Genomic DNA, 56,567 nt, shown 5'->3' on the forward strand with positions numbered 1-56,567 from the left:
CTTCAGCTAGCTGAATCGTCTCCAGCCAGTCCTCATAAACAAAATCCGCTCCGCCAAAGAAGCCATCCTGTCGGCTACCAGCCGCTTCAAAGTCAGCCAGCATCTCTAAAATCTTTTCCTTGTCTTCTAGTTTCGGTCGTCTAAGCTCCATAGTTCCTCCTGATACGAAGAGAGTGAGACCGCCTTGCGCCCCACTCTGACTTCTATTATTTCTTGTTTTTTTCTAAAAATTGCTGACGCAGTTTGGCCAATCGCTCTTTTTTGCCATTGCCTCCCCGCGAATGTTTTTCATGGAAACGCTGCACCTGAGCCTTTCCTTTGTCGTCCAATTGATACTTTCCCATCTTAATCTCCCTCATACTTAATAGTCGAGCCATTCATGTGCTTGACCCGAGCTGATATTTCCTTGTGGCGACCATTAACCATCGGACGGGCTTGCGGATTTCCTAAGTAACCGCAGGTCCGCTTGACCACGTCGACCGTCTTGGGATCGCTGTTGCCACAGTTTGGACAGGTGAAGCCCCGCTCGGTTGGCGTGAAATCTCCTTCAAAGTCACACTTGTAGCAACGGTCAATCGGCGTATTGGTTCCCAGATAGCCAACCCGATCATAGGCATAGTCCCAGACAGCTTCCAGCGCCTTGGGATTTTGCTGAAGAACAGGGTATTCACAGTAGTGGATAAATCCGCCTGAGGCTCCCACTTCAGGGTAAATCTTCTCAAAGTCCAGCTTTTCAAAGGGCGTTGGATTCTTGCGCACATCGTAGTGGAAGGAGTTCGTATAGTATTCCTTGTCAGTAATATCCGGAACGACCCCAAACTTCTCTGTATCCAAACGGCAGAAGCGGTCGGTCAGGCTTTCAGATGGTGTCGAGTAAACAGAGAAGTGATAGTCGTACTGCTCTGACCATTCTTCCACCCGGCGCTTCATATCTTTGACGATAGCAATCGTAAAGTCCTTGGCTTCTGGATTGGTCTCCCAATTACCGCCATAAAAGACTGCTGCCACTTCATAGAGCCCGATATAACCTAGGGAAACCGTCGCACGACGGTGAGTAAAGAGCTGGTCTACTTGATCATACTTGCCCAGACGTTGGCCAAAAGCCCCATACTGATAAAGAATCGGTGCATTGGCTGGACTGGCTTCCTTGGTCCGCTCCACACGGTAGACCAAAGCATCTTCAGCGATATTCATCCGCTCGTTAAAGATTTCCCAGAATTTATCCAAATCCCCCTCGGATTCAAGCGCAATCCGCGGCAGATTGACAGTAACGACACCTAGATTCATACGGCCAGAGTTGACTTCCTGCCCATTTTCATCCTTCCAGCCTTGTAGGAAAGAACGGCAGCCCATCGGTACCTTGAACGATCCAGTCAAGTCGATAATCTTGTCATAGGAAAGGACATCTGGATACATGCGCTTGGTGGCACACTCCAGAGCCAGTTCTTTGATGTCGTAGTTAGGCGTTCCTGGCTCAAGATTAAGCCCACGCTTAAGGGTGAAAATCAGCTTAGGAAAAATCGCTGTGCGGTGCTCGCTTCCCAGTCCCTTGATACGGATATTGAGAATAGCCTTCTGAATCTCCCGCTCAAAGCGATTGGTCCCCAAACCAAAGCCCAGCGAAGTAAAAGGAGTCTGACCATTAGAGGTAAAGAGGGTATTGATCTCATACTCTAGCGACTGCATGGCATCGTAGATGTCCTTCTTGGTCTTCGCCCAGGCGTACTCTTCCTGCTTATCCGGCAAAACCCATTGCTCTGCATCCTTGAGATGCTTTTGATAATTAAGCTCAGCATAGGGCGCCAAGACTTCATCAATTCGATCGGCCGAACAACCGCCGTACTGGCTGGAAGCTACATTGGCAATGATTTGCGAGATTTGCGCTGTCGCAGTCTGAATAGACTTGGGACTCTCTACTTCTGCATTGCCAATCTTGAAGCCATTTTTCAGCATGCCGTCAAAGTCAATCAAACAGCAGTTCGTCATTGGCGTATAAGGGCTGTAGTCCAAATCATGGTAGTGGATGTCCCCCTTCTGGTGGGCATTGGCCACATGAGGCGGCAGCATCTTAAGCCCAATGGACTTGCCGACAATCCCTGCGGTCAAATCCCGTTGGGTATTGAAAACATCGCTGTCTTTATTAGCATTCTCATTGACCACCGTACGATCCTTGTTGAGAAGCTTGTCAATGGTAAAGTTGATGTCTGTCGCTTTTGAACGCTCAAAATCCCGTTGGGTGCGGTAAGTGATGTAGTTCTCTGCAATGGCATATTCCTTGGCATTCAAAAGCTCATGCTCAACGATGTTCTGAATCTCATAGATTTTGACATACTTAGCGAAGCGACTAGAAATCTCGGCCACAACACGGTCTGTGATGGTTTCGAGCTTAGCTTCCAGCATAGGCGTCATGGGACCAAGGTCCTGAGCCGCTCGTACCATAGCCTTATAGATCTTAGTCACATCAAAAGCTACTCTCCGGCCGTCTCGCTTCTCAACGTAGATGGTAGGCGCTGTATCAAATTTTGCTTCTCTTAAAATCATCACAAACACTTCCTCTTCTCAATTAATCATCTACCAAACATTATATCACTCCAAAATAAAAAATCAATATGTTGTGGTAAAATTGTTATTTTTTTATTTTAAACACAACATATTGATCAATTACTTGATTTGATAAAGCTTGAAGTGATTGAGTTTTAGGTTCACTTCTTCATAATCTTGAGAAATTTTCTTTTTCACATCCGAAAAGAGTTTCACATCTTTATTGACTAAGATAAACTTTGGACTTGCCTCATTTAAAGCATTACGCAAGAAAATGCGATTTTCCTCCGTTCCTGTATAAAGTGACGGACTTAATAGAGAAACAGCGGATAAACGCTGCGCTTTTTTATAGAGGCTAGCTGTACTGTCCCAAGCATAAATGCTATCCTTGCTAGTGCTGTTTTCACGAATATGTTGGGCAACCAGATTTCTCTCTGCTGAAACTCCATTGGATAGAATATACTCATTTACAAACGGATAAGCTACGAGATAAAGCATCGCAAGCAAAGGCAAAAAGAGTTGCTTGCCCAAATAACGATTCCAGCTAGAAGCCTGGGTAGGCTTACGGTGGCGTCTTTCATGTCCATCCCTGTCTCCACCTGTATCCAGCCATAAAGCCAGTAATAGCAAGGCAAAAGGCAGAGTTGTCAACAATTGATAAGCGCCCTTCTCCGGCAGGCCTAGAACAACAACAAAGCTGATAGGGAGCCCTAGTAGCCCAATAAAGCGCATGCCACGTGCAGCAGTTGGTTCTTCTTTGAAAGCAAAAGCCGTCATCAACGCTGTCGCAAAACCTAATCCTAGGAAAAGCAAGCCATAATAGAGCAAATGATCGAATATATAGCTGCCATTAAGACGAAAAGCCTCTAGAACATAAGTAGCTTGGCTAATCGCCACACCAAAGGAACCATTTAAAACTGTATAGTAACCCAGTGGATAAAAGACTAGAGAAAAACCTAATAGACCTGCCAGCAACTGATAAAAACCACGCGCTTTTCGCTTGTCAGCGATATTGTACAAGAGCAAGAACAGCGTCGTCAATGAGTAAAAGAGCAGACTAAAAGCTGGCTCGATTAGAAAAGCCAAGGCTCCAACCATCCCAAAACGAATAAAAGACTCATCGCGGACACGCCCTTGTAAGTACTTCACGAGATGGTACAAACTCCGAAAGATAAATGGGAAAGCAAAAATAATAGAATAGGTTCCGCCAAATCCCAGTGTCAGCACAAACAAATAGAACAGAATTGTAATCTGGCGAGCTAGACCACTTCTAACCGTTATTTGTGAAATTGTCTGGAAGAGATATACTCCTGCCAAGGTCAAAGCCACTACTTGGAAAAGTAAAAACAATAGCTGACCCAAAAATAAATTCCCCAACCAGCTTACCAAGTAGTAGAGAAGACCGCTAGTTCCATAAATATTTGCATAGGCAACTTCTCCCTGAGTCAAGGCCCAGCCAGCATATAGATTTTGTGATTGCAAATTGGTGGCTAAGTTGGTTAGTAGAGGATTGATGACACTGGTCAAACTGACCAAGATACTCCAAAAAAATAGTTTTAAAGAAGGAACTGGCTCGATTATTTTCTCTAACCGCCGTCTCTCACTCGTATTTTGCCAGGTTTCTGCGGACATAGATACTAAAATTTCCACGTTTTCCTGTTGATTTCTATCATTCATAAAAGTTCTCCTTGATTTCCATACTCTATAGTATATCAAAAAGCACTCTTTCTGTCAGCCTTATCTTGGCCCCCTTTCTCCTCCTGTCTCTTCTTTGCCAAGCGCTCCAAATCGCGGAATCTTAGGTAAACTAGCCGCTCTTCTGGACAAGAAAGCTGATAAATTATTTTTGCTATTTCCATCTATAATCCTCCTTTGATTCTCTATCCCCTACTTACTATTCGTAAAATAAAGGCGAGCGTCGCAAGAAAGTGTCATTTATAGCTTCTTAAGCAAATCCTCTCAGCGAAAGACAGAAAAAAAGGGCTGGGACAAAAGTCCTAGCCTCTCAATTGTCTTTGGATTGTCGATCAAGACGCAGTGGTTGAGTGGGCTCTACTACGCTGATTTCATCAGCTTTTACAGCCCTACTCAACTGTGCGGAGGTGGGACGACGAAATCGAATTCTAACGAATTACCGATTTCTGTCCCACTCTCTTTAAAGTAGCGGAGCAAATAATTGCATGATTTCCTTCAGTAAACGCTGGTACCAGCTATTTTGGAGGGTTTCAAGAGAAATTTCTTTGGAAACATCAAACAAGTCTTCAAAATCCTGCTTAATGTCCACAATCGATTCTGTTTGATACATAAGGACGGCATTTTCATAATGGTGCACCAGACTGCGGTAATCAAAATTAATGGTTCCGACCACGGCTAACTCATCATCCGAAATAACGTTCTTACTGTGGATAAAACCAGGAGTGTACTCGTAAATCTTAACACCAGCCTCCAGCAAGTCTGGATAAGCACCACGAGTGACTATCTGAATCAGCTTTTTATCAGGAATAAATGGCGTCACTATGCGAACATCCACCCCTCTCATGGCTGCATTTTTAATATCCTCTGTCAAATCATAGTCAATAATCAAATAAGGAGTCGTAATATAGACATAATCGATGGCTTGATTGATAATATTCTGGTAGACAGCCTTGCCAACCTGTTCCTTATAAATCGGCTTGGGCCCGCTCCCGTAAGGGATATAAAGTCCCTTACCTTCCACTCGCTGGCTATCAAAATGATAACGGTCAAAGTCCGTAATTTCCCCGCGATTGATGTACCAATTCATCAAGAAAAGACGTGTCAAAGCCTTCACTGCTCGACCTTCCAAACGGACACCGCCATCTTTCCAATGCCCGAAGCGCACGATATGGTTGATATACTCGTCTGCCAGATTGATTCCGCCTGTATAGCCGACTTGCCCATCTACCACCAAAATCTTGCGGTGATCACGATTATTATAGGCCACCGTCATCCGCGGAATCACCTTATTAAACTTATGGGCATCAATTCCCATCTTGCGCAGCCTTTTCGTATAATCTCCTGAAAGGGTCGCCATACAACCAATGTCATCGTAGAGCAGCTTGACTTCAACTCCCTGCTGGACCTTATCTACCAAAATCTCAAGGACACGATTCCACATCACACCTGGATCAATGATATAAAATTCAAGAAAAATGAATTTCTTGGCTGAGCGCAAATCATCCAGCATGGCCTCAAACATCTCTTCACCAAGGGGGAAATACTGCGAAGTCGTACCATCATAGACATCCGCATTGTGATCCATACTCAGCAAAGACTTGACAATGCCAAAGGCTGATTTATTCTCCTGCTTGAGTTCGACTCGCAGGTCATAGCTGTTGTCCTCTCGAAACTTCATTGAGTCCATTTTTTCCAGCTGCTGAATTTCTTTTTTGGAAAGGCGCCGCTCACCAATCATCAGATAGAGCAAGAAGCCAAAAACGGGCACAACTGCAAACAAGAGCCAAGTCACCTTGCTTTCGGGAGGCATATTCCGATTGACAATCGCCAAGATAGTCCCAATATATAAAGAAACAATGACAAGGGCTGACAACCAATTAGGCACCAACAGATTAAAATAGAAAAAGGCCGCAAAAACAAGAAGCAATTCCAATAACATGATAATGATGCTGAAACCATACTTGGACATCAGCAAACGAAACTTGCCTAGATCCATCTCAATCCTCCCTCGTCTCATATTTCATCTAGTATAACAATAATTAGCAGCAATTTCAAAACTTTTTAAAAGAAAATAGTCTCTAGTCCAAGGTTAAAGGAAGTTCCTGCACTCCATTATCCAAACACACAAAAAGCTGGAGCATCTGTCCAGCCTTTTGTAGGATACTCCTTCTTTGAAAATTATTGCTTGGTGAAGACGATTGTGTCGTCATCATCGTTTTCCTGCGATAAATCTTCCAGAGTCAGTTGTTTTCCCTCTACGCGATAACGCTTAACGTCATCTCCAACGATCATAGTTTGATTAGTTGGATCAACTTGCACCTGTTCAATTTCCTGCTCACCGTCGCGCTCGACTTTGGTCAGGGTTCCTTTATTTCCAGAAACTTCTAGAGTTAAATCATCACCTTCATGAGTGGCCTTATAAGTCCCATCTAAGTCACTAGCTGCCGTTTGACTGGAAGCAGAAGCCTCTGAACTACTAGTATTTGCGCTACTGTTTGTATTGCTACTTGCCTTGCTACTTGATGACACTGTCTCAGATGACTGAGAAACAGAGGAACTCGCTTGAGATTGAGCTGCCTGATTGGATGGATTTTGACCAGAATTGCCACAAGCTACCAATACAAAAGCGGTCATAGCCGTAAGGGCTGAAAGAACTAATTTTTTTGAAACTTTCATTTTGTTTCTCCTTTCTTTGTTCCACTTCTATTTTACCAAACAGGGCTTTCTATGGTCAACTTATACACTCTGGAGGTAGGCTCGAACCTCTGCAATAAAATAAAGCGAGCCCGTTACAAAAAGAACTTGGTCAGCCGTCTGCTCTTGTTTGAAATTCTCAATAAAAGCTCTATAATCAGCCACATATTCAAAGTCCGCAGCTTCTGCCTGCCCCACAGATTCTCCGTAGTCAAAGCTAGTCACCGTCACCTGAACCTCTGGCAGAGCCTCCTGCAAATAGGCCAGCATACCGCTATAATCCTTGCGTTTCAAAGCTCCAAACAGCAGGCTGCATGTCTTGCCCTTCTGTCCCTTGATAAACTCGACCAGACGCGACAAAGCCGGTAAATTATGAGCACCATCCAAATAGATATTCGGGCTAATTTCCTCTAGTCGCCCCGCCCAATGGGTCTTCTGCAAAGAAGAAGGAAGCAGAGAAAAATCAATTTCCCAGTCCATTTGCTTCACAAAAAGCAGAAAGGCCTGCAAAGCCAGCGCTGCATTTTCTTCTTGGTAAGCACCTTGTAATCCCAATACCAAATGCGATAAAAGCTGGTCTTTATTCTTAAAAGAACGATCAGAAAACCAAAAATCTCGCCCGTATTCATACAAATCCAAATTCAAGCTTGCTGCCCGCTGCTCACAAACCCGACAAGCCTCCTCCGGCAAGGGGCCGATGATTGCAGAACGACCTTTTTTGAAAATACCAGCCTTCTGCTCTGCAATCGCTGTAAGCGTCTGCCCCAAGGTCTCCTGATGATCCAAGCCCACTGAGGTCACCACTGCAACTTGCCCATCCAAGACATTGGTCGTATCCAAAAGTCCACCAATCCCCACCTCGATGAGAGCCAGATCAACCTGCTCCTCTCTAAAATAAAGAAAGGCCAGCAAGGTCAAGATTTCAAAATAGGATAGCTGGTCGTGAGTCTTGACCAATTCACTCTCCATCTCCTGAATCTGCCGCCCTAAGCGAACAAAATCAGTATCCGAAATCGGCAGTCCATTGATACAAATGCGGTCATGAACACTGACCATATGCGGTGATGTAAAGCTAGCTACTTTTTTCCCCTGATCGGCAAATAAATTCCGCATAAAAGCAATTGTGGAGCCCTTGCCATTGGTTCCCGTCACATGAATGACGGGGTAAGCCCCTTCAGGATTCCCCAGCAAATCTACAGCTCTTTGCATCCGCTCCAGGCCTGAACGAAAGTTCAGGCCAATGCGACCGTTCAACCATTTTTCAATCTCATTCATCACTTTTCCTATATAAAAAGAGAAGCGAAGCAGACTTCAAATGTGAATCGCCACTCGCTTCTCTCTTTTCTATTCGTTAGAAAGAAACTATCTGTAGCCAAGCTGAGATAAATTCACAAGCTGGCTGATTTTCTAGTTTCTAAGCTCAGGCTAAAAAGGTCCCCCGGACCTTCCTCGCTTTCTATTTTTCAAGCTCAGGCTGAGGCTGGGACAAAAGTCCTAGCCTCTCAATTGTCTTTGGATTGTCGAGCAAGACGCAGTGGTTGAGTGGGCTCTACTACGCTGATTTCATCAGCTTTTACAGCCCTACTCAACTGTGCGGAGGTGGGACGACGAAATCGAATTCTAACGAATTACCGATTTCGTCGTCCCACTCTCACTCCTCCATAAAGCTGTTGAAGACTTCTTCAATCATATCCCACTCTGCATCAGAGTCTTCTGGGATTGGTTCCAATTCGCCTTCTGTTCCGTCTTCATTTTCTGTAAATGAGTAAGCTTGGATTTCAACTTCGCCGTTTTCATCTTCTTCCGCATTTACTGGAACTAAGAGTACGTAATTTTTTCCAAACTCTTCTTTGCCATCAATGGTCAAAAGAATTTCAAATAAATTCTCGTTTCCTTGCTCATCTACCAAGGTAATCAATTCAGGTTTTTCCTGTTCGTGGTCATGGTTATGATCGTGTGCCATAATAATTTCCTCAATTCTTTCTAAAAATTTCTATCTAGATAATTCTGTAATATCAGCTGAGCCGCCAATTTGTCAATCACTTTTTTGCGCTTGCTGCGGCTGACATCTGCCTGTTCAATCAGCATGCGCTCAGCAGCCACTGTCGTCAGACGCTCATCCTGATACTCGACTGGAATTTGGAAAAGCTGGGCAATTTTCTCGCCATAGGCCTTACTCGCTTCCACCCGTGGTCCGCTGGTATTGTTCATATTTTTAGGGAGGCCAAGCACAAACTTGTCCACCTTATATTGCTCGACAAGCTCTGTCAAACGCTCAAAACCGAACTGCTCTTTTTCCTCATCAATCTGAATGATTTCAAGTCCCTGAGCAGTGAAACCAAGCGGATCGCTAATCGCAACGCCTACCGTTTTCGAGCCGACATCCAGTCCCATAATTCTCATCAGAGGTCAATGCCTTGCCCTTTCAAATAATAACGCACCAGTTCTTCTACGATTTCATCACGTTCGTATTTACGGATCTGGTTCCGAGCATTATTATAACGAGGCACATAAGCAGGATCTCCACTCAGCACGTAACCTACGATTTGATTGATTGGATTGTAGCCCTTGTCATTGAGTGACTTGTAGACATCGGTTAAAGTCTCACTAATTTCTTTTTTATTTGAATCATCAAGATTAAAACGTACCGTTTCATCTGTAAATCCCACAATTACACCCTCTTTCTTTAAGAATATGTCCATTATAGCATAATTACAACATTTTCACAAACTTAATCCATGTAAATTTTCTACTTTTTCGACATTTTTTCAACCATTTACCGCTCCTTCCCATCAAAAAACTAGCCCTTTTTCAAAGACTAGTTTTCATCAGAAATATTAGGACGGATTGCTAATTTCCTTGCCCCCTTCATCTTGGAAGGACTTGATAAATTCTTCTGGAGTCTGAGACTTCATTTGGCTAAAGATTGGCCCATAGGTCGGTACTTTAGAAGCCGCATCATAATCAAGATTTGTCGGATCGATAATAAAATCAATATCAACAGTGCCTTTTTCGGTCACTTTAACATTCACTTGAATACCTTTTACTTGTTCAAGTTTATCCACTCCTGAACTTTGCTTGAAGCTCTTGCTCACCTCTTCTTGCAGAGAGGACAAGTCTTGACCAGCTAAGGCCGACTTAGCTTCTTCTGGCAAATTTTGTGAAATAGCAATATTAACTTTTTCATACTTCTTGCCCGCGTAGGTAACTGTCAAGGTCATCGTTTGATCGAGCCCTTGTACCTTTTGATTTAACTGATAAGACTTGGTAACCGATTTATCTTTTGCCTTGCTTTGAACAGACTGATTGCTACCAGCTTTTCCACTATGTGACTGTTGTCCACAAGCTGTCAACACCGCCAAACTAGCCATTAAAAGTACTACTGATTTTTTCATTTCTTTCTCCTTTTTGGTTTTCTATGATTGACAAGAAGCTTCCTTACTGTTGCTCCTCAGCCCCGTTCATCAATAAATTATTGATATATTCTTCAGGTGGCATCTTTGTCATTTCTTTTAGATTGCTATTTTTAAAATAATTTAAAGTGAGTGCCTTTTCAATATCCAAATTGTCAAAATCATAGGTTGACGTGATTTTCATTTCATTTTCATTAAGAATCTGAACGGTTCCGGTGAAACCAGCAACAGTTTTTGCCTGAGTATAGTCCGTATCCTTTTGCATTGATTCATCCAAGAGCCGCTGAGTCTCCTCCAGGCCCACTTCTTTAATCGCATTTTTGATACTATCATCCGTTGGAGTAATTCTCTCCATAATCACCTTGATAAAACGTTTCCCTTGATAAGTGATAATTTGACTAGATTGAATTCCTTGCTCATCTTTGGGGAAAACTAGTTTCTTGGTGATAACTTCCTGCTTTTCAGCCTGACTGATAATGGGAAGATTAGTTGTAATTTCCTCTTTTTTCCCCTTTGGCTTGTCTGCTTTCTTATGAGCGCAGCCAGTCAATATCACAGCTGCTAAGCCAAAAATTAGTAAAAATTTCTTCACGTTCTGTCCTCCTCAGAGATATTGTATCATAGTTTAACCGCTTGTCAATCATTTTTAGGTAATGAGACAGAAAAAAGGCAGCCTAAAAGGTGCCTTTCTTTATCTAATTATAGAGCTGCTCGTAAGCGAGCCTCTGTATTCTCAACATTGCGCACTGCACGAGGTAAGAAGGCACGGATATCATCTTCCTTGTAACCAACTTGGAGACGCTTGTCATCCACCAAAATCGGACTTTTCAAAATCCGCGGTGTTTCCATGATAATGTCAATAACTTCGTTTACACTCAAATCTTCAATATCAACACCGAGTCCTTTTGCATAACGGTTTTTTGAAGATACAATGCTGGCAATGCCATTTTCAGTTTTTGCTAAAATATCAAGAATTTCTTCTTTGGTAATTCCTTCCTTACCAAGGTTTTGCTCCTTGTAAGTCAATTGATGGGCGTTTAGCCAGGTCTTTGCTTTTTTGCAGCTAGTACAACTTGAAACCGTATAAATTGTGATCATGCAAGTACTCCTTTCGCTACACGATACTACTATCGTAGTATATTATACCACAAAAACCATCGGTCTTGCGACCTATTTTGAAAAATTATTCCTCAATATCAAAGGCATCGTCTAGATCAAGAGTCACTTCTTCTAATTTTTCAAGAGGAGCCTCAGCCTTACCCTTCACTGCTTCTGCTGGCTCATCATCTTCAATCAAGCCGTAACGTACACGGACTTGGCGGTCGATTTCGTCAAAGACTTCTGGATGATCAGCCAAGTATTTCTTCGCATTTTCAGAACCTTGACCGATTTTTTCATCATTGTAGGAGTACCAAGCACCCGCTTTTTTGATGATATCCAAGTCCGTCGCAATCTTAATCAGCTCACCCGTCTTAGAAATACCTTCTCCGTACATGATCTCCACAAAGGCTTCCTTGAATGGTGGAGCCACCTTGTTTTTAACGACTTTGATTTTGGTTTCCTTACCAACATTGGTATCCTTGGCATCACCCGTACCCTTGATTTGGGTATTGCCACGGACATCCAAACGAACAGAAGCGTAGAACTTCAAAGCACGTCCACCTGGTGTTGTTTCAGGATTTCCAAACATAACACCAACTTTTTCACGAAGTTGGTTGATAAAGATGGCAATCGTCTTGGTTTTGTTGATAGAAGCAGACAATTTGCGCATGGCCTGACTCATCATCCGAGCCTGCAAGCCGACGTGGCTGTCACCGATATCCCCATCGATTTCCGCACGAGGTACCAGAGCTGCAACAGAGTCGATAACAACAAGGTCAACCGCTCCAGAGTCAATCAATTTACCAGCAATTTCTAAACCTTGCTCCCCGGAGTCAGGCTGAGACAGCAGCAATTCATCAATGTTTACGCCCAAAGCTGCAGCGTAGGACGGATCCAAAGCGTGCTCAGCATCGATAAAGGCTGCAATGCCCCCTTCTTTTTGGGCTTGAGCCACTGCGTGAAGGGCAACGGTTGTCTTACCAGAAGACTCTGGGCCGTAGATCTCAATAATCCGCCCCTTAGGATAGCCACCCGCACCAAGGGCGATGTCCAAAGCCAGAGAGCCTGAACTCATGACTTGAACTTTTTGCTCAGCTCGCTCGCCCAGACGCATAATCGCTCCCTTACCGAAGTCTTTTTCAATATTTTTTAGGGCGTTATCTAAAGCTTTTTGGCGTTCATCTCCAAATTTCTTTGTAATTTCATCCAAATTTTTCTGTTTTTTTGCCATTTATTTCTCCTGTTTTTTCTAAAATGTCTTTTGGCCATCTGTTTATTATACCAAAAATCAGCGCTTTAATAAAGTCTTTCGTACGAGGTTAAAGGCGTGCATGACGGCGATCTTCCGCACATCCCCTCGGCTGCGGCCAGCAATATTGACCTCAATCATTTCCGTTCCTGATTCACTCGCTAAGCCGATAAAAACGGTCCCTGATGGATGACCTTCCAGTGAATCTGGACCAGCCACACCTGTCAGACTGACAGCTAAGTCACTTTGAGTCAGCTTTCTAGCCTGCTCTGCCATTTTCCCAGCCGTAAAAGCGGAAACGACGCCATACTGCTCCAGATCTCCCAATGGAATATCCAGCATCCTGCTCTTTTCCTCCATACTGTAAGTGACAAAGCCACCTGAAAAAATAGAGGACGCCCCAGCAAAATCTGCCAAGGTTGCTTGAAAAAGACCAGCTGTCAGACTCTCCGCCGCTGAAATTGTCTTCCCTTGACTCTTGAGCAAGTCAAAGGCCACTTTAGCAAGCGAATTGTCGTCCCCGTAACCATAGAAAATCTCAGACAAAGGCTGTCCCTCAAAACTCTGATGCGCCAAAATAGACTTTTCCACAGCCTCAAACTTAGCATTCGCTTCTGCCTGACTCAAAGCCTTGGTGGACAATCGCAAGGTCACTTCGCCCGTCTTTGCATAAGGTGCAATGGTCGGATCGCTTTGTTGATCAATCATCTCGGCCAAAATAGTCACCAGCTGACTCTCGCCAATACCGAAGAAACGGAGCACTCGTGAATACAATTTCTGGCCTGTGGATAAGAGGGGAACCAGCTCGTTATTGACCATAGGCTTAAGCTCGCTAGGAGGACCTGGCAGGACCACATAGGTCGCTCCATCAACTTCTAGTAAGCCGCCAACGGCCAGGCCTGTCGCATTTGGTAGTGGAGTCGAGCCTGTCACCAGCTGGGCCTGACGCTCATTGTTGGGCGTTCGAGCATAATCTGGTCGACTGGCAAAAAAACGATCCAACTTTTCCACAGCCTCGGGGTCAAAGCTCAACTCTCGACCTACAAACTTAGCCAAGGTCTGCTTGGTCAAATCATCCTCTGTTGGCCCCAAGCCCCCTGTCAGGATAACTAAATCGCTACGCTCTTTGGCAATTTCTAGGACAGACAGGAGACGGTTTTCATTGTCCCCCACTGCTGTCTGAAAATAGACATCAATCCCTAGACTCGCTAGCTTTTCAGATAAAAACTGGGCATTGGTATTGACAATCTGACCTGTCAGAATCTCGGTGCCCACAGCAATAATTTCTGCTTTCATAGAACCTCCTACCTTACTATTCGGAATTGGCTTTATTTTATCACAAAAAAGAGTAAAAAAGTTGATTTTCATGTCAGGAAATAAAAAGAGCTGTCAACTTTATTGACAAAGTTGTCAACATCCTGTGGATAACTTTTGAAATTCTGTTTGTTATGGAGAATAACTGCCTTGTTAGGCAGATGCTATTGGCAAAGGAGACTTTTCTTTTTATAATAAAAATGAAAAGGATGGAAAGAAAAATTATTTATGTTATTAGAAAGGGAATCATCATGAAAATCTCTCAAGTTCTCAAAGACATTCGTCAACAACATCAGCTCACTCAGGAGGCTTTGGCAGAAAGACTCAAGGTTTCCCGCTCTGCCATTGCTCGCTGGGAAAGCGGAAAAGGAATCCCTGATATTGGCAATCTCATCGCCATTAGCCGCGAGTTTGACCTCAGTCTGGATCAGCTCATTAAGGAGGATGAACGCTTGGAGAAAAAGATTATCGAAGACAGCAAGGCTAAGAAATGGCACTATTTAATCATTTTCTATCTCTTCTCCGTTTTGGTTGAAATCGCCATCTTTGCTTACTTGCACCATATCTTTATGGCTGGTTTCCTCGTCTCTACTCTCTTCATGCTCTTCTACGAGCTGCGCATCTTTATCAAGGAAAAGATTTGGATGCAGAAAGAGGAGTAAGAATATTCACAGGGTATAGAAAAAGCCTAGACAAGATATTTGTCTAGGTTTCTTTCTCATCATTCTTTAACTTACTTTCGTAGCGGAGACGGATGGTCGGCTCTCCGCGAAGGCTCAATCCCTCTTTTTCCCACATCAGGGTCATCCCAATTTTTTCTAAAACTCCCTGACTAGCAAGATTGGGCTTAGTTGTGTGGGCAAGGAATGTCTTTATCCCCGGCATGTTCTGAGCCAATTCTTTCAAGGCTAAGGCTGCTTCAGTTGCGTAGCCTTTTCTGTGATAGTTAGCATTGACAGTATAACCTATTTCCGCCGTTTCTTGTTCCGTATCTATTCGAAGAGAGATATTGCCAATTAATTTGCCTTCAGATTTCAACTCGATACCGTAGCGACCCAAAGGAGCACTTAAATTATATAAAACAAGACTCTCTCGGCTCTCTTCTATGCTTTGGTGCTCTGGATAATCATATTTTAATAATTCTCCATCTGAAGTATATTCATGATAATCCAACAAATCATCCATGGTCATGGGACGTAGGAGAAGGCGCTCCGTCTCCAAGATACGATTCTCCGCTAAATATACTAAGGCCCTATTATCCATCCTTCATTTCCTTTATTAAAAATCTTCAAAATAGTTAAAAAGTAACCGCTAGACTTTCGCTTTATTTACTTACCATTCTACTGCTACATTAAAAGAATTGTTATCATAAAAGCAATGATATTGTTGCAACAATGAAGGGCAATTGGATACCAGATATTCTTGTCCTTTCTCAGATACAGGAGCGAGAGAAGAAGACCTCCGGCAATATAGGAAATAGCTGTCACCCACTCTGATAAGGCCCAGCTGTGCATATGAAGAGTGGCAAATAGAAAGGTTGTTAAGACAATACCAAACCCGTCAGAGAATTTTGCCAAGAAAGTGCCTAGGAAAACGCGACGGAAGAAAAACTCTTCAACGATTGGCCCGATAAAGCAACCGATAACCAAGATTAAAAATGGATTTTTCAACAAGGCACCTTGAATACTGGCATCATTCTGCCCCTGCAGTGGCAAGCCCAGACTCTGTTTAATCAAAGCTGAAAGCAGGTTGCAGGCAATGGATAGGAGGAAAACAAAGACCATATACAAGGAGATCGTTTTTAGAAATTCCTTCTTCTTGGTCAGAATCAAGGCCAACTGCTCCTTTAATTCTTCACGATAAGCTAAGATTCCTAAGATAAATAAAAGGAAATAAACTGGATAAATCAGCCAATTTATTCCAATCAGCTGCAAGCCTCTACCTAGAAATAAAATAGTATAGAGGGTGATAAAAATAAGGAGAAATTTTCTTGTTTTCATTGTTCTACTTCCAATCACAATCATTTTCATGGTCATTGATAAGACCAGCGGCTTCTAGAAATGAATAGACACAAACTGGACCGACAAATTTGAAACCTTGCTTTTTCAGTGCCTGGGACATGGTTTCTGATAGCTCAGTTTTAGTTGGGGCTTCCTTGTAGTTCGTAATTTGATTGTCAATCGTTTTGAAATCGACAAAGGACCAGATATAGTCGTTAAAAGAGCCAAACTGCTTTTGAACAGCCAGAAAAGCTTGGGCATTATCCCTAGTTGCATAGATCTTCATCTTATTGCGGACGATATCAGGATTATCCAAAAGAGCATCCAAGTCTGCATCCGTCATCTGGGCAATTTTCTGGGCATCATAGAAATGAAAAGCTTCCCGAAAAGCCTGACGTTTATTGAGAATGGTCTCCCAAGAAAGTCCAGCCTGATAAGTCTCCATGCAGAGCAATTCAAATAATTTTTGATCATCATGGAGGGGCTTGCCCCACTCCTCATCATGATAGGCCACATATAAAGGGTTGTTCATCTTTACCCAGCCACAGCGTTTGGTCATATTCTATTCCACTTTCTTATTCTGGATGTTCAGCAGCCCATGCTTGAAGTTCATCGTATGATTTGATTTGTGTCTTCTCGCCTGTGACTGGATCTGTCGCATATACTTCTAAAGCATCTTGACCTTTTGGCGCAAACCAGTACAGTAACTTGTCAAACCACTCTTTACTACTATACTGTTTAGGTCTGAAATAGAGTCGAGAAATGTTTTTCATATCTTTAGCTATTTCAGGATATAGTTCTGAAAAGTTTGTATTGGAAACATCTACTTCTTTATCCATATTTTTTTCTGATAAATCTTTTTCTATATATCCACTTACCAGATATAAGCGATAATTTTCCGCAAGCTTTTGTCTCAGATCCTTATACACTCCACCAAATGCAATATCTCGATTCCCATATGGTGAAGGCACCTGTTTTAAATCGCCAAATTGTTGAATATCCATTAACTGACCAGAAGATAAATCCAGCATCATATCTTTGCCACTTCCGTTATTAGATTGAGCAAGGTTAATTGCCAAATAATCTTTTTCATCAATGTAATAACCCACTACATTATATACACCTCTATAACGATTTTCTTTCCCTAGCAGATGGAAAATGTCAATTTCCTTTGCTTGGTAAGATGGATTATTTAGCTCATAAGCAATAACCTTAAAATATTCTTCTTTCCCAATAACAGGTGCAGGGCCAGTAGCAGGTTTTAAAAGAGTATCTTTGAATTCTATCTGATGTGCATCCATAGTAGCAATGTAATCCTGACCAAAAGCCAATCCCCCTATGCTATCGTTTTGTGCCACAAAAACAAACTTACTATCATCAAAGACATGGATTATCGGGGAATCTTTTTTAGCATCTATATAGGTTCGTTTTGATTCAGTTTTTTTCTCAGGATAACTCCTTGTTTTCTGATTTTGGTGTAGGCGAAAGAAGCATAACCCTACAATAGCCAACGCAACTACAAGAGTTGCCATTGCTCTTTTCCTCTTCACTATACTTTCCCTCCTCTTATTTCTCCTATTTTACCAACATCTTAAGAGCTGACTTGATATAGTTTTCGGCTGTATCCGTCGTTCCTTCAAAGAATTTCTTGATTTTCTTAAGTTCAGCAGCTTTGTAGCCCAATGCCAGCATGGCTTCCATGGCTTCCTCCAGCTCCTGATTATCCGCAGTCTGGACGGGCGCCTTGCTTTCTGCCGGACCATCTGCCGCCACTACCTTGCCTTCTAAGTCCAGCACCATCTGCTGGGCTGTTTTCTTACCAATCTTAGGAAACTTGGTCAGGTAGGTGATGTTTTTTTGCTCAATGGCTTGCACTAAGCCAGCATTATCATCCGCCGCGATAATAGCCAGGGCAGACACTGGGCCGATACCTGAGACTGAAATCAAGCTGAGAAAGAGTTGCTTCTCCTCCTCAGTCGCAAAGCCGTAAAGGAGCTGCGCATCCTCACGGACAACCTGATGCACATAAATTTGCGTTTCTTGATTGACTAGACTTGAGTATGCATAAGGATTGGCCACATGAAGAATATAGCCGATCGAGTTGACTTCCAATACAATGTACTTGGCTGTGATTTTACTGATGATTCCTTTAAAATATTCGTACATAATCTTCCTTCTTTTTGTATCATTTTGCCTATCTAGTATATCATATTTTCTGCCTGGAAACTGCAAACAGAAGTGCAACCAGCGGTTGACAAAATGTACAGGAAGCTGTATTCTCAAGATAACTAAAAGCTGTTAGGATAGAGTTAGCAAAGAAAAGGAGGCTGCGATTATGAAACTCGCTGATAAATTATTTGAACTAAGAAAAGAAAAAAGCTGGTCACAAGAAAAACTGGCTGAACAAATCAATGTCTCTCGCCAGAGCATTTCTAAGTGGGAGTCTGGCCAAGCGTTGCCAGAGCTGGAAAAAATTGTAGAGCTGAGCAAGATTTTCCAGGTGACGACAGATTATCTGCTTTTAGAAGACAGCAACAAGCCGGAAATAAAACCCGTCCTCTCAGAAGACGAAAAAGATCGCTACTATAAGCAAGTAAAATCTTATGGCTTCTGGCATGTTTTGTATATTTTTGTATTAGCCTTGGCTATTTATCTCTTTTCCGCAGGTTCTATCTTTCCAGCAAAATTCACTGGCCTGGTCTGGTTAACTTTTTTCCTCCTAGTCGCATCCGCAATGGCTATTAACAAGGCGCTAAAGATGAAGGAAAAGTATCTGGACAAGGTTATAGGCCTTGATGAGGATTCTAAGAAAGAAGATGCTCAAGATGAAACTAAAAACTGATAATCCCTTACCAGTCAAAACTCGTCTAAAAGAGCTGTTTGGAGACTGGCTTTTCATCTCGGGCTACCTCATTGCTCTTTTTTTACTGGCTATGGGTTTTTACTATCTGGTTTTAGGAGGCATTCCTGCATTCACTGAAGTCCAGAGCCAACTTCTGGCTTTTTCTACCTCAGTCCTGTCTCTAACTATTATCTTTGCTTGGTTAGACTATAGAAAAGGAAGTTTTGGCAAGCGTTGGGCAGGTTTACAGTTGGTTTACAAACATAGGAGCCTTTCCCACAGCCTTTTGCGCTCTGCTATCAAGTTTTTCCCTTGGCAGCTGGGACATATGGGAGCTATCCGTAGTGCTTATCAAGCAGATGCCCTGTCAATTTTCTTGTCAACTTCAGCAGGGATTCTCTTCTTGATCTTTCTGCTGATGGGACTGCTTCGCAAGGACAAACGCCATCCAGCTGATTTACTTGCTGGGACACAAGTTCAGCTCAAAAATTCAAAACAGCTCTAGTTCTATGACTAGGGCTGTTTTATCTTCTATAAAGTTTAGTATTTCCCCAACTCCCGTAGGCTAGTATGATTTTCCTGAATGCGGCGGAACATTTTTTCCATATCCGACTTGGTAAAGTTGACCAAGACCGGCCGGCCGTGTGGGCAGTTATAGGGATTGTCACACTGGGACAGCTGAAAGAGCAAGTCACGCGCAGAATAGTCATCCAGACTGTGATTGGCCTTGATGGAGCGTTTGCAGCTCATCATAATGGCCAGCTCTGCTCGATATTTCTTGATGGAAACTTCCTTGGTCAGGAGAAGCATATCACACATCTCATAGATGCCGGCTTCAATCTCCTCTTCCTTAAACCAAATGGGATGCTCGCGGAGGATAAACTGATTGGCTCCGTACTCTTCTAAAAAGATGCCAGCGTCTTCTAACAGCTCCATCCGCTGCTTGATTCGCAGCATATCGTCTGCTGGAAATTCAAAAATATAGGGTACCAAGAGCTGCTGCTGGCTATTGTCCACATCCCCAATCTTCTCCCGATAATACTCATACTTGACCCGCTCTTGAGCAGCATGCTGGTCAATAATATAAAGACCACCCTTGCCCTGAGCAAAGAGATAAGTGCCATGCATCTGACCGAAATATTCTAACTCTGGGAAGCTTGACTTCTCTTCCTGATCCAACTTATCCACAGCTCGCTCCAGACTGGCCTGGTCTAGCTCTGGATGGTCTAGTTGGTCATAGCTGACTGACCTTCTCTCTGCAAATTTGACTGAAGTCAGTTGCGGTTCTGCTTTTTCATCTGTCGCTTCATGAATAGGCTTTGCTGATTCTTCGAAGGATAACTGCTGCTCTGCCACCTGTGGCTTGAGGAAGAAGTCATTCTGCTCCTTATCGTAGTAGAGGCGATTTTCTTTCAGCGGAAGAGCGGTCTGTTCGGGCTTAGTCGCACGCTTAACAGTTGATTTGGCTAGATTTTCCAAAGCATCTGGGATGAGGTCCTGCTCCTTGAGACTGGTCGCAATGGCTTGAGAAATCAAGGCCATGAGTTCCCGTTCTTTAGAAATGCGCACCTCTTGCTTGGTTGGATGGACATTGACATCGGCTAGATAGGGATCAATCTGAATATTGATGACCGCGAGTGGAAAGCGTCCTACCATCAGCTTGCTGCCGTAGCCGTCCAAAATAGCTCGATTGAGCAGGAAATTCTTGATATAGCGGCCGTTGATAAGGATCGTAATATAATTGCGATTCGCACGAGTCAGCTCAGGCAAGCTGACATAGCCGCTCACCTCAAAGTCCAAATCCGAAGCAGAGATTTCCACCATTTTCTTAGCCGTTGCTAAACCATAGATTCCTGCAATAGCCTGACGCAGATTGCCACTGCCGGCAGTCCTTGTCATTTCCCGACCGTCACTGATAAGGGTGAAAGCTACTTCCGGATGGGCCAGACTGAGGCGATTAATCACATCAACGATATGCGAAAGCTCAGCCTGCTGGCTCTTCATATACTTGAGCCGGGCTGGAGTATTAAAGAAGAGATCTTCTATCTTGATTTTCGTTCCCACCGGGCTGCTAGTAGGCACATGCTCTTCAATCTCACCACCTTGGGCAACCAGCAGAGTCCCGTGCTGACCAGATTCGGTCGCTGTTTCAATGGTAAAACGCGAGACAGAAGCAATGGAAGGAATGGCCTCGCCACGAAAACCCAGCGTCCGAATCCGAAAGAGATCCGCCTGTTTCTTGATTTTACTGGTAGCATGGCGTCGAAGAGCCAGAGGGACATCTTCGTGGTCTATGCCCTCGCCATTATCCGTCACCTGTATGCTCTTGAGTCCGGCCTCCTCGATTTCGATAGTAATCTGGCTGGCACCCGCATCAATTGAGTTCTCCACTAGCTCCTTGACCACGCTGCTAGGCCGCTCAATGACTTCACCGGCCGCAATCTGATTGGCTAGAATTTCTGGAAGTTCGATAATTTTTGACATCTTTTTCTCCGTATTTGTTCTGCTATCTATTATAACACATTGGGCTCTTTCTATCAGAGGGCAGACTTATCTTGCCCGCTCTGCTCACAAGACAAACCATATAGACACAAATAGCTGCCACATGGTCAAAAGGGCTTGTTTTCTCTGCCATGTTGCGGTTTAATAAAGATGAAAGGAGGAAGTTATGAAAGTTAAGCTAAGAATAGATTCTCAAGTCACCGAAGACTTCGTCAGCATTGAGGCTCGACTCATGACCGAAAGCATTCAGGAATTGGTCCACTTTGCTCAACATCTGGGTAAAGAGGATAAGATCCATGTCAAGAAAGGAGACGACATCTATCTGCTGGATGCTAAGGAAATCCACCGAATCTATACAGAAAACCGTCAGGTTCGGGTCCGAACGGCAAAAGACGGCTACCGAGCTCAACAAGCTCTTTATCAGTTGCTGCAGGTCCTTCCGGACTATTTTCTGCAGATTTCTCAATCGGAGATTATCAACAGTCGACAAATCAGCCATCTCAAGCTGACTCCAAATGGCCTGATCCAAATATTTCTGAAAAACGGCGACCAGACATACTCGTCTCGCCGTTATCTCAAATCTATCAAAGAAAGGTTGCAATTATGAAAACTCGTCTTAAAAAACTCTTTTTCGGAGGGATTGGAGGGATTTTCATCGGTCTCTTCTTCTCCATGATTGTTTCTTATTTTTACAATCCAGCTTATCTACCGCTTCATCCTCGCTCTCCTATCGGTCACTTCTTTTTGAGCCAGCATGTCCATGTTTCCCTCATCATGCTCTACTGCATGCTTATCTGGTTTATCATGGGAGCTATTTTCAGATGGAGCGGAAGCTTCTTCCAAAGAGACTGGAGCATCCTACGCTCCATCATCAGCCACTATGGCGTGATGATTCTGACCTTTGCACTTTTAGCTAATCTAGCTGGATTTTTCCCAAGAGAAAAAATACTCAGCCTGACACTGACTGCCGTCGGGGAATTCACCCTCATTTATCTGGTCATTTCAGGCGTTATCTACTACCGCACCTACCGCAACATTCAAAAAATCAATAGCGGTTTGTCTAGCAAATCGTGAGAAATAAAAAGAGAGTGGGACAGAAATCGGTAATTCGTTAGAATTCGATTTCGTCGTCCCACCTCCGCACAGTTGAGTAGGGCTGTAAAAGCTGATGAAATCAGCGTAGTAGAGCCCACTCAACCACTGCGTCTTGCTCGACAATCCAAAGACAATTGAGAGGCTAGGACTTTTGTCCCAGCCTCTTTGTTTTTACAACTTCTTTTTGAGCTCGGCGACCGCCGCCATGACCTCCAGGGGAGTCATATTGTAGATGTCCAAGCCTCGGAGTTCAGTCAGGACTGGATTTTCCGTTCCTTCTGCAAAAAGAGACATCTGCTCCGCCACTTGCGGCCGTGTTTGTCTGGATTCGGTAGGAAGCTCTGTTCCTAGTCCGGTATCCTGACTTTCCAAATGACTCAAAATGCTGTCTGCCCGCTCCAACAATTTCTCAGGAAGTCCGGCAATCTTCGCCACATGGATTCCGTAGGACTTGTCAGCCGGACCCGGCTCAATCTTATGTAGGAAAGTCACCTGCCCGTCCTTCTCCAAGGTTGCCACATGGACATTTTCCAAATGCTCCAAGCTATCCTCCAAGGCTGTCAACTCATGATAGTGAGTGGCAAAGAGGGTCTTGGCTCCAGTATAATGATGAATATGCTCAATAATAGCCTGAGCCAGCGCCATCCCATCGTAAGTCGCCGTTCCACGGCCCAGCTCATCAAAGAGAATGAGCGAACGCTCGCTGGCCTGTCGAATGGCCCGATTGGCCTCCATCATCTCCACCATAAAGGTGGACTGGCCAGATACCAGATCATCCGCTGCGCCGATGCGAGTGAAAATCGCATCGAATAGCGGCAAACTGGCAGACTGGGCGGGCACATAAGAGCCCATCTGTGCCATAATAACGATGATCGCCAGTTGGCGCATATAAGTCGATTTCCCGCTCATATTAGGCCCGGTAATCAGCTGGATATCCGTTTCCTGGTCCAGCAGAATACTATTTGGAATGTAGCTTTGAGCTCCCATGACCTTTTCCACAACAGCATGCCGACCTTTTTCAATCTGCAGACGGCGCTCCGCAGTAAAGACAGGGCGTACTAAATGCTGCTGCTCTGCCACCGCAGCAAAGCTCTGCAGGACATCTACAGCTGCCAGCGTTTGTGCCAAGGCCTGCAAGCGCTGGATGTATTTGCCAGCTTCCTCACGAATCCGCATGAAAATCTCGTATTCCAGATTAGCAGATTTTTCACGCGCCTCCAACATCTCTCCCTCAATCCGGGCCAGCTCCTCCGTTCCGAAACGCTCAGAATTTTTCAGGGTCGCCTTGCGGAAGAAATAACTAGGCACATGAGCCAACTGGGAATTAGTCACATGGAAATAGTAACCATCTTTTTTGTTGTAATCAATCTTCAGATTGCTGATGCCGCTGTTAGCACGTTCTTTGACTTCCAGCTCTGCAATCCATCCAGTCCCTTCCCGTAGCACAAGTCGATACTGATCCAAGGTCTCGTCAAAACCGGTCCGAATGATATTGCCCTCGGTGATGATATGGGGTGCATCCGGCGAAATAGCTGAGCTAATCAAGCCCGCCAACTCTGGAATAGGATCCAAGCCCTCAATCAAACGAGCTAGATGCGGACTGTCGATCCCTTGCAGGATAGCTTTAATCTGAGGCACATTGCCCAATGTAGCCGCCAGTTGCAGCAGATCCTTGGGATTGGTCTTACCAAAAGACACCCGACTAGCAAGGCGCTCGATATCATAGACTCCCTTGAGGCTCTCCGTCAAATCACTCCGCTCAAAGAAATGATCCAGAAAAACCTCGACGACATTCTGCCGCTGGCTAATTCGCGCTTCATCAATCAGCGGACGCTGAATCCAAGAGCGCAGCATGCGACCGCCCATGGCCGTCTTAGTCTCGTCCATCAGCCAATAAAGACTGCCGTGCTTCTTGCCCGAGCGAGCATTTTCTGTCAAATCCAGACTCGCCTTGGTGGCATAATCCATTTGCAGAAAATCCTTGATTTCATAATGCTGGGCCTTCTTCAAATGACTGAGCTCCCTCATCTGGGTCTGGTGCACATACTCCAGCAATTTCCCTGCTGCCTGACGCTCCATAGGAGACAGCTCCTCGCCCAGCAGCTGGACATCGTCCAAGGCCGTCTGTACATAGGATAGTAAGAGGTTCATCTGCCCAGCCAAGACCTGCTCCTCAGCTTCTGGCAAGGCATAGCCCAGCACCACTTCCCTAGCCTTCAAATTGCGGATTTCCCCGCAGACCAGGGCAAAGTCCTCTAAACTAGTCACCTGAAACTCGCCGGTCACCAAGTCCATATAAGCCAGGCCATAGAAGCCGTCTGAGTAATCCAAAGCCACCAGAAAGTTATTCGCAGAGTCGGGCTTAGTAGAGTCCACCACCGTTCCCGGCGTGATAACCTGAACGACCTCTCGCTTAACAACTCCCTTAGCTTCCTTGGGGTCTTCCATCTGCTCCGCAATCGCCACCTTATAGCCTGACTCGACCAAGACATCAATATACTGCTGCGCCGAATGATAGGGAACTCCGGCCATGGGAATGGGATTTTCTGCATTTTTATTGCGGCTGGTGAGAGAAATCTCTAAAATCTGGGCGGCATTGACCGCATCATCATAAAACAACTCATAGAAATCCCCCATCCGAAAGAGCAAGAAAGCATCTGGATAGTCCTTCTTGATATCCAAATACTGCTGCATGCCTGGCGATAACTTTTCTACTGCCATCTCTATCCTTTCTAAAAACAAACGAGGTCAGGACTTCCGTCTCAAACCTCTCCGTCAATTCTAAGCTTTTGGCTAGTCCATGCCTTCTTTGACACTCGTCTCGATTTCTCTAGCGGCATCCTGATCCCGGCAAATCACCAGCAAGGTATTGGCCCCTGCAACGGTTCCTAAAATCCGACTATCCAGCGAACCATCTACCACATTTGCCAAGACCGTCGCTTCGCCCAGTCCTGTACGGAAAACCAGCGTAAACTCCGCTCTAGAAACTGCCTGAACATGACTGGCCAGAAATCCAGCTAGATCCAACTCCTCTGCTTCATGAGCCAGCACATAGTAGACTTGCCCATCTTTCTTCAGCTTGGTCAAGCCAATCTCTCTTAAATCCCGCGAGAGGGTTGTTTGGGTCACAAATATCTCCTCGTCTTCCAGTCTTTTTTGAATATCCTTTTGTGTTCCTAACTTTTCTTCCTTGATCATCCATTTAATAAGCTGATGACGCTCACTCTTTCTCATACTCGACCTCATTGACTGAATATTTATACTCTCAATTATATCAAAAAATCTATCTTATACCAAAAAAATTGAAGATTCCTCATAAAATATGATAGAATAGTAACAAAAGACCCAAAGGAGCAAATATGGATAATAAACAATTAATCGCTAGCGAGTTGGCCAAAGTTATTGACAGCTTGGACCAAAGCGCTATCTCTAACCTACTAGAACAGCCGAAAAGTTCCGATCTTGGAGACATTGCCTTCCCAGCTTTCTCACTTGCTAAAGTAGAACGCAAGGCTCCTCAAGCTATCGCTGCGGATATTGCTGAAAAGATCGATCAAAGTCACTTTGAGAAAGTTGTCGCAACTGGACCTTATGTCAACTTCTTCCTCAACAAAGCTAAAATCTCTGATCAAGTCATCAAAGAAGTTATCAAGGAAGGCGCTGACTATGGTCAACAGAACGAAGGCCAGGGCGAGAATATTACCATCGACCTTTCCAGTCCTAACATTGCAAAACCTTTCTCTGTTGGTCACTTGCGTTCAACCGTTATCGGTGACTCCTTGTCAAATATCTTCCGCAAGATGGGCTACAATACCATCAAGATCAACCACTTAGGTGACTGGGGCAAGCAATTTGGTCTCCTCATGGTTGCCTACAAGAAATGGGGCAACAAGGAAGCTGTTGAAGCCAACCCAATCGATGAACTTTTGAAACTCTATGTCCGCATCAATGCTGAAATCGAAAACGACCCAGCCTTGGATGAAGAAGGTCGCCTTTGGTTCAAGAAACTGGAAGATGGCGATCCAGAAGCAACAGAACTTTGGCAATGGTTCCGTGACGAAAGTCTCGTTGAATTTAACCGCATCTATGAATTGCTCGGCGTTGAATTCGATAGCTTAAACGGAGAAGCCTTCTACAATGACAAAATGGACGAGGCCGTTAAAATTCTGGAAGACAAGGGTCTCCTGAAAGAATCAAAAGGCGCTAGCATTGTGGACTTGGATGATGTCAACCTTCCACCAGCTATGATTAAAAAATCAGACGGTGCTACGCTTTACATCACCCGTGATATTGCCACTGCTATGTACCGTGCACGCACTTACAACTTCGTCAAGAATGTTTATGTCGTTGGTCAAGAACAATCAAACCACTTCCGTCAGCTCAAAGCTGTCCTTAAGAAGATGGGATTTGACTGGAGCGATGATATGATCCACGTGGACTTTGGTCTGGTTACGAAGAATCGCCAAAAACTTTCAACACGTAAAGGAAACATCATCCTTCTGGAACCAACTCTACAAGAAGCGATCAGCCGTGCAAAAGCTCAAATTGAAGAGAAAAATCCAAATCTGGAAAACAAAGAAGCTGTTGCCCATGCAGTTGGTGTTGGTGCCGTTAAATTCTACGACCTTAAGACTGACCGTCGCAATGGTTACGACTTTGATTTGGAGGCAATGGTTTCCTTTGAGGGCGAAACTGGACCGTATGTACAATATGCCTATGCACGTATCCAGTCTATCCTGCGCAAAGCAGACTTCAAGCCAAGTCTTGATGCCAACTACAACCTCAACGATGCTGAAAGCTGGGAAATTATCAAACTGATCCAAGACTTCGCTCGCGTAGTTAAACGTGCATCCGATAACTTTGAGCCTTCTCTGATTGCCAAATACGCGATCAGCCTAGCTCAAGCCTTCAATAAATACTATGCTCACACTCGCATCTTGGATGAAACTCCGGAACGTGACAGCCGTCTAGCTCTCAGCTACACCACTGCTGTTGTACTGAAGGAAGCTCTCCGCATGCTTGGTGTAGAAGCTCCAGAAAAAATGTAACCCTACACAAACCTTCCAGTTTTGGGAGGTTTTCTTAGGAAGAGATATTTTATGAATGAAACTGCTTATATTTTAGTTGTCCTTAGCTTGGTCATTCTCTTTTTGTACAACAAAAGAGAAAAGGTAAAGTTGCAGATTTTGTTGCAGCAGGAACTCCTAAAAAGTGATCATTTTCGACAAGAACTCCAAGGAAAAATGACCACTAGTGAAAATCAAAATGACCTTATTGCTTACGTTAACAAAAACTACCGTTTAGGAATTTTATATTCAAAAGAGCTGGTCGAAACTATCGCCGGCGAGCAAGCAAACCAATAATATAAACAAAAGCCGCTCGATCAACAACTGTTGACTGAACGGCTTTTTACTTATGCTTTTATTCCGTACAATTCTTCAATAATGCCAGCGACCTTTTTGATATCGCCCAGCATGCCACGCATTTCAAAATCGGCTAAAACTGGGAAGCCGAAACGTTGGCTGTACTGCTTAGCGGTCAGACAGTATTGATTGTTAAAATTACGGTTGCCACTTCCAACAACTCCAAAACACTTGCTGGCATTTTGCCCATAGGCAATAAAATCTGCTACATCCGTCGTGAGAATTTCGACATCGCCATTATCCACACCATTACCACCTTCCAGATAGGTCGGTAGAAAAGTGATGAAGGGATTGGCCATTTCAAAGAACGGATGCCCCTCTTTCACTAAGTCTTTGATGTGAATTTTCTCAATCTCTAGACTGGGATGCTGCTCTAGCAAATAGTCACTCAAACGACGGACAAAACTCTCTGTATTGCCACTCAAGCTAATATAAACTAAGGAAACTTTCATGTTTATTTGCTCCATTCCAAAAAAATAACATTTATCCGCTCATCTAGCTTATCAGCAGTAAATGTTATTTGCTAAATCTTAATCTTCTTCAGCTACTTCTACACTCTCAGCTTCCTTTTGCTGCTTGATCAGCTTAAAGATAACAATGGAAAGGAAGATAAGACTAACAACAACAGAGAAGCCAATAGTAAAGTTCAGGCCTAGTATCTGAGATGAGAGTAAGGATGGATCTGAAAAAGAAGACGTTGCAATCCCTTTTGCTACCACATAACCGTACGCTGTTCCAATCAAGCCAATAAGAACGTTCGCGATGTAAATAAGATTTGCTTTGAAAATATCTTTCTTAAAAACAAAGAACCAAGCTGCAATCAAAAGAAGCAAGCCAACATAAAAGAAAATATTATTTATTAGCGAACCTGACAGTTCAGCGCTCTTACTAAAGTAAGTTGCATACTGAGATTTTGCTGGCTCATTGACCCCCTTTAGCAAGGTTTCCACGGCATCATTTGAAGAGGAGAACTTCGAAATAAGCCCCCACAAAGTGCCTACTGTTTCTAACCCCAGTAAGACGTAGAGATAAATCGGTTTCTTTTTCATCATAACCTCCTATATAGAAATACTTTTTCCTATTATACACCCAAAAGAAGAACCTGACAAGAGGGAAGATCTGATACGATCCTAAAGCCAGTATTGGTAGTCTTCCGACACGAGAAAAGCCAAGACAGTCCTGCCTAGGCTTTTTCACTTATTTTAAATAATTAGTTATCCAAATGCCATACTTCGTCATTGTATTGTTGGATTGTACGGTCTGCTGAGAAGAAACCAGCTTTTGCGATATTGACAAGAACTTTTTCCATCCAAGCATCACGATCTTCGTAGTCAGCAAGCATTTGCTCTTTGACTTTGATATAGTCTTCCAAGTCAAGAAGAGTCATGAACCAGTCTTTGTTGATCAATTCATTGTAAAGGCGTTCCAAGCGCTCTTTATTTCCAGCTGCAAGAACAGCGTCGCTGATGATAAAGTCAACCAGTGGCTTGATAGCTGGACGAGCGTAGAATTCGCTTGATTTATATGCAGATTTAGCATAAAGATCGATAACAGTTTCTGAATCTTCACCAAAGATGTAGATGTTGTCTTCGCCAACCAACTCAGCAATTTCCACATTGGCACCGTCCATGGTACCAAGTGTCAAAGCACCGTTAAGCATGAATTTCATGTTACCAGTACCTGAAGCTTCTTTAGAAGCAAGTGAGATTTGCTCAGAAATATCACCAGCTGCAATCAAGAAGCTTGATGCTGTAACGTTGTAGTTTTCAACCATAACCACTTGCAAGTGTGGTGCTACTGCTGGGTCATTTGCGATGACTTCTGACAAGCAAAGGATCAAGTGAATGATGTCTTGAGCAATTGTGTAAGCAGGAGCTGCTTTACCACCAAAGAAGACAGTGATTGGACGAGCAGGAATGTTACCAGCCTTGATGTCCAAGTACTTGTGGATGACATACAAAGCGTTCATTTGTTGACGTTTGTACTCGTGCAGACGCTTGATTTGGATATCAAAGATAGAATCTGAATTGATTTCCACACCTTGAGCTTCCTTCAAGTGACGAGCCAATTTACGCTTGTTATGAGCTTTAATGCCTTCCAGTTTTGCTCTCACTTCTTGCTTACCAGCAAAGTCAAGTAAACCTTCCAACTTAGCAGCATCATAGTGCCAGTCGCGACCAAGAAGTTCATCTAAGTAGCTAGACAAACGTGGGTTAGCGTGCATAAGCCAACGACGGAATGTAATACCGTTTGTCTTGTTGTTGAATTTTTCTGGATAAATATCGTAGAAAGCCTTCAACTCAGAGTTTTTCAAGATTTCAGTGTGGAGTGCTGCAACCCCGTTTACGCTGTATCCATAGTGGATATCCATGTGTGCCATGTGAACACGGCCGCTCTCATCAATGATTTGAACAGCTGGATCTTTGTATTCTGCTTTGACACGACGATCCAATTCTTTGATGATTGGTACCAAGTGAGGAACCACTTCTTGCAAGAATTCAAGAGGCCATTTTTCAAGGGCTTCAGCAAGGATAGTGTGGTTTGTGTAGGCAGTCATGCTACGAACGATTGAGATTGCTTCATCAAGCTCGATACCACGCGCAGTCAAAAGACGGATCAATTCAGGAATAACCAGTGATGGGTGAGTGTCATTGATTTGTACAACTGCGTAGTCTGCAAGATCATGCAAGTTGCTTCCTTTTTCGATCGCTTCGTCGATGATCAATTGTGCACCGTTTGAAACCATGAAGTATTGTTGGAAGATACGGAGCAATTCACCTTGCTTGTCGCTATCATCTGGATAAAGGAAAAGAGTCAAGTTGTGAGCGATATCTGTCTTGTCAAATTCGATTCCCTCTTTGATGATGGAAGAATCAACTGAATCCAAGTCAAACAAGCGCAAACGGTTTTTAGTAGCTGTCTTGTAACCAGGAACATCAATATCGTAAAGAGTTGATGTCAAGGTAAAGTGTGCAAATGGCACTTGGTAGCTACGGCTTGAGCGAACCAACCAGTTTTGCTCAGTCAACCAGAAATTTGGAATAGTTGTTTGTTCATTATTTTTAAGGACTTGTTGGAAAAGACCAAAGTGGTAGTTTAGTCCAACACCGTCACCATTGAGACCCAAGGTTGCAATAGAATCCAAGAAGCAGGCTGCCAAACGGCCCAAACCACCATTACCAAGAGATGGTTCCAATTCTACTTCTTCAACTTCGATCAAGTCTTTACCAGCAGCAGCAAGTTCTTTTTTCACATCGTCGTAAAGACCAAGGTTAATCAAGTTGTTTGACAAGAGTTTACCAATCAGAAACTCAGCAGAGATGTAGTAGAGTTTCTTTTTACCAGTATTAACTGGCTTTTGAGCGCTCGCTAATTTTGTGTAGTTCAAGAGAGCCAAATAAAGCTCTTCATTGCTACAATCAGCAATTTGCTTTTGATAAGTTTTTTGGATATATGTTTGTAAGTTTGACATGATTTCTCCTAGTATTAGAAAGTATTGAAATTTATTGTCTTATGAAAGCAAGTCCGTATTCAGACGACGATAGACCTTAGTCAAATGATAAAGCTGACCTTCTACGATAGGGTTTAGCTCTTCAGCTGTCATCCGCCATGCCCAGTTGCCGCCAATTGTAGAAGGCAGGTTCATGCGGGCAGAGCCATCTAGCTCTAGCAGATCTTGCATCGTTGCGATAGCCATGTAGCTAACGGAAGCAAAGATTGTACGAAGCATTGCATGTGGCACCGTTTCGTATTCTTTGCGGTTGGTGTACTGAGCCATGTATTCACGGGTTGGATCATCGATCTCATCCTTATACCAGCCCAATACAGTATTATTGTCGTGAGTACCAGTGTACATCACAGAGTTATGTGGCGCCAAGTGTGGACTATCGATGCTTTCATCATCTGGATTGAAAGCGAATTGCAGAATCTTCATGCCTGGGAAGCCAGTTCGCTCACGCAATTCAATGACTTCATCCGTCATGAATCCAAGGTCTTCTGCAATGATGTTCAAATCACCTAAAGCTTCTTTCACTGCGGCAAACAGCTTATAACCTGGACCTTTGACCCAGTGACCAGTAGCCGCTGTGTCAGACTCAGCTGGCACTTCCCAATAAGACTCAAAGCCACGGAAGTGGTCAATCCGAACAATGTCGTAAATCTTAAAGCTTTCGCGAAGACGCTCAATCCACCAAGCATAACCATCTTGATCCATGGCATCCCAATTATAAATTGGGTTACCCCACAATTGGCCAGTCTCTGAAAATTCATCTGGTGGGCAGCCAGCAACCTTAACTGGGCGACCTTGCTTATCTGTCTTGAAGAAGTGAGGCTGAGCCCAGACATCTGCGCTGTCAGCAGCTACATAGATTGGCATGTCACCAACGATTTCGATGTGATGGTCATTGGCATATTTCTTGAGTTCCAACCATTGTTTAAAGAAGAGATATTGAGTTACACGGTGGTATTCCAGCTTGTCTGCCAATTTCTCACGATAGCTAGCCAAGCTTTCTGGTTGGCGACGACGAATCGCTTCATCTGGCCATTCTGTCCAAGCTTTCAGATCAAAATGCTCTTTAACAGCCATGTATTCCGCAAAAAGCTCCAACCAAGCTGCATTTTCTGCAACAAAGTGACGGAATTTGTCAAGATCTCCAACTTTAAGGAAACGAGCAACCGCTTTTTCCAAAAGAGGACGACGTGCTTCAAATACTTTTGCATAATCTACAGCTTTTGGATCATCACCAAAATCAACGCCTTTTAGATCTTCTTCTGCCAACAGGCCCTCGTCAATCAAGAAATCCAAATCAATAAAGTGAGTATTCCCTGCAAAGGCTGAGAAAGACTGGTAAGGAGAATCCCCGTAACTAGTCGTTCCCAAAGGCAAGATTTGCCAATAACGTTGCTTCGTTCTAACTAAGAAATCCACAAAATCATAAGCAGACTGACCAAAAGAACCAATCCCGTACTTGCCTGGCAAAGAGGAAATGTGCATCAATACACCACTTTGTCTCGCTTTCATATGTAACACCTCAAAAATTTTTTCATGCTTGTTTCCTACTTTATTTAGCGAAAACGTTTGCGTTGCTTGAATTATAACCTATTTTTTTTTCAAGTGCAAGCTTTTTAAAAAACTTTTTTATTTATTATACCATAGATTTCAATTTTCTTTCCTTATATATCGTTTAAATTAACACTCTTTCCTTAAAAATTTTTTAAAATTTTCTTAAAAACGCTTGCAAGCGTTTACCTTTTGTGCTAAAATTATTTTAAGTTCAAGAAAACGTTTGCGCTATGCAAGCGTGTTCTTAGATGGTATTATACTTTTATTCTTTAGGAGGAATAATCATGAAAAACAAAATGTTGAAGAGCGTTGCTGTTCTCGGTACTGTTGCTTTAGCAGGTTTTATTTTGACAGCCTGCGGTAGCAAATCTTCTAAAAAAGAAGCTGCTGCAAGCAATGAGCTCACTGCATATGTAGACGAAGGCTACAAGAGCTACATGGAAGAAGCTGCAAAGGCTTATGAAAAAGAAACCGGAACAAAGGTCACTATCAAAACTGGTGATGCTCTTACAGGTCTTGATAACCTTTCGCTTGACAACCAATCTGGTAAATCTCCAGATGTCATGATGGCACCATACGACCGCGTGGGAAGCCTAGGTGCTGACGGACAACTTTCAGAAGTTGAGTTGGGCAAAGATGCAAAAGCTGACGATACTACTAAATCTCTGGTAACAATCGACGGAACTACTTACGGTGCTCCTGCTGTTATCGAGACTTTGGTAATGTACTATAACAAAGACCTGATCCAAAAAGCTCCTACAACATTTGCTGAACTTGAAGAATTGGCTAAAGATAGCAAGTACGCTTTCGAAGGTGAAGATGGCAAAACTTCTGCTTTCCTTGCTGACTGGACAAACTTCTACTATGCTTACGGTCTCCTTGCTGGAAATGGTGCTTATGTCTTCGGTAAAGACGGTACAGATCCTAAAGATATCGGTTTGGCTAACGAAGGTTCTATCAAAGGAATTGAATACGCTAAAACTTGGTATGAAAAATGGCCTAAAGGTATGCAAGATACAGAAGGCGCTTCTAACTTGATCCAAACTCAATTCCAAGGTGGAAAAACTGCTGCAATCATCGACGGACCTTGGAAAGCTGCATCTCTTAAAGAAGCTAAAGTAAACTACGGCGTAGCAACTATCCCAACACTTCCAAACGGAAAAGAATACAAAGCCTTTGGTGGTGGTAAAGCTTGGGTCATCCCTGCTGGTTCTAAGAACGTTGACGGTGCACAAAAATTCGTTAACTTCCTTGCATCAACTGCACAACAAAAAGCTCTTTACGATGCAACAAACGAAGTTCCTGCGAACACAGAAGCACGTGAATACGCTGTAAGTAAGAAAGATGAATTGACAGATGCAGTTGTTAAACAGTTCAAATCTGCAGAACCAATGCCAAATATCTCTGAAATGAGTACTGTTTGGGATCCAGCTAAGAACATGCTCTTCGATGCTGTAAGCGGCAAGAAAGATGCTAAAACTTCAGCTGAAGATGCTGTTAAATTGATCAAAGAAACTATCGATCAAAAATTCGGCAACAAATAAGCAAGTTTAAATAAAGGGGTGGGAATTTTCCCTACCCCTTGTTTGATAGAATGAGGATTTATTCTATCTTCTAATTAAGAAAAACTCGGATTAGGACTTGTACTTACTGCAATTCCTCAATCTTTCTCGTATCTAAGGAGACTACAATGACAAAAAAAGATCCCAAACAAGCCATGTTGCGCTCCCTCATTCCAGGGTTGGGGCAAATCTATAATGATCAAAAAGCCAAAGGATACATCTTTCTTGGGGTTACGGTTGCATTCTTAGCTTATTTCGTAGCTATTGCCCTACCAGAAATTGAAAATCTCATCACTCTTGGTGAAGTCCGTGGTGACAACTCACTCTTCATGCTGATCCGCGGTGCCTTCCACCTCATCCTCGTGGTATTTTTCCTGATTTTCTATGGATTTAACTTGAAGGATGCTCAGACGGTTGCTAAACAATGGAACAATGATTATCCTGTCCATACTACCTTGAAGGAAATGTTTGATGGAATCTATGAAAATGGCTTCCCTTACTTACTCATCATCCCTTCTTATCTGGCAATGACCTTTGCCATCATTTTCCCTGTATTGGTAACACTCTTGATCGCCTTTACAAACTATGATTTCAAACACTTGCCACCAAATAAACTCTTGGATTGGGTTGCCTTTACCAACTTTGCCAATATTTGGCAATTGAGTACCTTCCGTGCGGCCTTTGGTTCTGTCTTGACTTGGACTATCATCTGGGCACTGGCAGCCTCTACTTTGCAAATCGTAATTGGTATTTTCACTGCTATTATTGCCAACCAACCATTCATCAAAGGAAAACGCATCTTCGGTGTTATCTTCCTGCTTCCTTGGGCAGTTCCAGCCTTTATCACTATCCTGACTTTCTCAAATATGTTCAACGATAGTATCGGGGCTATCAATACTCAAGTCATCCCGCTTCTCAGCAAGGTTCTTCCCTTCCTAGATGGACAGCTGATTCCATGGAAGACTGATCCGACTTGGACTAAGATTGCTCTAATTATGATGCAAGGTTGGCTTGGATTCCCTTATATCTATGTCCTGACCTTAGGTATCTTGCAGTCTATTCCAAATGACCTTTACGAGGCAGCCTACATCGACGGAGCCAATGCTTGGCAGAAATTCCGCAACATCACTTTCCCAATGATCTTGGCAGTTGCGGCACCAACTTTGATCAGTCAATACACCTTTAACTTTAATAACTTCTCAATCATCTACCTCTTCAATGCAGGTGGTCCTGGTAGTGTCGGTGGAGGAGCCGGCTCAACTGATATCTTGATTTCTTGGATTTATCGTTTGACCACAGGTACAGCACCGCAATATTCAATGGCGGCGGCCGTTACCCTCATCATCTCCATCATCGTCATCTCTATCTCTATGATTGCCTTCAAGAAACTACACGCATTTGATATGGAGGATGTATAAGATGAATAGTTCTGTTAAATTTAAACGTTTTATCAACCATAGTTTGACCTATCTCTACCTTGTAGTGCTTTCCATTATCATTCTCTACCCGCTCTTGATCACGATCATGTCTGCTTTCAAGACGGGGAATGTCGTGGCCTTCAAGCTAGACACAGACATCAACTTCAGTCTGGAAAACTTCTCTCGTCTCTTCTCAGAGACTCTATATGGCACTTGGTACTTTAACACCATTATCATTGCCGTCTTGACAATGATTGTCCAAACCAGTATAGTGGTACTTGCAGGTTATGCATATAGCCGTTACAATTTCATCGCAAGAAAGCAAAGTTTGGTTTTCTTCTTGATTATCCAAATGGTGCCAACCATTGCAGCTCTGACCGCCTTCTTCGTTATGGCGCTGATGCTCAATGCCCTTAACCAAAGCTGGTTCCTTATCTTCCTTTATGTGGGTGGTGGTATTCCAATGAATGCTTGGTTGATGAAAGGATACTTCGATACCGTTCCTATGTCTCTGGATGAGTCAGCTAAATTAGATGGTGCTGGTCATTTCAGACGTTTCTGGCAGATTGTCCTGCCTCTCGTTCGTCCAATGATTGCTGTGCAAGCTCTATGGGCCTTCATGGGACCTTTCGGAGACTATATCCTCTCTAGCTTCCTTCTTCGTGAAAAAGAATTTTATACGGTTGCAGTTGGTCTTCGTACCTTCGTCAGCGATGTCAAGAATCAAAAAATTGCCTTCTTTGCTGCCGGTGCGATTCTCACTGCCCTTCCAATCTGTATTCTCTTCTTCTTCCTGCAAAAGAATTTTGTATCTGGTTTAACAAGTGGTGGAGACAAGGGATAATCTTGTCCCACCCTGTTTTTGATTTAAAGACAATTATAGTTATATGGCAGCCAATAAGTTCTTTATTGGCCACCACCTGATTATAATTTTAGAAAGAGGCAGCTATGTTACCTTATCCTTTTAATTATTTTTCGAGCTTGATTGGTTTTAGAAAAACTTTCGCCAATCGTCGGATGCTTAGCTGGTTCCAGCTCATCTTTACCAGTATCTTTTTGATTTCTCTGTCTTTGATTCCCGTGGCCATTCAGACAGCGTCTTTGACGAGCTATGCTCTGGATACCTTTGTTGATAAGGCATTTGACACTCTGGATGAAGACGTGATGATTGACTTTGACCATCATGCCCAGATAAAAGACCATATGCTGACCACTGAAAATCCTGAAGGCATTCATCACAATGCCGCTGGGACTGTCATTATCGGCCATCATGAGGAGCTAAAATTAGGCAAGGAGTTGACGCTTTACTTCGACAAAGAAAATCTTAAAATCACTAAAGAAGGAAAAGAGCTGGCCAATATCCGCTACCAAGCCATTGACCAGAAAGCTCTGAAAAGCAAAGAGGCCCTGACCAAAGCCATTTCTAATGACTGGTTCCAACAAAACCGCTTGGTAATCAGCCTCTTTCTAGTCCTCTCCGCAGGCTTCCTCTTTAGCATCAACTTTACCTTTCTAGCACTCGGTGCTTCCTTCTTGCTCTATCTGACCAAGAAATCACGGCTATTTTCTTTTAAAACCTTTAAAGAATGCTATCACTTTATCCTCAACTGCCTAGGATTGCCAACGATTATCGGTCTTATCTGTGGCTTATTTGGGCAAAGCCTGCCTACGATTATCACCGTCCAAAATATCTTGTTTGTTCTTTATTTGGTGATTATTTTCTACAAAACACATTTTCGTGATGAGGATTTCAGAAATTAGGAGGTTATTATGCGCGTTACGATTAAAGAAGTAGCGAAACTAGCGGGTGTGTCTCCCTCAACTGTGACACGCGTCGTACAAAACAAGTCAACCATCAGCGATGAAACTAAAAAACGGGTTCGTGCTGCCATGAAAGAGCTGGACTATCATCCAAATCTCAACGCTAGAAGTCTGGTCAGCCAATCAACCCAAGTCATCGGTCTGGTGCTGCCCGATGATTCGGATCTTTTTTACCAAAACCCATTCTTCCCAACTGTCTTGCGGGGGATTTCGCGCATCGCGTCTGAACATGACTATGCCATTCAGATTAGCACCGGACAGGACGAAGAGCGTCGTTTAGAAAATATCAAACAAATGATTTTCGGAAAACGCGTCGATGGTTTGATTTTTCTCTATTCTAAGCCAAACGATCCGCTGGTTGACTTTGCGATTAAAAACCAATTTCCTTTCTTGATTTTAGGGAAAGCAGTGTCACCATTTGTTTCTTTGGTTGATAATGATAATATCAAGGCTGGCTACGATGCAACCAAATATTTCCTAGATCAAGGTTATAAAAAAATTGCCTTTCTAGCTGGGAATAAAGAGCTTGTCGTATCCCAAGACCGGTTTGCCGGCTACAAACAAGCCTTGGAAGAAGCAGGCATCCCTCTCGATGAAAACATCGTCAAATTTTCTTTCGGTTTCCTCTTGGAAGATAGCAGTTATAAGATTATGGAAAAGATGCCTATTCAGGAAATTGAGGCCTTTGTGACATCGGATAGTATGGTTGCCGAAGGGGCTCTCCACTATCTCAAAGACATTGACTACCGCTTCCCGATTATCACTTTTGACTCTATCAAGCCACGCATCGACGTAGATGCCTATATTAATATCAACACCATCGAGTTGGGGAGGGAATCTTTCCGTACCTTGCTCCAAATCATTAAAGATAATAAGGATGACAAGCATACTTGCTATCGCCAAGTCATCCCACACAGTATTCTTACTCGTTAGTTAAGGAGAAATTTCATGGTTTATCGTATTTTCCAAGCCTACTTAGATGATGAAAATAGCATCACTATCGAATTGGAAAAATCCTTTGACGCTTATTCAATCCACTTTACTCTAGAGGACAAGCATAGCTCTAGTCCTTTGACTATCAAAAAAATTGAGAATCAAGAACATCAGATTGTCTACACCCTTTCAGTCAATGACCCGATTGATTTGACTGAATCCTACACAGTCTATGATCAGGATCGCAATCACAGCATCCTCCAGTATCGTCACATTGTCCAAAAGCCAATTTTTGATGAATTATTTAGCTACCAAGAAAGAGATTTGGGAGCTAGCTATAGCCCTCAGGCAACAGATTTCAAACTGTGGGCGCCTATTTCGGAAAAAGTTTTGCTTCATCTGGAAGATCAGATTATTCCTCTCCAAAGGCAAGATAGGGGCGTCTGGTATACGCAGGTCCTTGGAGACTTAGAAGGCAAGGCCTACTACTATATCCATAAGGTGAACGGAAAATGGGTAGAAGTACATGACCCCTACGCTCTCTCTTCAGATGCCAACTCTGGTCATAGTTATGTCATTGACCGCAAAAAGATTAGCAGACCTATTCGTCGGGCTGCCAGCCAAGTAAAACCAACAGAAGCCGTTATCTATGAAATGAGCGTGCGTGATTTCTCCATGCAAAAGGAAGCTGGTTTTTCACAACCTGGTAAATTTGCTTCTCTGTCCGAATCTCCAACCGTACACGGCCAGACCTTTGGTCTCAAATACTTGCAAGATTTAGGCATTACACACGTTCAGCTTATGCCAGTCTATGACTTTGGCAGTGTTGACGAAAAACACCCCGAACTCGTTTACAATTGGGGCTATGATCCCGTCCAGTATAATGTTCCTGAAGGCAGCTTCTCAAGCGACCCACACAATCCCTATAGCCGTATCTTTGAACTACAAGACGCGATTGCAGCTTATCACCAGGCTGATATGAGCGTGATCATGGATGTCGTCTACAATCACGTCTATGAGGCAGATGCCTATGCTTTTGAGAAGATTGTGCCAGGCTACTTCTATCGTCTCGATGAACAGGGCCTACGGACAAATGGTACCTTCTGCGGAAATGATGTAGCCAGCGAAAAAGCTATGGTGCGCCATTATATCCAACAATCCGTCCAGCAATGGGTTAGCCTCTACGGCTTTGATGGTTTTCGCTTTGACCTGATGGGCATTCTCGATATAACCACCATGAAGCAAATCGCTCAGGAACTAAAAGCCATTCATCCCAACATCTACCTTTACGGAGAAGGTTGGCAGATGCCTACTGGTCTTGATAGTGACCTTCTAGCTCATCAGTTCAACGCTGAACAACTACCTGAATATGGATTCTTCAGCGATCATTTCCGTGATACGATCAAGCAAACCATCGTCCAAGGTAGCAGACTGGACAAAGAGCATGCGACCAGCTGGCTAGAAAATGTCCTGACAGCCAATGTCGGCTTGACAGGAGAGCAACATTTCCTAGCGCCTCATCAGGCGATCAACTATGTAGAATGCCATGACAACGCAACGGTGTTTGATTATTTTGATATTCAAAATCCAAATATCAGCCTCCGTCAACGCCTAGCTAACTCTCGTCTAGCACTGCATATCGTTCTCTTAGCGCAAGGAGTTCCTTTCCTCCACAGCGGGCAGGAATTTTATCGGACCAAGAATCTGATTGACAACACCTATAACCTGCCTGATGATGTCAACAAGCTAGACTGGCTGCGCTCACTTCACTACACTGAAGACATTGAATTTTTAAAGCAACTCATTGCCTTTAGAAAGGCTCACCCGCTTTTGACTCTGACAACTAGCTCTGCTATTCAAAAAGCTTGTCAGGTCAAATGGCTCAGCCCTAGCCTCCTTGAATATAAGATTCAAAAAGACAAACAAGCGCTGACCATTTTGATTAACTTTGGTACTGAAGCAGTAACTTATGAAAATAAAATGAAGCAAAGTATTCACCTTCAGTATCCGCACATTAACGCTAAAAAACCAATCGCCCCGCTAGCAGACTCTTATACGGTTCCTGCTAAGCAAGTCTTGGTTTTGAAATAAAGCAATAACTAAAAAAAAGAACAGGTTCATTTTGGATGGGAAAACATCCAGCTGAACTTGTTCTTTTTTTTATGTATAAATGTATGCACTGAGTTTGAGTAAGATTCACTAGCAATGTCGATAATCGAGACTACTCTTCTACAAATCTTCCTAAAATATGTACATTGTCAGATACGGAGACAAAGGCTGTCGGATCTGTCTGCTTCATGATGTACTTAAATTCACCAAATTCAGCACGCGTAATGACTGTAATCAGCACCGCCTTTTGCTCGTGATTGTAAGTTCCCTCCGCTCCATTGATAATGGTTGCACCGCGGTGGAGTTTGTGGTGAATCTTGTTAATCACCTCTTCAGGATGACTGGTGATAATCATGGCCTGCATCCGCTTTTGCTTGGTAAAGACAGCGTCCGTTACACGGCTCGATACAAAGATGGTAATCATCGAGTAGAGAGCGTATTCCCAACCGAAGGTCAGACCAGCAATCAGCATAATAATACCATTTACAATCAGGGAGATACTGCCTACATTACGGCCTGTTTTCTTGCGAATGGTCAAGCTAACAATATCTGTCCCTCCACTTGAAATGCTTGACTTGAGGGCAAAGCCGATCCCTGTCCCCATGACAACTCCCCCAAACAAGGCATTGATAATAGGATTGGTCGTCAATGTCACTTCTGGCACAAAATGGATAAAAAGCGAGCTCATCGAAACAGTGATAAAAGTAAAAACAGTAAACTTATGCCCAATTTGATACCAAGCCAAAATCATCAGTGGAATATTGATCGCATAAAAAGTAATGGAAACTGGAATGGTAAAGCCGATAAAGCGACCACTCAAAGCCGAGACAATCTGCGCCAGGCCCGTTGCACCACTTGAGTAGACATGGCCTGGCTGAAAGAAGAAATTGACCGCTACTGCTGAGAGAAAGCCATATACCAGAGAGGCTGAAAATTTCTCATCATATTTTTCACGCGAAATACTTTTCAGAACTTCTAGCAACTTGACATGATAGGCAAAGCGATGAAGATAATAGCGAAAAAGTTTCCGCAAACTAGTCTTTTTCATGTGATTCTACTTGTAAACTTAATTCCTCTAATTGTGCTGGAGCAACCAAGCTTGGTGCTTGCGTCATTGGGTCAGAAGCCTTATTATTCTTAGGAAAAGCAATGACTTCACGGATATTTTCTTCACCGGCCAAGAGCATGACGAAGCGATCCAGACCCAAAGCCAGACCTCCATGTGGTGGGAAACCATAATCCATGGCTTCTAGAAGGAAACCGAACTGGTCTTGCGCTTCTTCAGCTGAAAAGCCTAAAGCCTTAAACATCCGTTCCTGCAGATCTTTTTGGTTGATCCGTAGGCTACCACCACCTAGTTCATAGCCATTGAGTACGATATCATAGGCAACCGCACGAACCTTGCTTAGATCTCCTTCCAGCTCCTGCTCAGAATCTTTTTGAGGCAGGGTGAACGGATGGTGAGCACTCATATAGCGGCCTTCTTCTTCAGACCACTCAAACATTGGCCAATCTACCACCCACAAGTAGTTAAACTTAGCAGGGTCAATCAAACCTAATTCCTTGCCTAAACGGACACGAAGAGCCCCCAGAGCTGCGTTGGCAACATCCAAGGTATCTGCCACAAAGAGCACCAAGTCGTTTTCTTCTAATTGTAAAGCAGTTGTCAACTCACTTGACAGGTCTGTCAAGAACTTAGCAATAGGACCAGTCAGCTCTCCATCGGCTACTTTCACCCAAGCTAGTCCCTTGGCTCCATACTGCTTAGCTTGCTCTGTCAGCTTATCAATGTCTTTGCGTGAGTATTTGTCAGCAGCATTTTTCACTACAATAGCCTTGACAGCCGGTGCCTCAGAAAAGACCTTGAAGTCAACACCCTTTACAAGCTCTGTCAAGTCCTGCAATAACATGTCAAAGCGAGTATCTGGCTTGTCGCTACCATAGAGAGCCATAGCATCGTCATATTTCATACGTGGGAAAGGCAAGGTCACTTCAATACCCTTGGTTTCTTTCATGACACGGGCAATCAAACCTTCTGTAATGTCTTGGATTTCTTGCTCAGATAGGAAAGAAGTTTCCAAGTCCACCTGTGTAAACTCTGGTTGACGGTCTCCACGCAAGTCCTCGTCTCGGAAACATTTGACAATCTGGTAATAACGGTCAAAACCAGCATTCATCAAAAGCTGCTTGGTAATCTGTGGGCTTTGAGGCAGGGCATAGAAATGACCTTGGTTGACCCGGCTCGGCACTAAATAGTCACGCGCCCCTTCAGGCGTTGACTTGGTCAAAAACGGTGTCTCTACATCGATAAACTCCAGCTCATCCAAATAATTGCGGATAGAATGAGTCACTTTGGCACGCAACTTAAGATTTTCCAGCATTTCTGGACGACGCAGATCCAAATAACGGTAGCGCAAGCGCGTATCATCATTAGCTTCAATCCCGTCCTTAATCTCAAAAGGAGTCGTTTTAGCAGTATTCAGTACCTTCAGACTGTCTACGTGAAGCTCTACACTTCCTGTGGCCAGCTTATCATTGGCCTGCTCACGCGCAGCTACTTTACCAGTCACCTCAATGACAAACTCGCTGCGCAGACTCTCAGCTGTCTTCATGACCTCATCTGAAACACTCTCAGGATTAATAACTAGCTGCATAATCCCTTCACGGTCACGCAGATCAATAAAAATCAAGCCTCCCAAATCGCGACGGCGGGCAACCCAACCTTTCAAAGTAATTTCCTGACCGACATGCTCACTACGAACACGTCCCGCATACATTGAACGTTTCATCTTTACTCTCCAAAATTTTAATTCTGTTACTATTTTACCACAAAGAGCCTAGGAAAGCCTCCCTACCTGTCCTTTTTCTGAAAAAAATTAAAAGTCTTTATTTAAAGTACCCACTTTTATAAAAAGGTCTGGAATCAATATTCCCAGACCTGCTAATGCTATATAGATTATTCCTTTTTCTTCCCATCCTCATAAAGACTGGGAGCCAGCGTTTTTGTCACCATGGCTGTCAAGAAGCGAAAGGCTCCTGCTGCCAGACCAAAAATCGGCGCCAAAGCACGGAAGAAAAAATCCCCTCGCATAAAATAACAGAGCAGACCCGTTATCACAAACAAGGCCACTCCCTGCACCAGCGCTACAAACCATACTTTTTTCATCATTTCCTCAACTTTCCATAGACTATTATAGCATAAGCAGGGAAGGTTAGGGCAAAAACTATAACCCTTTGGAGAATAACAGGTCAGAATTGCTGATGAAAACTAGAGAAGTATCACTCGCTCTAAAAGAAATAACCACATTGTTATATCATCACATTAAATATAAAAATAGAGATTATTTACTTTTTTTCAATTCATTATAATAATCATTCGAGCGAATTTTTTCCTTTTCTGCAGCTTTTTTATTTTCCATTGGGATAGATTCCAAGCCATTATTTGCAGATATTAATTTTGCCATTTTTGAATCAGCTTTCTCAAATTCTGCTGCTACAGAATTTAAGTAGTTATTAAGATTCTCTACCGTAGTATGAATATCTGCTGAAGCCTCATCCAATAAGGTATTGCAATCTGCAAATAATTCTGTAGACACATCATCAACCCACTCTGAAGCATCATTTGTACCTCCCGACATTACTGCCGCATCTAACCGAACAGATGTTTCGTAAATTTGTGTCGTATTAATTTGTCTCTTTTTTCCCATTTGCTTTTATCCTTTCCTGTGCTTTTTGAGCTTCCGCTTTGGACCAATCAATGAATTCTTGGTAATTATTTAAAGGAGTTTCTTCTTTCGTTTCATAATCCTTTGCGATTATATCTAGCTTATCCTGACCAACTGGCGCAAACCAATGGCGAAGATCTTCATAGTAATCCGCAGGAGAAACCAAGCCTCTACGATACAGAATTTCTGTAATTCTATTTTTCTTTAGACGTTTTACTAAGTCAGGAAACTCATGGCTAAAGTTAATATCCTGCCCAATCTTGTTCTTCTTCTTATCATTAATATAACCTAAATTGTTTGAATCTGAAAATCCATTAAAATATAGAATATCATCGAGATTAGTTCTAGATAGGGAGGGGAAACTATTTTGTGCGAGAATCACCTCTTCCATCGCTTCACTAAGCTCTGTCAATTTCCCATTTTCCAGATTTAGCACTAGTCTTTTTTTTTCTTCCAAATTTTTTCTTTTTGAAACGGAAATCCGTACATAATCTTTACCCTCAAAATAGAAGCTAGAACCAACTTCTTGGATGGCCCCATCATCTCTCAAGCTGTAATCTGAATCATATTCTTCTACGGCTTTTTTGAGGTCTATGCGCTTTTCAACGAAATTTTTTTTACGTAAATCATATGTGATAATATCAAATTTTTTGAGTTTACCGGATGGTAAGGTATTCTTTTTTGCATAAAAGTGCTCATAAGTTATAAATGTTGAGACTACGTAGTTACGACTCATCCTTAAATCGTTGGATTGCCAATTTACATCTTTTGGACTAACTAAGACATAGCGCCCATCTTTTGTTAGAGTAATATCTTTCAGCGAAGAATCATATACAATCGTTTCCTTTCTAGACTCCTCCTTTGGCTTGGAAGAAGAAAAGAATTGTTTTTTTAGATAAACAAAGCTACAGAAAGCTACTAGTAAGACAGCAATCACTAAAATAATTTGTTTTCTCTTATTCATTTATTGTCCTCCTGAACCGACTAAACGATCAAACAGCTGATTATGTTGAATTCGGATATCCTCTCCTCTACGATAAGGTATATCAGCATCCCTTCCTTTTTTTAAGATCGATTCCTGATACTCTTGCCAATGTTCCCCCTTATCTGGATAATTTTGTTCTAGGATAGGAAAATCATCTCGCACTTCATTCCAGGCGGATTTTGCTTTGAATCGCGCCGCATAGGAAACAAGGAAACGCCTGCCAGTTATGCGCCCTGGAGATCCAAATTTAGGTTTTTTATCAAGAACACTTACTTGTTGATTGACTTCCTTTTTACTGTGCCAATCAACTGTGATCATTCTCCCATTTTCAATAAATTCATAATCCGTAATTTCTGTATCTACAATCCAATATTCATATTTAGATAAGTCTTGTTTTTCAAACTCTCGAACACCAAATACAAAAAGGCTACATACACCAATTAAAATTAGAAAGATAACACCAATTTTTTTAGCTTTCAATTGCCCATTCTCCTATCATCAGACTAGCCGTCTATCTACCTTGTCCCATTATACCATATTGAATATTGAGCGCCGATGGGAGGATAAGGTCTATCGCGGACAAAAAAGAGAAGATGGTCGTCTCCTCTAAATTCCCTCTCTTTATCACTCTGGCAATTCGATCTTCAAAGTCATATCTGTAGGTTGCAAGACTTTCTGAGCAGCTGCTAGGAAGGCTAGGCCATTGTCAGATGGAGAATGCTGGAATGTGATATGGATGACTTTTTTATCAAAGTTATCACCGTATCGTTCCACATACTGTTTGCTTTCGAGGAAGTAGATATAGTTGTTAATTTTTTTCTGCAGAATTTCCAGATGGACTGCTTCAATTTCTTCCTGCCACTCGAGAGAGTCTACTAGAAGAAGTTCCAAATGATTATCAACTGTACCAATTGCATCAAGTTCAGTTGGCTTGAGTTCTGAAGAGATGGCTTTTTGTAAGAGTTCTTCAAATTCTTGATTGGAAAACAACCGTTTAATAGACGACGGATTTACTAAAATACGAATAGGTGAATCCCTAAAATAATTTTGCCTAGCTGCTTCGTTGCTTTCCTTAGTCACCCATTCTCCGGTTTCTAAGAACAGTTCAACTTCATAAGCATCCTGTTCAGACTTTAAAGCTTTGTCTACTAATTCCTTGCTTACTGGATAACTTACTTCTTTATCTTGAAAACCTCCTGACATCCAGGACATAGTATAATTTCCGTCTTCTTCAGTTATGATAAATCCATTTGCTTTTATTTGATTCATTTGGTAATACACCTTTTCCCCTTCATATAAGTATGCCCAATGAAAAATATATCCCTGTTTCTAATCAATCGATTTCTGAATCATCAAACAGAATTGGAGTTTCTTTTATCCAAAATGTTGTTTTTATCAAACGAAAAAGTAGCTCTATTGCTTCATTTTCATTTTTAAATTCATCTCTAATCCAGACACGTTGACGTTCATTAACTTCATAAACTTTATGCTTCCTAGACTTATCATCATAATAGTATCCCAAGGTAAATTGTCCTTCAAATCGTTCATCAAGCGCAATATGAAATGCCCCTATTTTATCTCTATGTTTATTAATAAAAATTATTAGTTCTTGTTTAGTCATTTAAAATTCTCTACAACTCTCACATCCACCATGACGCTTGCTATTGTTCTACTACTTTAGGTGGATTGTAGTATTTTTCCTTGAATTCCTTAAGGCTCTTCTCTACCTTTTTCATATCATAAGACTTAAAAGAAGGAATTGATTTAATATTTCCAATTAATCGACTATAATATCCACTAGTTTTTAACTCGTTAGGAAGTTTTTCTATTGTATCGAATATAAGAGGAACTAATTTTCTTGTATCAATTTCAAAAGGAAGGGGTTTATATTCCGCCAGAATGAAATCTTGAAGCAATAAATATTCTGTAACTTGCCATATTTTCTTTTCATCAATACTTAAAGAAAGCTCTTTTAATATCTCAAAGGTCCTTCTCTCGATATCCTTATCACCTCCTACATATAGAGGGAATAAACAATATTCCAGCAACACCTGAATATCAGTGTATTCTGTTATCATTGAGTTTCGTTGTTGAAAACGATACCTAATATCCTTTCCAAGAAAAGCTTCGGCTTCTTTTCCTTCCCTCATCACTTCTAGATAATGTTTGACAAAGTGTTTATAATTTTCTTTATTTTTCAATTTATAAATCTGCATTTATTTACTCCATTGATTTATTCTAAAAATCTCCTCAGGCAGTTCGATACTTACATCTAAAACACAAAAGTTATTGTTCCTTATCCTATTATAACATAGAAAAAAGAGCGTCTTTGTACTGACCCCAAAAAGTTAGGGGTTTTTCTGTCTAACTTTTGGGGTGCAGTTCACTTTCGCTCTCCTATTCACTCTGGCAATTCTACCTTTAAGCTCATATCCGTTGGTTGCAATACCTTCTGAACAGCTGCGAGAAAGGCCAATCCATTATCAGATGGAGAATATTGGAAAGTAATATAGATGACTTTTTTGTCAAACTTATCACCATATCGCTCCACATACTGCTTGCTTTCGAGGAAGTAGATATAGTTATTGAGTTTTTCTTGAAGTTTCAACAAATGCTCCCCCTCCAAAGCTTCTATCCATTTGTTTTCATCAATCAACAACAACTCTAGATGGTCATCTGAAACACCCATCGCATCTATACTTGTAACATCTAGTACAATTGGCCATACTTCTGCAACTGATTTAATTTTTCTTCTATTCTTATTTTCCTCTTTCTTTTGCTCATTAACAATATATTCTACTTTGTCTTTATCACAGTTTTTGAAAAGCTCTATAGAATCAATTAAATTACAAATATTACGGTAATAATCAACCTTTTTCTCATTTGGAAGATTATAAATACTTTCAAGAACTATAGGTACTATGTTCTCCACATCAACGATAAAAGGTAAAGTACCATATTCTTCTAGTAAATCTTCTTGTTTTTTTAAAAATGATACAACTTGATATAAATGTATAATATCCTGACTAGAAGCTAATTCCTTTAAAATATTAAAAGTTCGATCTGGAATATCAAAATCTCCCTCTACATAAATTGGATAAAGGCTGTATTCTATCAAAATATGGGTATCCGTAATATCTTGATAATATGAATCGCGGTGACCAATTCTATACTCGGGATCAATACCTAAGAAAGCATCTACTTCTCTGTGATTTTCAATGGCTTTTTTATACCTCGTAATATCCCACTCAGTATCTGTTTTTAGTCTATATGTCTTCATTTATTTACTCCTTTGATTTATTCTGAAAATTCCCAAACTTGACTGATTTTTCAGCCTGATAGAACATATTTTTCGGAATGTAAAATCATATCAAAGAAGACTTCTCAAAAGATATTTTTCCGACTTTTTAAATTCTGGCTAGTATATGTTGTAAAGTCTCAGGAGAAATTGGGTCCACCAGAACATACTTGGCATCCAGCATATAGATGCCCTCGGTCAATGACTCTAAGTACTGACGATAAGGAACTTCGGCTAGTTTTTCCCCATCGGCTGTCATGATAAATAGTCGTGCAACTGCAACCTTACTTCCTCGATACTCTTGCAAATATTGAGGTTCTAACTCTGGTTGAGCCGGTAAGATTGTTCGTCCTTCACTATTTAGATAATTGATAGGGATAATGATATCCTCACCATCCTGCTCTACTTTAAAAACTTGCTGCTCAGAGTAATAAGCATTCAGCTGTTGGGTAAAGCGCAAACGCTGGTCATAGCTATTCAAAAGTTGCTCGTCCGGAACATGGATAATCTGCCCTAGGTAGAGTTCATTGATGTAAATGGGACGTTTCACTCCCATAATTTCCACGATGGGATGAACTTTTACTTCCTTAGTCAATTCTGAAAGAGCTGATAAGAAAATATCTGTGAAATGAAATTCTAGAATAGAATCTTTATCATACGCCACACCATCATGTTCACATACAGTTACGTCTAAGAGAATGAGCAAGGTTTTCAAGAACATCAAGGCCCCAGTCCAGTCAGAAGCTGTCGCCAAATCTGGAACAGATACCTGATAAGCTTGACCATCAAAAGATAGACGGAACCCTAAACTAGACTTCTCTTTGACCCCAAACTGAACAGAATGGAAATCCGAAATAAGAGAGTCTGCAGATGGCTTTAATCCTGCATCCTTAGCGGAAACGCTGTAACATTCAAAGAGTTCTGCTTGAAGCACCTCACCAATTCTTAGTGATTGGTTGCTTTTTATTGTAAAATTAACTGATTTCATATTTTTCTCCTTCGGTCTACTGGCAAATCCTTTCTACGACGTAGAATCGTTACTTCGCTGACAGGGATTTTTCCTGATGCATACATTGTCTGGCCATATTTCTCATCCAATAATTCCGCATCATCAGCTAAATTGTTTTCAATTAGAAATTCTTTATCAAAAACCAGGAGTCGCACATAAGAATCGGGTGCTGTAAAATCATCATCCCCATGCTTGTGACCAGCCATTGCAAATTCCTGACCTTTATATAGGACACGATCATAAACCGAATACCTCTGACTAACCTCACTATAAGGCACAAGCTTCCCGTATAGACCTTCTTCTTCACCATCTACATAGGAACTATAGGGGAAATAGCCTTCTTTCAACATTGCCGGATCTTCTGAAAGAAGGATATAGTCATTTATATAATTCACAAAATTAGAGTATACTTTATTTTGGTAAACTAAAAATTCTTTACGCATACTAACCCTCCACATATTCCATTATACCATCTTTATTGACTCTACCAACCAATACTTCCTCTCCTCCGACGTTCAGGTACATTTTTGACCCGTCAGTTAGGTTGGCTGAAGGAAATTTGGTATCTGGATCAACTATTTTATACTACGGAATCAAATATTCATCTATCGCCAAAATAATTATTGTTATTCTCAATTGGAATAATCTTCTACATATCTGTTTGTTCCGTAGACTTTGCTATTGCTTTACGGATAACAACCATTTTCTACTCCCCACTTTCATTTTGTCCGACCGACGAAGCATCTGATTGGTTGTCTTCTTGACTGTCGCTTGTGCTTGCTGAACTATCTGATTTTGGGAAATCCAAACTATACTCAGTTTCTGTACTAATCGCTGGGAGATCAACATCTATTATTTCCTGATCTTGAACAGGATGATAATAAGCAAAAAAGGCCCAAACCATATAAACAAGAATGGCTGGATATATAATCAAATGCCTTCCCCAAAAATCCCCAGAAGCTTCAGCTCCTCTTGTAGACATTCCTTTCAATTCTGGATATTGAGCCTCGTATTGTTTCTTTTTTGTCCAATACAGCCTTGATATAACAATACCTGCAAATACAACTAAGCCAATTGAAACATTTTCAAAGATTAGATTCCTAGATCCTGAATGAATCAAAACAAAGGACAGAATAGCTCCTGTAACGGCCGTTAGCAAGAATATAATGCGGCTATAAATAGCTTCTTTTTTTACTCTAAGATATTCTTTGATAAGTAAGTCTTTTTCTTTCATGATAATCCTTTCGTTTACCGTGTAATTTTAAGCTGTATCTGGGAACCTTGATATTGCAGATAGACTTGGTCAACTGGTAGATTTCCTTCTCTCCTATTTCCAAAAACAACTCCATCTCTTCCACCATCTTAGAAATCAGTTCATCCTAATTTCAAGGATTGCTCAAATATGCAACAACTACAGAAAATCAACGTTCTAGCCATTCTAGCATTTGTCGACATTTTTCGTCAATCAATTCTCTATTAGCCAGCTGTTGAATCCATTTTTCTGGGATGCCTTCCAGTTGATAGTGGGCTCCAGCCAAGGTACCTGTAATGGCACCGATGGTATCGGTATCCCCTCCAAGATTAACGGCTTTTAGAACAGCTTCTTCAAAACTCTCTGTTGTCCCCAAACACCAGAGACAAGCCTTTAAGGTATCAACAACATAGCCTGTAGAAGCAATATCTTCCCTAGCTTTTTGATAAAATTCTTTGTCAAATATTTCTCTAAAATGTTCTTGATACTCTTCCCAGTATTCTGGTTTTTTCTTGAAATAATCTTCAAGATAAGGTTTTGATTGACAAAGTAATTTTTCTAAACGAATGTTAAGAAGAAAACCAATTAAAAGCTGGACATAAAGAATAGATGCCACGATAGACCTTGGATGAGCATGGGTCAGCTTAGTATATTGCTCAATTATTTTTGATCTATAACTGAAATCAACATTTTCATATAAGAGCAAAGCTAAGGGAGATATCCTCATCAGAGCTCCATTGCCATTATCTCTCTCACTAGTTCCTCCACATTTCTCTGGAGAGACTCCTGCCAGATACCGTTCAATCGCCTGATTAGTCGCAACACCAATATCAAAACAATATCCAAAAGGGGTGAGGTAGCCCTGACGATAAGCTACAAATTTATCCATCAACCCATTCAAATCAGAATCCTCACAGAGGTGTTCAATAAGTGCTAAGGATAAAGAAGTATCATCTGACCAGGTTCCAGCTGGTTGATTATAGGTTCCATAACCCACCATATCTGAAATATGATAGGTATCTCTAGCTCTGAACTCCACAGGAACTCCCAGTGCATCACCTATAGCTAGACCAAAGATAAGCGAATTTATCTTTTGTTTAAGATTATACCTTCTATACTGATTTGAATCATCTTCCCATTTATCTCTTAATCTCACAGCCTTTTCCTATTCTATTATATCCATTTTTAGAATAATATTATCAGCAACCTCTTCCACACCCTTTATCAGGAATGTTGAATCCCTTATCAACCAACATACTAAAAGAATTGACCCTGACAGCTTCAGAAGCACTGATTTTCCAAGTTATAAATTCGTTAAAATATAGAAATTTAGCAATCAATCCTCTTCATCAAATATAAGGGCATCTAGCTCTTCTATATCAGCCATAATCCCTTCATAACTAGAGATAATATTATGCAATACTCCCAAGGTGATGATGCCTGTTGAGTCCTTTATCGTAACCTCAGTGCCTATGCCGCTTAACTCATAAATTAACTCTCTAACCCTTCGAAGCTCGTCCAGCTTTAAGTCATCTACTACCATCACTGGATCATGATTTTCTATTCTTAGCTTTAGTTGTGAAAAAGGTAAAGCAGAATATTTTCTTAATATCTTGTATGTCATAGACTTAGTATCAATGGTCTCAATACGAATATCTAACACAAGCTCTACCCCTTTCTTTGATAATAACAGTCCAAGTGTTGTCCAATTCAATTATACCATACTGTAAGAGACCAAAAAGAGAGCGAAAATTCGCTCTCTTCATATCACTCCAGCAATTCTATCTTCAAAGTCATATCCGTATTCTGCAATACTTTCTGAACAGCAGCGAGAAAGGCTAGAGCATTGTCAGATGGAGAATACTGGAAAGTGATATAGATGACTTTTTTATCAAACTTATCGCCGTATCGCTCCACATACTGTTTGCTTTCAAGGAAATAAATATAGTTGTTGAGTTTTTCCTGCAGCATTTCCAGATGGACTGCTTCTATCTCTTCCTCCCAACCAACTGGATCAACAAGGAGTAACTCTAAATGATTATCAACTGTACCAATAGCGTCAAGTTCAGTTGGCTTGAGCTCTGAGGAAATTGCTTTTTGTATCAGTTCTTCAAATTCTTGAATAGAAAACAACTGTTTAATAGATGATGGATTTACCAAAATACGAACTGGTGAGGATCTAAAGTAATTTTGTCTAGCTACTTCTTTACTTTCTTTAGTCACCCATTCTCCAGTTTGTAAGAATAACTCAACCTCATAAGCATCCTGTTCTGACCTTAAAGCCTTATCCACTAATTCTTTACTAACTGGATAAGTAACTTCTCTATCTTGAACACCCCCTGTCATCCAAGACATTGTATAATTGCCATTTTCTTCAGTTATAATAAACCCATTTCCTTTTATTATTGTCATTTTCATCCTTTTCTGCTTATTTCAATGGCGATACATAATCGTCTGGAAGTTTGCCTCTCCAGTCAATCCATTTTTATTTTTTTATAGGATTGAAATTACAGCATCAAAACATTACTGTTCGATAGAATTTAAAAAGTTATCAATATCTTGGCCTTCTAAACTTTTGACCTTAACTCCCTGATCTTTAAAGTTTCCTAAAGGTGTTTCGATTATTTTTAAGACTTCGATATCTTTTCGACCAATCTCTTTTGCCCACTCTAATTTGTTTATCTGCTTGAATCCCAACTCATCCTTTATTTGATTTTGGCTGGCATCTGGTTTTATTTCAAACCAATCCTTCTCAAATCACCATCAGTTTCCTAGACTTTTAATAAGTTGTCAATTCTTTTTATCCATAAAGAAAGATGATCATTTCTTCTTTTCATATATGCAGCATCTGAATCTAAGACATAAAAATCCGATAAACCATCTCTTGGGAAAAACATACTTTTGTAGATTTTTCGAAGTTGCTCTATGCATTCATTTGGGAGTTCAGGATTTTCTATATTTTCTATGATTGCTATCATATTTTTCAGCGTCTCTATAAAATACTTTACATTATGCTGTTCCTTGTACTCTGATAAAAACTCTATTGATTCAGCTAAAGAATCCGTTAATTCTTTTTTAAAATTGGTCATTAGGCCATTCTCCAAAATATTCTTTACTCATTAATAGAAACCTAGTTTATATTCGGCATCTATATTTGACTATATCATAAACTTCCTCGATAGCCTCTTCTTCGTTTTTAAAGAACGCAATTTCTATCAAACTCTGGCGTTCTGTCACTTCATACACCAGAAATTTATTTGATTTCGAATCCAGAAAATACCCTATTGCAAACTGCTCTAATGCTTTTTGGTTTAGATAGACTGTATAGTATTTAAGTTTACTTCGATTAGACTCTAAAAAAGCAAGTAACTCTTCTTTTGTCATTGTAGTTTCTCCGTTAGTTTTATGGCTTTTTAAGTAAAGTTGATTTTGAGGTTGCTTCCTTCCTTCTTCTCTCTCCATACTTAGGATCAATTATACTAAATAAGCGAATTTGTTCTTCTTGAAGAAGGCTATTATAACATTCAAAATCTCCATTAGCATTAGTCCATGCATTCTTTGATACTATTCTAGTAACATATGATTGCAAAAGATAATAAAGAATATCTTCCTTATTATCATATTTTTTCTCAGAATTTATTTTGCCACGTTCAACACCAACAATGTAGTAATGATCGCCTTCTAAATAGTACGTCCTTCTGGTAAGAATAGAGATTGTTTTTCTTCTGTAAATAAATCCGACGGATTCAGATTTGTCTCTCCTATTTTTAATAATAACTCCGTTAATTCATCTGTTAACAACATTATTTTTACCTCGTTCTATTGTACGTTAATAATCACTATTAGCTAAACAAGAATAGAATACTGGTCTCACCTGATTTTGTATCAATATATGATATTATTTCCGCAAAAGAGGTGTTAAATTTAGTAGAGTATATAGTCTTTTCGGAAAATCTACCATATTGTTTTTCTAACCACTTATCCTGTATCTCTTTTATATCTTTTAGTTTATATTCAAACATATTCGAATAACTTATTGGTCCATTTGATTGGTATATACTTAACTTTAGAGATTCCAGAATGTTATTTTGAAAATTAAAATCTGCCCAAAATTCTAATCCTTCAATCATGATGGGAGATTTTAACATAAATAAATTGGAACTTTCATCTTGTTGAAGATAACCATTAAAATTTTTATAAAATAGTGCTTTTGTTAAGTGTTTGTTGATAACTGTATTATTTATAATCATTAGAATTCCTAACTATCTTCTATTTTTACCTGTTTAACAAAAGTTTTGATAATCTAGTCCCATTATACCACAAAAAAAGAAAGCCTCTTTCGCTCTCTTTATCACTCTGGTAATTCTACCTTCAAGCTCATATCTGTATTTTGCAATGTCTTCTGAACAGCTGCGAGAAAGGCTAGTCCATTATCAGATGGAGAATACTGGAATGTGATATGGATGATTTTTTTGTCAAAGCTATCGCCATATCTCTCCACATATTGCTTGCTTTCGAGGAAGTGAATATAATTGTTAATTTTTTCTTGCAGAATTTCAAGATGGACTGCCTCTATCTCTTCCCGCCAGCCGACTGAATCCACCAGAAGAAGCTCTAAATGATTATCAACTATACCAATAGCATCAAGTTCGCTAGATTTCAATTTTGAAACAATGGCTTTATATAACAATTCTTCAAATTCTTTTTCGGAGAAATAGTGTCTCTTTCTATCTGTATCCATAAGAAGAAATTCTGGATTATCTCTTAAAAATTGTATGTTAGCATCTTCTTGACTAATTTTTGATTTCCAAAATCCGAAATTAGCATAATTAATTAATTCTTCACCATTATGTTCTCCTGCTAAATAGCTATCCACTGCTTCTTTAGGGATTTCTTTAACAACCTCTGGCATGGTGATATTGAAAGTTGGATAACGCAAGAAATACTTATCACCATCTTGACAAATTTCCAACATATCTTTTTGACTTACATAAATTGATTCCATTCTTATCTCCTTTGTCTTTTACTAAATGTCTACTGATTATTTCTTCCCTAAAACACATTTATCTTCTCTTTTGTACTAACCAAACTTTAGCTAGTTCTCAATGACCTAGAAAGCTAAACACATCTTTTACAAGGTTCGTATATCCTGTCTCAAATTAAATCATTTTCCTTCCTCGTCCCATAATGGCGAAGGATAGGGGTGTGAAAAGCCAAGTTCATTTGCCAACTGTTCCGCATGAACTGTCTGACTAAGAATCTTAAAGAATTCATCCTTTGCTTCCTTCATCGTATCAAACTCCCATGTTTTCCCCACTATATATGAGCGTTCATCCCTACTGTTAATTTGAAACTTGTTATCTTTAAAAAACAAATGTGTTGCCCATGGTTGCCTGCAATCTTCATCAAATAAGACATAAGATAGGCTTTCAAGACCTCTTTCTTTAATCTCCTTTTCCACTATATTTTTCAAAGACTCGATATCGATTTCTGGTTTATCCCAAAGTGGGGAAGGATATTGTGG

At 41.5% G+C, this 56,567-nt stretch carries 63 protein-coding genes and 1 pseudogene (2 of these 64 cut by a window edge); 13 read left to right on the forward strand and 51 right to left on the reverse strand.

Features of this window, described 5'->3' with window-relative positions:
* The 16 genes from D8793_RS01510 to D8793_RS01580 form a co-directional block, all read right to left on the reverse strand.
* On the reverse strand, positions 1-151 hold the 5' end (the start) of the coding sequence (locus D8793_RS01510; RefSeq protein ID WP_048766240.1) for a GNAT family N-acetyltransferase. 347 nt of this gene lie to the left of the window's left edge; 151 of the gene's 498 nt are visible here — the first part of the coding sequence; the start codon lies at positions 149-151; the stop codon falls past the left edge of the window.
* A gap of 55 nt (positions 152-206) precedes the next feature.
* Positions 207-344, reverse strand: a complete 138-nt coding sequence (locus tag D8793_RS01515) for a hypothetical protein (RefSeq protein ID WP_005592063.1) — start codon at positions 342-344, stop codon at positions 207-209.
* Position 345: 1 nt separating this feature from the next.
* Complete coding sequence (gene nrdD / locus D8793_RS01520) at positions 346-2,541, reverse strand: anaerobic ribonucleoside-triphosphate reductase (protein WP_125370831.1); 2,196 nt, start codon at positions 2,539-2,541, stop codon at positions 346-348.
* 120 nt (positions 2,542-2,661) lie between these two features.
* Positions 2,662-4,218 carry a heme transporter CcmD gene (locus D8793_RS01525; protein WP_125370830.1) on the reverse strand — a complete coding sequence of 519 codons (1,557 nt, stop codon included), beginning with the start codon at positions 4,216-4,218 and terminating at the stop codon, positions 2,662-2,664.
* Between the two features lie 35 nt (positions 4,219-4,253).
* Positions 4,254-4,400 (reverse strand): hypothetical protein, encoded by a 147-nt coding sequence (locus D8793_RS11840; RefSeq protein WP_185761008.1) that lies wholly within the window; start codon positions 4,398-4,400, stop codon positions 4,254-4,256.
* Positions 4,401-4,696: 296 nt separating this feature from the next.
* Positions 4,697-6,232, reverse strand: coding sequence for a cardiolipin synthase (gene cls / locus D8793_RS01530; protein WP_125370829.1), 1,536 nt, complete (start codon positions 6,230-6,232; stop codon positions 4,697-4,699).
* Between the two features lie 182 nt (positions 6,233-6,414).
* Positions 6,415-6,912 carry an SP_0198 family lipoprotein gene (locus tag D8793_RS01535; RefSeq protein ID WP_125370828.1) on the reverse strand — a complete coding sequence of 166 codons (498 nt, stop codon included), beginning with the start codon at positions 6,910-6,912 and terminating at the stop codon, positions 6,415-6,417.
* 60 nt (positions 6,913-6,972) lie between these two features.
* Positions 6,973-8,205: a bifunctional folylpolyglutamate synthase/dihydrofolate synthase gene (locus D8793_RS01540; protein WP_125370827.1), complete on the reverse strand. Its 1,233-nt coding sequence runs from the start codon at positions 8,203-8,205 to the stop codon at positions 6,973-6,975.
* Positions 8,206-8,581: 376 nt separating this feature from the next.
* Positions 8,582-8,893: a DUF1292 domain-containing protein gene (locus D8793_RS01545; protein ID WP_048763552.1), complete on the reverse strand. Its 312-nt coding sequence runs from the start codon at positions 8,891-8,893 to the stop codon at positions 8,582-8,584.
* A 20-nt stretch (positions 8,894-8,913) separates the two neighbouring features.
* A complete protein-coding gene (gene ruvX / locus D8793_RS01550; protein ID WP_005591497.1) occupies positions 8,914-9,333 on the reverse strand; it encodes a Holliday junction resolvase RuvX in 420 nt (139 codons plus the stop codon).
* Positions 9,333-9,599, reverse strand: coding sequence for an IreB family regulatory phosphoprotein (locus D8793_RS01555; protein ID WP_005592119.1), 267 nt, complete (start codon positions 9,597-9,599; stop codon positions 9,333-9,335). Before D8793_RS01555 ends, ruvX begins: the two co-directional genes overlap by 1 nt.
* A gap of 168 nt (positions 9,600-9,767) precedes the next feature.
* Positions 9,768-10,325 (reverse strand): SP0191 family lipoprotein, encoded by a 558-nt coding sequence (locus D8793_RS01560; RefSeq protein ID WP_045500214.1) that lies wholly within the window; start codon positions 10,323-10,325, stop codon positions 9,768-9,770.
* 43 nt (positions 10,326-10,368) lie between these two features.
* Positions 10,369-10,935, reverse strand: coding sequence for an SP0191 family lipoprotein (locus D8793_RS01565; protein WP_005591494.1), 567 nt, complete (start codon positions 10,933-10,935; stop codon positions 10,369-10,371).
* 107 nt (positions 10,936-11,042) lie between these two features.
* The gene (gene spx / locus D8793_RS01570) at positions 11,043-11,441 is read right to left on the reverse strand and encodes a transcriptional regulator Spx (RefSeq protein ID WP_005591493.1); all 399 of its coding nucleotides are present in this window, start codon (positions 11,439-11,441) and stop codon (positions 11,043-11,045) included.
* Positions 11,442-11,526: 85 nt separating this feature from the next.
* Positions 11,527-12,675, reverse strand: coding sequence for a recombinase RecA (recA, locus tag D8793_RS01575; protein WP_048763545.1), 1,149 nt, complete (start codon positions 12,673-12,675; stop codon positions 11,527-11,529).
* 57 nt (positions 12,676-12,732) lie between these two features.
* Entirely contained in the window at positions 12,733-13,989 is a 1,257-nt protein-coding gene (locus D8793_RS01580; protein ID WP_185761007.1) for a competence/damage-inducible protein A, read from the reverse strand.
* A 269-nt stretch (positions 13,990-14,258) separates the two neighbouring features.
* On the opposite strand from D8793_RS01580, the gene relB reads away from it, so the two are divergent.
* The gene (relB, locus tag D8793_RS01590; RefSeq protein WP_125370929.1) at positions 14,259-14,669 is read left to right on the forward strand and encodes a type II toxin-antitoxin system RelB family anti-toxin; all 411 of its coding nucleotides are present in this window, start codon (positions 14,259-14,261) and stop codon (positions 14,667-14,669) included.
* A 43-nt stretch (positions 14,670-14,712) separates the two neighbouring features.
* Here the strand turns inward: relB and D8793_RS01595 are convergent, their stop codons facing one another.
* The 5 genes from D8793_RS01595 to ruvA all read right to left on the reverse strand — a co-directional run bounded on the left by D8793_RS01595 (position 14,713) and on the right by ruvA (position 18,173).
* A complete protein-coding gene (locus tag D8793_RS01595) occupies positions 14,713-15,270 on the reverse strand; it encodes a GNAT family N-acetyltransferase (RefSeq protein ID WP_125370824.1) in 558 nt (185 codons plus the stop codon).
* 83 nt (positions 15,271-15,353) lie between these two features.
* The gene (locus D8793_RS01600) at positions 15,354-16,007 is read right to left on the reverse strand and encodes a CPBP family intramembrane glutamic endopeptidase (RefSeq protein WP_125370823.1); all 654 of its coding nucleotides are present in this window, start codon (positions 16,005-16,007) and stop codon (positions 15,354-15,356) included.
* 4 nt (positions 16,008-16,011) lie between these two features.
* Positions 16,012-16,566: a DNA-3-methyladenine glycosylase I gene (locus D8793_RS01605; protein ID WP_125370822.1), complete on the reverse strand. Its 555-nt coding sequence runs from the start codon at positions 16,564-16,566 to the stop codon at positions 16,012-16,014.
* A 16-nt stretch (positions 16,567-16,582) separates the two neighbouring features.
* Complete coding sequence (locus D8793_RS01610; protein WP_125370821.1) at positions 16,583-17,539, reverse strand: hypothetical protein; 957 nt, start codon at positions 17,537-17,539, stop codon at positions 16,583-16,585.
* A gap of 43 nt (positions 17,540-17,582) precedes the next feature.
* A complete protein-coding gene (ruvA, locus tag D8793_RS01615) occupies positions 17,583-18,173 on the reverse strand; it encodes a Holliday junction branch migration protein RuvA (protein WP_125370820.1) in 591 nt (196 codons plus the stop codon).
* A 169-nt stretch (positions 18,174-18,342) separates the two neighbouring features.
* On the opposite strand from ruvA, the gene D8793_RS01620 reads away from it, so the two are divergent.
* Together D8793_RS01620 and D8793_RS01625 are read left to right on the forward strand one after the other, a co-directional pair.
* Positions 18,343-18,849, forward strand: coding sequence for a helix-turn-helix domain-containing protein (locus tag D8793_RS01620; protein WP_125370819.1), 507 nt, complete (start codon positions 18,343-18,345; stop codon positions 18,847-18,849).
* Entirely contained in the window at positions 18,833-19,354 is a 522-nt protein-coding gene (locus D8793_RS01625) for an RDD family protein (protein WP_045500186.1), read from the forward strand. The genes D8793_RS01620 and D8793_RS01625 overlap by 17 nt, the downstream gene beginning before the upstream one ends.
* Positions 19,355-19,389: 35 nt before the next feature.
* Here the strand turns inward: D8793_RS01625 and mutL are convergent, their stop codons facing one another.
* Positions 19,390-21,333, reverse strand: a complete 1,944-nt coding sequence (gene mutL, locus D8793_RS01630) for a DNA mismatch repair endonuclease MutL (protein WP_125370817.1) — start codon at positions 21,331-21,333, stop codon at positions 19,390-19,392.
* A 184-nt stretch (positions 21,334-21,517) separates the two neighbouring features.
* On the opposite strand from mutL, the gene D8793_RS01635 reads away from it, so the two are divergent.
* The gene (locus D8793_RS01635) at positions 21,518-21,958 is read left to right on the forward strand and encodes a LytTR family DNA-binding domain-containing protein (RefSeq protein ID WP_125370816.1); all 441 of its coding nucleotides are present in this window, start codon (positions 21,518-21,520) and stop codon (positions 21,956-21,958) included.
* The gene (locus D8793_RS01640; RefSeq protein WP_125370815.1) at positions 21,955-22,425 is read left to right on the forward strand and encodes a DUF3021 family protein; all 471 of its coding nucleotides are present in this window, start codon (positions 21,955-21,957) and stop codon (positions 22,423-22,425) included. Before D8793_RS01635 ends, D8793_RS01640 begins: the two co-directional genes overlap by 4 nt.
* Before the next feature lie 192 nt (positions 22,426-22,617).
* Here D8793_RS01640 and mutS read toward each other — a convergent pair whose 3' ends face one another.
* Positions 22,618-25,167, reverse strand: coding sequence for a DNA mismatch repair protein MutS (gene mutS / locus D8793_RS01650; protein WP_125370814.1), 2,550 nt, complete (start codon positions 25,165-25,167; stop codon positions 22,618-22,620).
* 72 nt (positions 25,168-25,239) lie between these two features.
* Positions 25,240-25,680: an arginine repressor gene (argR, locus tag D8793_RS01655; protein ID WP_125370813.1), complete on the reverse strand. Its 441-nt coding sequence runs from the start codon at positions 25,678-25,680 to the stop codon at positions 25,240-25,242.
* Between the two features lie 125 nt (positions 25,681-25,805).
* Between argR and argS the strand changes: the two genes are divergently transcribed.
* Both argS and D8793_RS01665 read left to right on the forward strand, forming a co-directional pair.
* On the forward strand, positions 25,806-27,494 hold the full coding sequence (gene argS / locus D8793_RS01660; protein ID WP_125370812.1) for an arginine--tRNA ligase: 1,689 nt from the start codon (positions 25,806-25,808) through the stop codon (positions 27,492-27,494).
* A 51-nt stretch (positions 27,495-27,545) separates the two neighbouring features.
* Positions 27,546-27,809, forward strand: coding sequence for a MarR family transcriptional regulator (locus D8793_RS01665; RefSeq protein ID WP_125370811.1), 264 nt, complete (start codon positions 27,546-27,548; stop codon positions 27,807-27,809).
* A gap of 50 nt (positions 27,810-27,859) precedes the next feature.
* On the opposite strand, the gene nrdI is transcribed toward D8793_RS01665, so the two are convergent.
* The 4 genes from nrdI to malQ form a co-directional block, all read right to left on the reverse strand.
* Positions 27,860-28,336: a class Ib ribonucleoside-diphosphate reductase assembly flavoprotein NrdI gene (gene nrdI, locus D8793_RS01670; RefSeq protein ID WP_376739341.1), complete on the reverse strand. Its 477-nt coding sequence runs from the start codon at positions 28,334-28,336 to the stop codon at positions 27,860-27,862.
* Between the two features lie 63 nt (positions 28,337-28,399).
* A complete protein-coding gene (locus D8793_RS01675; RefSeq protein ID WP_125370809.1) occupies positions 28,400-28,918 on the reverse strand; it encodes an ABC transporter permease in 519 nt (172 codons plus the stop codon).
* Positions 28,919-29,079: 161 nt separating this feature from the next.
* Entirely contained in the window at positions 29,080-31,341 is a 2,262-nt protein-coding gene (gene glgP / locus D8793_RS01680; RefSeq protein ID WP_125370808.1) for a glycogen/starch/alpha-glucan family phosphorylase, read from the reverse strand.
* Positions 31,342-31,380: 39 nt separating this feature from the next.
* Positions 31,381-32,898 carry a 4-alpha-glucanotransferase gene (malQ, locus tag D8793_RS01685; protein WP_260470224.1) on the reverse strand — a complete coding sequence of 506 codons (1,518 nt, stop codon included), beginning with the start codon at positions 32,896-32,898 and terminating at the stop codon, positions 31,381-31,383.
* Positions 32,899-33,215: 317 nt separating this feature from the next.
* Here malQ and D8793_RS01690 point away from each other — a divergent pair, with 317 nt between their 5' ends.
* From D8793_RS01690 to pulA, 6 genes are all read left to right on the forward strand, one after another.
* Complete coding sequence (locus tag D8793_RS01690; RefSeq protein WP_062122814.1) at positions 33,216-34,475, forward strand: extracellular solute-binding protein; 1,260 nt, start codon at positions 33,216-33,218, stop codon at positions 34,473-34,475.
* 146 nt (positions 34,476-34,621) lie between these two features.
* Positions 34,622-35,911: a carbohydrate ABC transporter permease gene (locus D8793_RS01695; RefSeq protein ID WP_125370807.1), complete on the forward strand. Its 1,290-nt coding sequence runs from the start codon at positions 34,622-34,624 to the stop codon at positions 35,909-35,911.
* A 1-nt stretch (position 35,912) separates the two neighbouring features.
* A complete protein-coding gene (locus D8793_RS01700) occupies positions 35,913-36,755 on the forward strand; it encodes a sugar ABC transporter permease (protein WP_005592080.1) in 843 nt (280 codons plus the stop codon).
* Between the two features lie 104 nt (positions 36,756-36,859).
* Positions 36,860-37,672, forward strand: a complete 813-nt coding sequence (locus D8793_RS01705; protein ID WP_125370806.1) for a DUF1189 family protein — start codon at positions 36,860-36,862, stop codon at positions 37,670-37,672.
* A 9-nt stretch (positions 37,673-37,681) separates the two neighbouring features.
* A complete protein-coding gene (locus D8793_RS01710; RefSeq protein ID WP_125370805.1) occupies positions 37,682-38,665 on the forward strand; it encodes a LacI family DNA-binding transcriptional regulator in 984 nt (327 codons plus the stop codon).
* 15 nt (positions 38,666-38,680) lie between these two features.
* Positions 38,681-40,756, forward strand: coding sequence for a type I pullulanase (pulA, locus tag D8793_RS01715; protein WP_125370804.1), 2,076 nt, complete (start codon positions 38,681-38,683; stop codon positions 40,754-40,756).
* Positions 40,757-40,886: 130 nt separating this feature from the next.
* Here pulA and D8793_RS01720 read toward each other — a convergent pair whose 3' ends face one another.
* The 23 genes and pseudogenes from D8793_RS01720 to D8793_RS01830 form a co-directional block, all read right to left on the reverse strand.
* The gene (locus tag D8793_RS01720; RefSeq protein WP_125370803.1) at positions 40,887-41,822 is read right to left on the reverse strand and encodes a YitT family protein; all 936 of its coding nucleotides are present in this window, start codon (positions 41,820-41,822) and stop codon (positions 40,887-40,889) included.
* Positions 41,809-43,563: an aspartate--tRNA ligase gene (aspS, locus tag D8793_RS01725; RefSeq protein ID WP_125370802.1), complete on the reverse strand. Its 1,755-nt coding sequence runs from the start codon at positions 43,561-43,563 to the stop codon at positions 41,809-41,811. The genes D8793_RS01720 and aspS overlap by 14 nt, the downstream gene beginning before the upstream one ends.
* Before the next feature lie 167 nt (positions 43,564-43,730).
* Positions 43,731-43,943, reverse strand: a complete 213-nt coding sequence (locus tag D8793_RS01730; RefSeq protein WP_125370801.1) for a hypothetical protein — start codon at positions 43,941-43,943, stop codon at positions 43,731-43,733.
* A gap of 172 nt (positions 43,944-44,115) precedes the next feature.
* Entirely contained in the window at positions 44,116-44,481 is a 366-nt protein-coding gene (locus D8793_RS01735; RefSeq protein WP_125370800.1) for a hypothetical protein, read from the reverse strand.
* Positions 44,459-45,463, reverse strand: coding sequence for a hypothetical protein (locus tag D8793_RS01740; protein ID WP_125370799.1), 1,005 nt, complete (start codon positions 45,461-45,463; stop codon positions 44,459-44,461). The genes D8793_RS01735 and D8793_RS01740 overlap by 23 nt, the downstream gene beginning before the upstream one ends.
* Positions 45,464-45,964, reverse strand: coding sequence for a hypothetical protein (locus tag D8793_RS01745; RefSeq protein WP_260471070.1), 501 nt, complete (start codon positions 45,962-45,964; stop codon positions 45,464-45,466).
* A 144-nt stretch (positions 45,965-46,108) separates the two neighbouring features.
* On the reverse strand, positions 46,109-46,753 hold the full coding sequence (locus D8793_RS01750) for a DUF6572 domain-containing protein (protein ID WP_125370798.1): 645 nt from the start codon (positions 46,751-46,753) through the stop codon (positions 46,109-46,111).
* Between the two features lie 64 nt (positions 46,754-46,817).
* Positions 46,818-47,105 carry a hypothetical protein gene (locus D8793_RS01755; RefSeq protein ID WP_125370797.1) on the reverse strand — a complete coding sequence of 96 codons (288 nt, stop codon included), beginning with the start codon at positions 47,103-47,105 and terminating at the stop codon, positions 46,818-46,820.
* 40 nt (positions 47,106-47,145) lie between these two features.
* Positions 47,146-47,700, reverse strand: a complete 555-nt coding sequence (locus D8793_RS01760; protein ID WP_125370796.1) for an NAD glycohydrolase inhibitor — start codon at positions 47,698-47,700, stop codon at positions 47,146-47,148.
* A gap of 185 nt (positions 47,701-47,885) precedes the next feature.
* On the reverse strand, positions 47,886-48,764 hold the full coding sequence (gene ifs / locus D8793_RS01765; RefSeq protein ID WP_125370795.1) for an NAD glycohydrolase toxin immunity factor: 879 nt from the start codon (positions 48,762-48,764) through the stop codon (positions 47,886-47,888).
* A 127-nt stretch (positions 48,765-48,891) separates the two neighbouring features.
* Entirely contained in the window at positions 48,892-49,770 is an 879-nt protein-coding gene (locus tag D8793_RS01770; protein WP_125370794.1) for a DUF4299 family protein, read from the reverse strand.
* Entirely contained in the window at positions 49,767-50,234 is a 468-nt protein-coding gene (locus tag D8793_RS01775; RefSeq protein WP_125370793.1) for a UCP033725 family protein, read from the reverse strand. The genes D8793_RS01770 and D8793_RS01775 overlap by 4 nt, the downstream gene beginning before the upstream one ends.
* Positions 50,235-50,497: 263 nt before the next feature.
* Positions 50,498-51,025: a hypothetical protein gene (locus D8793_RS01780; RefSeq protein ID WP_125370792.1), complete on the reverse strand. Its 528-nt coding sequence runs from the start codon at positions 51,023-51,025 to the stop codon at positions 50,498-50,500.
* Between the two features lie 187 nt (positions 51,026-51,212).
* Positions 51,213-52,199: an ADP-ribosylglycohydrolase family protein gene (locus D8793_RS01785; protein WP_125370791.1), complete on the reverse strand. Its 987-nt coding sequence runs from the start codon at positions 52,197-52,199 to the stop codon at positions 51,213-51,215.
* 180 nt (positions 52,200-52,379) lie between these two features.
* The gene (locus D8793_RS01790; protein WP_125370928.1) at positions 52,380-52,706 is read right to left on the reverse strand and encodes a hypothetical protein; all 327 of its coding nucleotides are present in this window, start codon (positions 52,704-52,706) and stop codon (positions 52,380-52,382) included.
* A 104-nt stretch (positions 52,707-52,810) separates the two neighbouring features.
* Positions 52,811-53,455 carry a DUF6572 domain-containing protein gene (locus tag D8793_RS01795; protein ID WP_125370790.1) on the reverse strand — a complete coding sequence of 215 codons (645 nt, stop codon included), beginning with the start codon at positions 53,453-53,455 and terminating at the stop codon, positions 52,811-52,813.
* A gap of 111 nt (positions 53,456-53,566) precedes the next feature.
* A pseudogene (locus D8793_RS01800) lies at positions 53,567-53,797 on the reverse strand (hypothetical protein); the annotation flags it as partial.
* A gap of 17 nt (positions 53,798-53,814) precedes the next feature.
* Positions 53,815-54,132 (reverse strand): hypothetical protein, encoded by a 318-nt coding sequence (locus D8793_RS01805; RefSeq protein WP_125370789.1) that lies wholly within the window; start codon positions 54,130-54,132, stop codon positions 53,815-53,817.
* Positions 54,133-54,178: 46 nt separating this feature from the next.
* A complete protein-coding gene (locus D8793_RS01810; RefSeq protein WP_185761006.1) occupies positions 54,179-54,505 on the reverse strand; it encodes a hypothetical protein in 327 nt (108 codons plus the stop codon).
* Positions 54,447-54,830 (reverse strand): Imm63 family immunity protein, encoded by a 384-nt coding sequence (locus tag D8793_RS12460; RefSeq protein WP_514132992.1) that lies wholly within the window; start codon positions 54,828-54,830, stop codon positions 54,447-54,449. The genes D8793_RS01810 and D8793_RS12460 overlap by 59 nt, the downstream gene beginning before the upstream one ends.
* Before the next feature lie 55 nt (positions 54,831-54,885).
* Entirely contained in the window at positions 54,886-55,293 is a 408-nt protein-coding gene (locus D8793_RS01820; RefSeq protein ID WP_125370787.1) for a hypothetical protein, read from the reverse strand.
* A gap of 101 nt (positions 55,294-55,394) precedes the next feature.
* Entirely contained in the window at positions 55,395-56,048 is a 654-nt protein-coding gene (locus D8793_RS01825; protein WP_125370786.1) for a DUF6572 domain-containing protein, read from the reverse strand.
* A 159-nt stretch (positions 56,049-56,207) separates the two neighbouring features.
* Positions 56,208-56,567: the 3' portion of an Imm59 family immunity protein gene (locus tag D8793_RS01830; protein WP_125370785.1), read on the reverse strand. It continues 288 nt past the right edge of the window; only the last 360 of its 648 coding nucleotides appear in the window; its start codon lies beyond the right edge, outside the window; it ends in the stop codon at positions 56,208-56,210.

Origin of the sequence: Streptococcus cristatus (assembly GCF_003943465.1) — a bacterium.
GTDB lineage: Bacteria > Bacillota > Bacilli > Lactobacillales > Streptococcaceae > Streptococcus > Streptococcus cristatus_C.

Excerpts from the sequence above, each read along its gene's own strand:
- argR (WP_125370813.1), bottom strand. The coding sequence starts at position 25,680 with ATGAGAAAGAGTGAGCGTCATCAGCTTATTAAATGGATGATCAAGGAA.
- D8793_RS01690 (WP_062122814.1), top strand. The coding sequence starts at position 33,216 with ATGAAAAACAAAATGTTGAAGAGCGTTGCTGTTCTCGGTACTGTTGCT.
- D8793_RS01640 (WP_125370815.1), top strand. The coding sequence starts at position 21,955 with ATGAAAACTCGTCTTAAAAAACTCTTTTTCGGAGGGATTGGAGGGATT.
- D8793_RS01820 (WP_125370787.1), bottom strand. The coding sequence starts at position 55,293 with ATGATTATAAATAATACAGTTATCAACAAACACTTAACAAAAGCACTA.
- D8793_RS01675 (WP_125370809.1), bottom strand. The coding sequence starts at position 28,918 with ATGAAAAAGAAACCGATTTATCTCTACGTCTTACTGGGGTTAGAAACA.
- nrdI (WP_376739341.1), bottom strand. The coding sequence starts at position 28,336 with ATGGAGCAAATAAACATGAAAGTTTCCTTAGTTTATATTAGCTTGAGT.
- D8793_RS01750 (WP_125370798.1), bottom strand. The coding sequence starts at position 46,753 with ATGAATCAAATAAAAGCAAATGGATTTATCATAACTGAAGAAGACGGA.
- D8793_RS01760 (WP_125370796.1), bottom strand. The coding sequence starts at position 47,700 with ATGCAGATTTATAAATTGAAAAATAAAGAAAATTATAAACACTTTGTC.
- ruvX (WP_005591497.1), bottom strand. The coding sequence starts at position 9,333 with ATGAGAATTATGGGACTGGATGTCGGCTCGAAAACGGTAGGCGTTGCG.
- D8793_RS01545 (WP_048763552.1), bottom strand. The coding sequence starts at position 8,893 with ATGGCACACGATCATAACCATGACCACGAACAGGAAAAACCTGAATTG.
- D8793_RS01795 (WP_125370790.1), bottom strand. The coding sequence starts at position 53,455 with ATGACAATAATAAAAGGAAATGGGTTTATTATAACTGAAGAAAATGGC.
- D8793_RS01740 (WP_125370799.1), bottom strand. The coding sequence starts at position 45,463 with ATGAATAAGAGAAAACAAATTATTTTAGTGATTGCTGTCTTACTAGTA.
- D8793_RS01600 (WP_125370823.1), bottom strand. The coding sequence starts at position 16,007 with ATGAAAACAAGAAAATTTCTCCTTATTTTTATCACCCTCTATACTATT.
- D8793_RS01560 (WP_045500214.1), bottom strand. The coding sequence starts at position 10,325 with ATGAAAAAATCAGTAGTACTTTTAATGGCTAGTTTGGCGGTGTTGACA.
- D8793_RS01515 (WP_005592063.1), bottom strand. The coding sequence starts at position 344 with ATGGGAAAGTATCAATTGGACGACAAAGGAAAGGCTCAGGTGCAGCGT.
- D8793_RS11840 (WP_185761008.1), bottom strand. The coding sequence starts at position 4,400 with ATGGAAATAGCAAAAATAATTTATCAGCTTTCTTGTCCAGAAGAGCGG.
- D8793_RS01780 (WP_125370792.1), bottom strand. The coding sequence starts at position 51,025 with ATGAAAGAAAAAGACTTACTTATCAAAGAATATCTTAGAGTAAAAAAA.
- glgP (WP_125370808.1), bottom strand. The coding sequence starts at position 31,341 with ATGTCAAACTTACAAACATATATCCAAAAAACTTATCAAAAGCAAATT.
- D8793_RS01770 (WP_125370794.1), bottom strand. The coding sequence starts at position 49,770 with ATGAAATCAGTTAATTTTACAATAAAAAGCAACCAATCACTAAGAATT.
- D8793_RS01730 (WP_125370801.1), bottom strand. The coding sequence starts at position 43,943 with ATGATGAAAAAAGTATGGTTTGTAGCGCTGGTGCAGGGAGTGGCCTTG.
- argS (WP_125370812.1), top strand. The coding sequence starts at position 25,806 with ATGGATAATAAACAATTAATCGCTAGCGAGTTGGCCAAAGTTATTGAC.
- D8793_RS01810 (WP_185761006.1), bottom strand. The coding sequence starts at position 54,505 with ATGGAGAGAGAAGAAGGAAGGAAGCAACCTCAAAATCAACTTTACTTA.
- D8793_RS01605 (WP_125370822.1), bottom strand. The coding sequence starts at position 16,566 with ATGACCAAACGCTGTGGCTGGGTAAAGATGAACAACCCTTTATATGTG.
- mutL (WP_125370817.1), bottom strand. The coding sequence starts at position 21,333 with ATGTCAAAAATTATCGAACTTCCAGAAATTCTAGCCAATCAGATTGCG.
- D8793_RS01720 (WP_125370803.1), bottom strand. The coding sequence starts at position 41,822 with ATGAAAAAGACTAGTTTGCGGAAACTTTTTCGCTATTATCTTCATCGC.
- D8793_RS01610 (WP_125370821.1), bottom strand. The coding sequence starts at position 17,539 with ATGGCAACTCTTGTAGTTGCGTTGGCTATTGTAGGGTTATGCTTCTTT.
- D8793_RS01620 (WP_125370819.1), top strand. The coding sequence starts at position 18,343 with ATGAAACTCGCTGATAAATTATTTGAACTAAGAAAAGAAAAAAGCTGG.
- D8793_RS01625 (WP_045500186.1), top strand. The coding sequence starts at position 18,833 with ATGAAACTAAAAACTGATAATCCCTTACCAGTCAAAACTCGTCTAAAA.
- mutS (WP_125370814.1), bottom strand. The coding sequence starts at position 25,167 with ATGGCAGTAGAAAAGTTATCGCCAGGCATGCAGCAGTATTTGGATATC.
- D8793_RS01535 (WP_125370828.1), bottom strand. The coding sequence starts at position 6,912 with ATGAAAGTTTCAAAAAAATTAGTTCTTTCAGCCCTTACGGCTATGACC.
- D8793_RS01695 (WP_125370807.1), top strand. The coding sequence starts at position 34,622 with ATGACAAAAAAAGATCCCAAACAAGCCATGTTGCGCTCCCTCATTCCA.
- D8793_RS01595 (WP_125370824.1), bottom strand. The coding sequence starts at position 15,270 with ATGGATAATAGGGCCTTAGTATATTTAGCGGAGAATCGTATCTTGGAG.
- D8793_RS01580 (WP_185761007.1), bottom strand. The coding sequence starts at position 13,989 with ATGAAAGCAGAAATTATTGCTGTGGGCACCGAGATTCTGACAGGTCAG.
- spx (WP_005591493.1), bottom strand. The coding sequence starts at position 11,441 with ATGATCACAATTTATACGGTTTCAAGTTGTACTAGCTGCAAAAAAGCA.
- D8793_RS01635 (WP_125370816.1), top strand. The coding sequence starts at position 21,518 with ATGAAAGTTAAGCTAAGAATAGATTCTCAAGTCACCGAAGACTTCGTC.
- D8793_RS01540 (WP_125370827.1), bottom strand. The coding sequence starts at position 8,205 with ATGAATGAGATTGAAAAATGGTTGAACGGTCGCATTGGCCTGAACTTT.
- ifs (WP_125370795.1), bottom strand. The coding sequence starts at position 48,764 with ATGAAGACATATAGACTAAAAACAGATACTGAGTGGGATATTACGAGG.
- D8793_RS01825 (WP_125370786.1), bottom strand. The coding sequence starts at position 56,048 with ATGGAATCAATTTATGTAAGTCAAAAAGATATGTTGGAAATTTGTCAA.
- cls (WP_125370829.1), bottom strand. The coding sequence starts at position 6,232 with ATGGATCTAGGCAAGTTTCGTTTGCTGATGTCCAAGTATGGTTTCAGC.
- D8793_RS01665 (WP_125370811.1), top strand. The coding sequence starts at position 27,546 with ATGAATGAAACTGCTTATATTTTAGTTGTCCTTAGCTTGGTCATTCTC.
- recA (WP_048763545.1), bottom strand. The coding sequence starts at position 12,675 with ATGGCAAAAAAACAGAAAAATTTGGATGAAATTACAAAGAAATTTGGA.
- D8793_RS01705 (WP_125370806.1), top strand. The coding sequence starts at position 36,860 with ATGTTACCTTATCCTTTTAATTATTTTTCGAGCTTGATTGGTTTTAGA.
- nrdD (WP_125370831.1), bottom strand. The coding sequence starts at position 2,541 with ATGATTTTAAGAGAAGCAAAATTTGATACAGCGCCTACCATCTACGTT.
- D8793_RS01700 (WP_005592080.1), top strand. The coding sequence starts at position 35,913 with ATGAATAGTTCTGTTAAATTTAAACGTTTTATCAACCATAGTTTGACC.
- D8793_RS01525 (WP_125370830.1), bottom strand. The coding sequence starts at position 4,218 with ATGAATGATAGAAATCAACAGGAAAACGTGGAAATTTTAGTATCTATG.
- ruvA (WP_125370820.1), bottom strand. The coding sequence starts at position 18,173 with ATGTACGAATATTTTAAAGGAATCATCAGTAAAATCACAGCCAAGTAC.
- relB (WP_125370929.1), top strand. The coding sequence starts at position 14,259 with ATGAAAATCTCTCAAGTTCTCAAAGACATTCGTCAACAACATCAGCTC.
- pulA (WP_125370804.1), top strand. The coding sequence starts at position 38,681 with ATGGTTTATCGTATTTTCCAAGCCTACTTAGATGATGAAAATAGCATC.
- D8793_RS01755 (WP_125370797.1), bottom strand. The coding sequence starts at position 47,105 with ATGACTAAACAAGAACTAATAATTTTTATTAATAAACATAGAGATAAA.
- D8793_RS01775 (WP_125370793.1), bottom strand. The coding sequence starts at position 50,234 with ATGCGTAAAGAATTTTTAGTTTACCAAAATAAAGTATACTCTAATTTT.
- D8793_RS01805 (WP_125370789.1), bottom strand. The coding sequence starts at position 54,132 with ATGACCAATTTTAAAAAAGAATTAACGGATTCTTTAGCTGAATCAATA.
- D8793_RS01710 (WP_125370805.1), top strand. The coding sequence starts at position 37,682 with ATGCGCGTTACGATTAAAGAAGTAGCGAAACTAGCGGGTGTGTCTCCC.
- D8793_RS01735 (WP_125370800.1), bottom strand. The coding sequence starts at position 44,481 with ATGGGAAAAAAGAGACAAATTAATACGACACAAATTTACGAAACATCT.
- aspS (WP_125370802.1), bottom strand. The coding sequence starts at position 43,563 with ATGAAACGTTCAATGTATGCGGGACGTGTTCGTAGTGAGCATGTCGGT.